This window comes from Caballeronia novacaledonica, assembly GCF_900258035.1.
GTDB classification, from domain to species: domain Bacteria; phylum Pseudomonadota; class Gammaproteobacteria; order Burkholderiales; family Burkholderiaceae; genus Caballeronia; species Caballeronia novacaledonica.
Genome location: NZ_OGTP01000031.1, coordinates 1 through 55,370, shown reverse-complemented (window position 1 = coordinate 55,370; position 55,370 = coordinate 1). Strand labels below are relative to the sequence as shown.

53 protein-coding genes (1 of these 53 running past the window's edge) are annotated in these 55,370 nt (G+C 64.1%); 24 read left to right on the top strand and 29 right to left on the bottom strand.

The features are described from left to right. A protein-coding gene (locus NOV72_RS28755) for a VOC family protein (RefSeq protein ID WP_106857916.1) crosses the window boundary here: on the top strand, window positions 1-298 show its 3' portion. The gene continues 95 nt to the left of window position 1, outside the view; 298 of the gene's 393 nt are visible here — the last part of the coding sequence; the start codon falls outside the window, past its left edge; its stop codon occupies window positions 296-298. Between the two features lie 343 nt (window positions 299-641). Then, window positions 642-890: a hypothetical protein gene (locus tag NOV72_RS28750; RefSeq protein ID WP_106857936.1), complete on the top strand. Its 249-nt coding sequence runs from the start codon at window positions 642-644 to the stop codon at window positions 888-890. Window positions 891-895: 5 nt separating this feature from the next. Here NOV72_RS28750 and NOV72_RS28745 read toward each other — a convergent pair whose 3' ends face one another. Next, window positions 896-1,471, bottom strand: coding sequence for a J domain-containing protein (locus tag NOV72_RS28745; protein WP_106857915.1), 576 nt, complete (start codon window positions 1,469-1,471; stop codon window positions 896-898). A 76-nt stretch (window positions 1,472-1,547) separates the two neighbouring features. Continuing rightward, the gene (locus NOV72_RS28740) at window positions 1,548-1,868 is read right to left on the bottom strand and encodes a hypothetical protein (RefSeq protein ID WP_106857914.1); all 321 of its coding nucleotides are present in this window, start codon (window positions 1,866-1,868) and stop codon (window positions 1,548-1,550) included. 103 nt (window positions 1,869-1,971) lie between these two features. Between NOV72_RS28740 and NOV72_RS28735 the strand changes: the two genes are divergently transcribed. The 3 genes from NOV72_RS28735 (at window position 1,972) to NOV72_RS28725 (ending at window position 4,740) form a co-directional block, all read left to right on the top strand. Further along, complete coding sequence (locus NOV72_RS28735) at window positions 1,972-2,526, top strand: phosphonate degradation HD-domain oxygenase (protein ID WP_106857913.1); 555 nt, start codon at window positions 1,972-1,974, stop codon at window positions 2,524-2,526. Between the two features lie 123 nt (window positions 2,527-2,649). Beyond that, the gene (locus NOV72_RS28730; protein ID WP_106857912.1) at window positions 2,650-4,059 is read left to right on the top strand and encodes a DHA2 family efflux MFS transporter permease subunit; all 1,410 of its coding nucleotides are present in this window, start codon (window positions 2,650-2,652) and stop codon (window positions 4,057-4,059) included. A gap of 105 nt (window positions 4,060-4,164) precedes the next feature. After that, entirely contained in the window at window positions 4,165-4,740 is a 576-nt protein-coding gene (locus tag NOV72_RS28725) for a lytic transglycosylase domain-containing protein (protein ID WP_106857911.1), read from the top strand. Between the two features lie 101 nt (window positions 4,741-4,841). Here NOV72_RS28725 and NOV72_RS28720 read toward each other — a convergent pair whose 3' ends face one another. Next, entirely contained in the window at window positions 4,842-5,201 is a 360-nt protein-coding gene (locus NOV72_RS28720; protein ID WP_106857910.1) for a hypothetical protein, read from the bottom strand. 98 nt (window positions 5,202-5,299) lie between these two features. Next, window positions 5,300-5,608, bottom strand: a complete 309-nt coding sequence (locus NOV72_RS28715) for a hypothetical protein (RefSeq protein ID WP_106857935.1) — start codon at window positions 5,606-5,608, stop codon at window positions 5,300-5,302. A 208-nt stretch (window positions 5,609-5,816) separates the two neighbouring features. Between NOV72_RS28715 and NOV72_RS28710 the strand changes: the two genes are divergently transcribed. Continuing rightward, window positions 5,817-6,491 carry a hypothetical protein gene (locus NOV72_RS28710; protein WP_245933194.1) on the top strand — a complete coding sequence of 225 codons (675 nt, stop codon included), beginning with the start codon at window positions 5,817-5,819 and terminating at the stop codon, window positions 6,489-6,491. A 206-nt stretch (window positions 6,492-6,697) separates the two neighbouring features. Further along, on the top strand, window positions 6,698-7,201 hold the full coding sequence (locus tag NOV72_RS28705) for an Mpo1 family 2-hydroxy fatty acid dioxygenase (RefSeq protein ID WP_106857908.1): 504 nt from the start codon (window positions 6,698-6,700) through the stop codon (window positions 7,199-7,201). Here NOV72_RS28705 and rarD read toward each other — a convergent pair whose 3' ends face one another. Continuing rightward, window positions 7,202-8,179, bottom strand: a complete 978-nt coding sequence (gene rarD, locus NOV72_RS28700; RefSeq protein WP_106857934.1) for an EamA family transporter RarD — start codon at window positions 8,177-8,179, stop codon at window positions 7,202-7,204. A 360-nt stretch (window positions 8,180-8,539) separates the two neighbouring features. Here rarD and egtD point away from each other — a divergent pair, with 360 nt between their 5' ends. Then, window positions 8,540-9,508, top strand: coding sequence for an L-histidine N(alpha)-methyltransferase (egtD, locus tag NOV72_RS28695; protein ID WP_106857933.1), 969 nt, complete (start codon window positions 8,540-8,542; stop codon window positions 9,506-9,508). A gap of 1 nt (window position 9,509) precedes the next feature. Here the strand turns inward: egtD and NOV72_RS28690 are convergent, their stop codons facing one another. From NOV72_RS28690 to NOV72_RS28670, 5 genes are read right to left on the bottom strand one after another with little or no spacing between them, the layout of a single operon-like run. Continuing rightward, entirely contained in the window at window positions 9,510-9,806 is a 297-nt protein-coding gene (locus NOV72_RS28690) for an acylphosphatase (RefSeq protein WP_106857907.1), read from the bottom strand. A gap of 49 nt (window positions 9,807-9,855) precedes the next feature. Continuing rightward, complete coding sequence (locus tag NOV72_RS28685; RefSeq protein ID WP_106857906.1) at window positions 9,856-10,995, bottom strand: hybrid sensor histidine kinase/response regulator; 1,140 nt, start codon at window positions 10,993-10,995, stop codon at window positions 9,856-9,858. A 20-nt stretch (window positions 10,996-11,015) separates the two neighbouring features. Continuing rightward, window positions 11,016-11,612 carry a chemotaxis protein CheB gene (locus tag NOV72_RS28680; RefSeq protein WP_106857905.1) on the bottom strand — a complete coding sequence of 199 codons (597 nt, stop codon included), beginning with the start codon at window positions 11,610-11,612 and terminating at the stop codon, window positions 11,016-11,018. A gap of 2 nt (window positions 11,613-11,614) precedes the next feature. After that, window positions 11,615-12,451 (bottom strand): CheR family methyltransferase, encoded by an 837-nt coding sequence (locus tag NOV72_RS28675; RefSeq protein WP_106857904.1) that lies wholly within the window; start codon window positions 12,449-12,451, stop codon window positions 11,615-11,617. 17 nt (window positions 12,452-12,468) lie between these two features. Continuing rightward, on the bottom strand, window positions 12,469-15,594 hold the full coding sequence (locus NOV72_RS28670; protein ID WP_106857903.1) for a response regulator: 3,126 nt from the start codon (window positions 15,592-15,594) through the stop codon (window positions 12,469-12,471). A 173-nt stretch (window positions 15,595-15,767) separates the two neighbouring features. Here NOV72_RS28670 and hpnA point away from each other — a divergent pair, with 173 nt between their 5' ends. The 3 genes from hpnA (at window position 15,768) to NOV72_RS28655 (ending at window position 19,970) form a co-directional block, all read left to right on the top strand. Continuing rightward, the gene (gene hpnA, locus NOV72_RS28665; protein WP_106857902.1) at window positions 15,768-16,778 is read left to right on the top strand and encodes a hopanoid-associated sugar epimerase; all 1,011 of its coding nucleotides are present in this window, start codon (window positions 15,768-15,770) and stop codon (window positions 16,776-16,778) included. Window positions 16,779-17,020: 242 nt separating this feature from the next. Then, complete coding sequence (locus NOV72_RS28660) at window positions 17,021-19,267, top strand: NADP-dependent isocitrate dehydrogenase (RefSeq protein ID WP_106857901.1); 2,247 nt, start codon at window positions 17,021-17,023, stop codon at window positions 19,265-19,267. A 184-nt stretch (window positions 19,268-19,451) separates the two neighbouring features. Next, a complete protein-coding gene (locus NOV72_RS28655; RefSeq protein WP_106857900.1) occupies window positions 19,452-19,970 on the top strand; it encodes a hypothetical protein in 519 nt (172 codons plus the stop codon). Between the two features lie 14 nt (window positions 19,971-19,984). Here the strand turns inward: NOV72_RS28655 and NOV72_RS28650 are convergent, their stop codons facing one another. After that, window positions 19,985-21,187, bottom strand: a complete 1,203-nt coding sequence (locus NOV72_RS28650; protein ID WP_106857932.1) for a glycosyltransferase — start codon at window positions 21,185-21,187, stop codon at window positions 19,985-19,987. Between the two features lie 25 nt (window positions 21,188-21,212). On the opposite strand from NOV72_RS28650, the gene NOV72_RS32100 reads away from it, so the two are divergent. The 3 genes from NOV72_RS32100 (at window position 21,213) to hpnH (ending at window position 23,742) form a co-directional block, all read left to right on the top strand. Next, window positions 21,213-21,536: a hypothetical protein gene (locus tag NOV72_RS32100; RefSeq protein ID WP_146150055.1), complete on the top strand. Its 324-nt coding sequence runs from the start codon at window positions 21,213-21,215 to the stop codon at window positions 21,534-21,536. A 75-nt stretch (window positions 21,537-21,611) separates the two neighbouring features. Continuing rightward, window positions 21,612-22,574: a 4-hydroxy-3-methylbut-2-enyl diphosphate reductase gene (gene ispH / locus NOV72_RS28645; RefSeq protein ID WP_106857899.1), complete on the top strand. Its 963-nt coding sequence runs from the start codon at window positions 21,612-21,614 to the stop codon at window positions 22,572-22,574. 13 nt (window positions 22,575-22,587) lie between these two features. Further along, window positions 22,588-23,742 carry an adenosyl-hopene transferase HpnH gene (hpnH, locus tag NOV72_RS28640; protein WP_106857898.1) on the top strand — a complete coding sequence of 385 codons (1,155 nt, stop codon included), beginning with the start codon at window positions 22,588-22,590 and terminating at the stop codon, window positions 23,740-23,742. 67 nt (window positions 23,743-23,809) lie between these two features. Here the strand turns inward: hpnH and NOV72_RS28635 are convergent, their stop codons facing one another. From NOV72_RS28635 to NOV72_RS28620, 4 genes are all read right to left on the bottom strand, one after another. Then, on the bottom strand, window positions 23,810-24,205 hold the full coding sequence (locus NOV72_RS28635) for a type II toxin-antitoxin system VapC family toxin (protein ID WP_106857897.1): 396 nt from the start codon (window positions 24,203-24,205) through the stop codon (window positions 23,810-23,812). Further along, window positions 24,202-24,441 (bottom strand): type II toxin-antitoxin system Phd/YefM family antitoxin, encoded by a 240-nt coding sequence (locus NOV72_RS28630; RefSeq protein WP_425428799.1) that lies wholly within the window; start codon window positions 24,439-24,441, stop codon window positions 24,202-24,204. Before NOV72_RS28630 ends, NOV72_RS28635 begins: the two co-directional genes overlap by 4 nt. 137 nt (window positions 24,442-24,578) lie before the next feature. After that, complete coding sequence (locus NOV72_RS28625; RefSeq protein ID WP_008354281.1) at window positions 24,579-24,773, bottom strand: YbdD/YjiX family protein; 195 nt, start codon at window positions 24,771-24,773, stop codon at window positions 24,579-24,581. A 9-nt stretch (window positions 24,774-24,782) separates the two neighbouring features. Then, on the bottom strand, window positions 24,783-26,867 hold the full coding sequence (locus tag NOV72_RS28620) for a carbon starvation CstA family protein (RefSeq protein WP_106857896.1): 2,085 nt from the start codon (window positions 26,865-26,867) through the stop codon (window positions 24,783-24,785). Window positions 26,868-27,021: 154 nt separating this feature from the next. On the opposite strand from NOV72_RS28620, the gene NOV72_RS28615 reads away from it, so the two are divergent. Both NOV72_RS28615 and NOV72_RS28610 read left to right on the top strand, forming a co-directional pair. Further along, entirely contained in the window at window positions 27,022-28,449 is a 1,428-nt protein-coding gene (locus tag NOV72_RS28615) for a cache domain-containing protein (RefSeq protein ID WP_106857895.1), read from the top strand. Beyond that, entirely contained in the window at window positions 28,439-29,077 is a 639-nt protein-coding gene (locus NOV72_RS28610) for a response regulator (RefSeq protein WP_106857894.1), read from the top strand. Before NOV72_RS28615 ends, NOV72_RS28610 begins: the two co-directional genes overlap by 11 nt. A gap of 30 nt (window positions 29,078-29,107) precedes the next feature. On the opposite strand, the gene NOV72_RS28605 is transcribed toward NOV72_RS28610, so the two are convergent. Continuing rightward, window positions 29,108-29,725: an MlaC/ttg2D family ABC transporter substrate-binding protein gene (locus NOV72_RS28605; protein ID WP_106857893.1), complete on the bottom strand. Its 618-nt coding sequence runs from the start codon at window positions 29,723-29,725 to the stop codon at window positions 29,108-29,110. 268 nt (window positions 29,726-29,993) lie between these two features. Between NOV72_RS28605 and hpnN the strand changes: the two genes are divergently transcribed. Together hpnN and NOV72_RS28595 are read left to right on the top strand one after the other, a co-directional pair. Continuing rightward, a complete protein-coding gene (hpnN, locus tag NOV72_RS28600; protein WP_106857892.1) occupies window positions 29,994-32,654 on the top strand; it encodes a hopanoid transporter HpnN in 2,661 nt (886 codons plus the stop codon). Window positions 32,655-32,686: 32 nt separating this feature from the next. Beyond that, on the top strand, window positions 32,687-33,628 hold the full coding sequence (locus NOV72_RS28595; RefSeq protein WP_245933193.1) for an MlaA family lipoprotein: 942 nt from the start codon (window positions 32,687-32,689) through the stop codon (window positions 33,626-33,628). A 37-nt stretch (window positions 33,629-33,665) separates the two neighbouring features. Here the strand turns inward: NOV72_RS28595 and NOV72_RS28590 are convergent, their stop codons facing one another. The 8 genes from NOV72_RS28590 to NOV72_RS28555 form a co-directional block, all read right to left on the bottom strand. After that, window positions 33,666-34,139: an acyl-CoA thioesterase gene (locus tag NOV72_RS28590; protein ID WP_106857890.1), complete on the bottom strand. Its 474-nt coding sequence runs from the start codon at window positions 34,137-34,139 to the stop codon at window positions 33,666-33,668. Between the two features lie 117 nt (window positions 34,140-34,256). Next, the gene (locus NOV72_RS28585; RefSeq protein WP_245933196.1) at window positions 34,257-34,913 is read right to left on the bottom strand and encodes a phosphorylase; all 657 of its coding nucleotides are present in this window, start codon (window positions 34,911-34,913) and stop codon (window positions 34,257-34,259) included. Window positions 34,914-34,939: 26 nt separating this feature from the next. Next, window positions 34,940-36,919, bottom strand: a complete 1,980-nt coding sequence (gene shc / locus NOV72_RS28580; protein ID WP_106857888.1) for a squalene--hopene cyclase — start codon at window positions 36,917-36,919, stop codon at window positions 34,940-34,942. After that, complete coding sequence (hpnE, locus tag NOV72_RS28575) at window positions 36,919-38,193, bottom strand: hydroxysqualene dehydroxylase HpnE (protein ID WP_106857887.1); 1,275 nt, start codon at window positions 38,191-38,193, stop codon at window positions 36,919-36,921. The genes shc and hpnE overlap by 1 nt, the downstream gene beginning before the upstream one ends. Next, window positions 38,193-39,041 carry a presqualene diphosphate synthase HpnD gene (hpnD, locus tag NOV72_RS28570; RefSeq protein ID WP_106857886.1) on the bottom strand — a complete coding sequence of 283 codons (849 nt, stop codon included), beginning with the start codon at window positions 39,039-39,041 and terminating at the stop codon, window positions 38,193-38,195. The genes hpnE and hpnD overlap by 1 nt, the downstream gene beginning before the upstream one ends. Window positions 39,042-39,269: 228 nt before the next feature. Next, window positions 39,270-40,211: a GGDEF domain-containing protein gene (locus NOV72_RS28565; protein WP_106857885.1), complete on the bottom strand. Its 942-nt coding sequence runs from the start codon at window positions 40,209-40,211 to the stop codon at window positions 39,270-39,272. Between the two features lie 19 nt (window positions 40,212-40,230). Further along, the gene (locus NOV72_RS28560) at window positions 40,231-40,854 is read right to left on the bottom strand and encodes a chemotaxis protein CheC (protein ID WP_062255251.1); all 624 of its coding nucleotides are present in this window, start codon (window positions 40,852-40,854) and stop codon (window positions 40,231-40,233) included. Then, on the bottom strand, window positions 40,847-41,215 hold the full coding sequence (locus tag NOV72_RS28555) for a response regulator (RefSeq protein WP_035502605.1): 369 nt from the start codon (window positions 41,213-41,215) through the stop codon (window positions 40,847-40,849). The genes NOV72_RS28560 and NOV72_RS28555 overlap by 8 nt, the downstream gene beginning before the upstream one ends. An 814-nt stretch (window positions 41,216-42,029) precedes the next feature. Here NOV72_RS28555 and NOV72_RS28545 point away from each other — a divergent pair. Both NOV72_RS28545 and NOV72_RS28540 read left to right on the top strand, forming a co-directional pair. Further along, window positions 42,030-44,306: a hybrid sensor histidine kinase/response regulator gene (locus NOV72_RS28545; RefSeq protein ID WP_106857883.1), complete on the top strand. Its 2,277-nt coding sequence runs from the start codon at window positions 42,030-42,032 to the stop codon at window positions 44,304-44,306. A 165-nt stretch (window positions 44,307-44,471) separates the two neighbouring features. Continuing rightward, window positions 44,472-45,854, top strand: a complete 1,383-nt coding sequence (locus tag NOV72_RS28540; RefSeq protein ID WP_106857882.1) for a hypothetical protein — start codon at window positions 44,472-44,474, stop codon at window positions 45,852-45,854. Window positions 45,855-45,913: 59 nt separating this feature from the next. On the opposite strand, the gene NOV72_RS28535 is transcribed toward NOV72_RS28540, so the two are convergent. Continuing rightward, complete coding sequence (locus NOV72_RS28535; protein WP_106857930.1) at window positions 45,914-46,465, bottom strand: NADPH-dependent FMN reductase; 552 nt, start codon at window positions 46,463-46,465, stop codon at window positions 45,914-45,916. Window positions 46,466-46,912: 447 nt separating this feature from the next. Here NOV72_RS28535 and NOV72_RS28530 point away from each other — a divergent pair, with 447 nt between their 5' ends. Beyond that, complete coding sequence (locus NOV72_RS28530; RefSeq protein ID WP_106857881.1) at window positions 46,913-47,152, top strand: DUF4148 domain-containing protein; 240 nt, start codon at window positions 46,913-46,915, stop codon at window positions 47,150-47,152. Window positions 47,153-47,263: 111 nt separating this feature from the next. Here the strand turns inward: NOV72_RS28530 and NOV72_RS28525 are convergent, their stop codons facing one another. Continuing rightward, window positions 47,264-48,244 carry an AEC family transporter gene (locus NOV72_RS28525; protein WP_106857880.1) on the bottom strand — a complete coding sequence of 327 codons (981 nt, stop codon included), beginning with the start codon at window positions 48,242-48,244 and terminating at the stop codon, window positions 47,264-47,266. Between the two features lie 502 nt (window positions 48,245-48,746). On the opposite strand from NOV72_RS28525, the gene NOV72_RS28520 reads away from it, so the two are divergent. Further along, window positions 48,747-49,316 carry a lipocalin family protein gene (locus NOV72_RS28520; RefSeq protein ID WP_106857879.1) on the top strand — a complete coding sequence of 190 codons (570 nt, stop codon included), beginning with the start codon at window positions 48,747-48,749 and terminating at the stop codon, window positions 49,314-49,316. A 4-nt stretch (window positions 49,317-49,320) separates the two neighbouring features. Here the strand turns inward: NOV72_RS28520 and NOV72_RS28515 are convergent, their stop codons facing one another. Both NOV72_RS28515 and NOV72_RS28510 read right to left on the bottom strand, forming a co-directional pair. Then, window positions 49,321-49,575 (bottom strand): hypothetical protein, encoded by a 255-nt coding sequence (locus NOV72_RS28515; RefSeq protein ID WP_425428797.1) that lies wholly within the window; start codon window positions 49,573-49,575, stop codon window positions 49,321-49,323. Window positions 49,576-49,678: 103 nt separating this feature from the next. Further along, on the bottom strand, window positions 49,679-51,133 hold the full coding sequence (locus NOV72_RS28510) for a sigma-54 interaction domain-containing protein (RefSeq protein WP_106857877.1): 1,455 nt from the start codon (window positions 51,131-51,133) through the stop codon (window positions 49,679-49,681). Between the two features lie 306 nt (window positions 51,134-51,439). Between NOV72_RS28510 and NOV72_RS28505 the strand changes: the two genes are divergently transcribed. Next, window positions 51,440-52,840 carry a GntP family permease gene (locus tag NOV72_RS28505; RefSeq protein WP_106857876.1) on the top strand — a complete coding sequence of 467 codons (1,401 nt, stop codon included), beginning with the start codon at window positions 51,440-51,442 and terminating at the stop codon, window positions 52,838-52,840. Window positions 52,841-53,075: 235 nt separating this feature from the next. After that, window positions 53,076-53,744 carry a helix-turn-helix domain-containing protein gene (locus NOV72_RS28500; protein WP_106857875.1) on the top strand — a complete coding sequence of 223 codons (669 nt, stop codon included), beginning with the start codon at window positions 53,076-53,078 and terminating at the stop codon, window positions 53,742-53,744. Here the strand turns inward: NOV72_RS28500 and NOV72_RS28495 are convergent. Further along, on the bottom strand, window positions 53,655-54,614 hold the full coding sequence (locus NOV72_RS28495; RefSeq protein WP_106857874.1) for an HNH endonuclease: 960 nt from the start codon (window positions 54,612-54,614) through the stop codon (window positions 53,655-53,657). The two genes, NOV72_RS28500 and NOV72_RS28495, sit on opposite strands and share 90 nt — an antisense overlap. Window positions 54,615-55,370 lie beyond the last annotated feature (756 nt).

Here is a 55,370-nt window from a genome sequence, read left to right as displayed (position 1 = left end):
CGCGGTGCGCTTCTATGAAACGCTCGGGTTTCGCATCGTGCATGGCGGCGCGGACGAGGCCTTCACTTCGTTCGCGCTCGGCAGTTCATTTCTCAATCTCACCCGCGAAACGCACGGCCCGATTCGGTTCTGGGGCCGCGCGATCATCTACGTGTCCGATGTGGACGCGTTCTATCGGAAGGCGCTGGCGCATGGCATCACGCCGCAATTCGCGCCGCGCGATGCGCCCTGGAACGAGCGCTATTTCCATCTCACCGATCCGGACGGCCACGAACTCAGCTTCGCGCGTCCGCTCTGATTCATTCATTCGATACAGGCACGGGATTCGCTTCTCCCGCAAGTGACGGGTAGCGTACGCATCGGCCATTTCATATGACCGATCGCGCACATACCCGGGCATCGCGTTCTACGACGATGGGTTCACCGGCGATACGCGTTTTTCATGAACGGGGCATGGCGAAAGACGCATGGAAGCTCGCTGTTGCTATTTCGCAAAAACGGGCACTGCTACGGATTCCAGGCGTAGAGTTCAAGTGCTTTGTGAAGAACGTGATGCGTTGCGGCAGGGTTTTCATGTATCGGGCTTCAAACATCGGCAGGTCAGGCCGTTAACCCGATCATGAATGCCGCAGGAGACTGAAATGAAAAGCGCGAATGAGCGGTCCCTTCGTTACCAGGTCGAAAAATGGCTCGCGCCGGGCAGCATGCCGGTGCATGTAAGACAGTTCAGCCGTACACGTTCCGACGGGCGCCGTTATGTGTGTGTCGAGGCATTGCACGGCGCGGCGGCGAGAGCGCTGTTCTTCTTCCGTCACGATGACGGCCACTGGTGCGTTTATCCGCCTGCGCCAAAGCAGAACAACATGCGCGGTGAAAGACTCGTGGCCTGAGCCGCTTAGAAACGAAGGTTGTTGAGCAACTGAAACCACATCGCGCCGAACGGATTCGCCGCATCGGCGCTGGCAGGCTCCTTCTCTTCCTGCTTTTCTGATACGCGCTCTTCTTTCTCTTCCTTGGCCTGTCGCGATTCATGCAGCGCAATGGCGCTGTCCGCGATCTGGCGCGCCACAGGCTCCTCGCATTGCGCACCGAGCAGCACGCCGAACACGACGTCGCGGTTATGACCTCGTGAAGCAAAGCGCATCGCGAGCGATACGCGCTCCGCATAAAGCGCCTCGCGCGCTTCACGTTCCTTCGCCTCGCGCGCTTCGCGTTCGGCTTCTTCCTGGCGCACGCGTTCTTCCCAGCGGCGCATCTCTTCGGCATAGATGCGGTCGTACACCTCGCGCTGCGCGGGGTCGGAGAGAATTGCGTAGGCTTCCTTGATCTCCAGGAACTTCGCGCGGGCGGCGTCTTCGTTGCCGACGTTGCGATCGGGGTGGCAGCGCATCGCGGCCTTGCGATACGCGCGTTTGATTTCGTCTACGGTGACGTGCTCGTCTACGCCAAGCGTCTGATATAGCGTTGCCATCGTGCGTTCGGTGGATACGGGTCGCCGATCATGGTAGCACGCAAGAACGATCGATGCCGCATCGCAACATGAGCGGCTAACGGCCCGTTATTACGCGTGCGGCCGCGCTTCCGAGCACGTCGAACATGGCGCGTGCGGGCTTCAGATAGCGCGACATGTGTAGCCGAATATTGATTACCGCGAGCACGAAAATCGCCAGCGTGACGAGCAGATAATCGCGCCGCTCCGGTACGACGTGATAGCGCGTATGCAACATCACGAAGACGATCCATGCGAACGCCGGCGCATGCAGCGTCCAGTGGCGTTGCGCGAAATGCCACGCGATACGACGCACATCGCGGCGTGCGGCGCGGTCGAGTCCGGCGAATTCGGAGCGTCGGCTGAAGTAGAAAGGCATGGCATTGTATCGATTTGTGCGTAGCCATCATTCCGTCACACAACCCGGCGACGATTTGCGCGTTTTCCCGCTTTCAGCATAACCGTTCGACCCTTTTCTTACGATGGCACTTACTCTCGACGACATCCGTCATCTCTTCGACAAACACGGCTCGATCGCCTACAGCGGCGAACCGGTCACTCAGTTGCAGCACGCGTTGCAGAGCGCGGCGCTGGCCGAGGCGGCGGGTGCGAGCGCCGAACTGACCGTCGCGGCATTGCTGCACGACCTCGGGCACCTGTTGAATCAGCAGGGCGAAACACCGACCGAGCGCGGCATCGACGACCTGCATCAGTACTACGCGCTGCCCTTCCTGCGCCCGCTCTTCTCCGACGCCGTGCTCGAACCGATCCGGCTGCACGTCGACGCGAAGCGCTGCCTGTGCGCAATCGATGCGTCGTATCACGCGCGCCTGTCCGCCGATTCCGTGCGCAGCCTGGAACTTCAAGGCGGCGTATTCGACGATGAAGCCGCGCAGACGTTTCTCGCGAAGCCCTACGCGCAAGACGCCATCGCGTTGCGCCGCTGGGACGACGAAGCGAAGGACGCGCATCGCGTCACGCCGCCGCTGCCCCATTTCATGGACATGGCCGCGCGCATCGCACTCGCGCCGCGCTGATCGCAGACGCCGATTCAGCGGAAAACGTCGCATGGCGTAACGCGCTAGACTGTGCGCCATGCAAAAATTCCCAGCTCGATACGTCTTTCGGCAAGCCTCCGGCGCGCGAGCGAGCGACGCACCGTGAACGGCGGCAACTTTCGCATCACCGCCGCCGTCGTCGCGAGCGCGCTTTTCATGCAGAACATGGACGGCACGATCGTCGCGACCGCCATCCCGACGATGGCCCGCGATCTCCAGGTCGATCCCGTGCATTTGTCCAGCGCGATCACCGCGTATCTCGTCGCGCTGACCGTGTTCATCCCCGCGAGCGGCTGGATCGCCGACCGCTTCGGCGCGCGCCGCGTGTTCATGTGGGCGATCGCAACGTTCACGCTGGCGTCCGTCGCGTGCGCCGCCGCGATGAATCTGCCGCAATTGCTGGCCGCGCGCGTCGTCCAGGGTCTCGGCGGCGCGATGATGGTGCCCGTCGGCCGCCTGATCCTGTTTCGCGGCGTCAAGCGCGAAGAACTCCTGCTGGCGACGACGTGGCTCACGATGCCCGCGCTCGTCGGCCCCTTGCTCGGACCGCCGCTCGGCGGCTTTCTCACCGACGCGCTCTCGTGGCGCAGCATCTTTTGGGTGAACGTGCCGGTGGGCATCGCGGGCCTGCTGCTCACGTGGAAGCTGCTGCCGCCGTCGCCGCCCGACGTGCGGACGCCGCCCGATCTGCGCGGCATGCTGCTGTCGGGCGCATCGCTCAGTCTGTTCATGATCGGCATCGAGAGCGCGGGGCGCGGCGTGCTGCCCGCCGGCGTGCCGTGGATCTGCGCCGCGGTCGGGCTGCTGCTGTTTCGCGTGACGGTGCTGCATTGCCGCCGCGTGGCGAATCCCGCCATCGACTTTTCGCTGCTGTCGATCCCGACTTTTCACGCGGCGACGGTCGCGGGCAGCCTGTTTCGCGCCGGCGCGGGCGCGCTGCCCTTTCTCGTGCCGCTCACGCTTCAGACGGGCTTCGGCTATAGCGCGACCGCGAGCGGTCTCGTCACGTTCGCGAGCGCGCTCGGCTCCTTCTGCATGCGTCCGATGACGGCGCTCGCGCTGCGGCGCTTTTCGGTCCGCACGGTGCTGTGCACGGGCAGCGTCGTGTTCGCGACGGTGCTGCTCGTCTGCTCGACGATGTCGCAGGCGTGGCCCGCCATCGCGATCTTCCTGCTGCTTTTGCTGGGCGGGCTCGGCCGCTCGCTCAGTTTCGCGACGATGGGCGCGCTCGCGTTCGCCGATGTGCCCAAGCCGCGCCTCGCCGCCGCGACCTCGTTTCAGGGCACCGCGCAGCAGTTGATGAAGGCGGTCGGCGTGACGGTCGCGGCCGGCACGATCCAGGCGACGATGCTTATTTCCGGCAACGCGCACACCGAGCGCTGGCAACTCGCATGCGGATTCATCGTGACGGCGCTCGTCGTCCTGGCCTCATTGCCGATGTTCGCGCGCCTCTCGGAAGACGCCGGCGAGGGCATTTCGGCGCCATCGGCGAAGCGGGCGGAACGCACGTAATTCATTCCGATTCGTAAAATGAAACATCAGATTTAAGACAAGTCCATGATCCACAAGGGTTTTTCATCTGGATATAATGCGATTCCGCTTTGATCCGACAGTCCGATGCGCCGCTTTCTTCCTATCTTCGCCGCCCTTGCCGTTTCGCTGAGCGCCGCGCACACCGCGCTGGCCCAGGAAAACCCGTTCGCCGCAAGCGAAGCGGCCGCGCAATCCGCCGCCCAGCCGGACCCGAAGTCCGAGCAGGCCAATCACAAGATTTCGGAAATGCTCACGCGGAAATTCGGCGTGGCGCGGGAGAAGGCACAGACCATCGCGGCGGCGGTGATGTCGTCGGCATCGAAATATTCGCTTCCGCCGGCGCTGCTGCTCGCCATCATCTCGATCGAATCGCGCTTCAAGGAAACGGCGCGAGGACCGAATAACGCAACGGGTTTGATGCAAGTGGTGCCGTCGGCGCACAAGAAGCTCGTGCGCAACGTGGATTTGACCGACCCCGAAGACAACATCGAGACCGGCTCGGCGATCTTGCACGGCTACGTGAAATCCGCCCAGGGCGATGTCGACGCCGCGCTGAAGAGCTACGGCGGCTCGCGCGCCTACGCCGAAAAGGTCAACTTGCGTGTGAAAACGTTCGAACCGGCTGCATCCGTCGATACGGCATTGGCGAACGCTCAATAAGCAACCGTCGATTCATGCGCGCCGCCGTCAGGCGGATGCCGCTTTCACGTCCCGATGACGCCGCGGCGATCGCACCCGCAGGCACGCTGCATTTTTCCACTTCAATAGCTCTTCTGGCCGCCGGTGCCGCCCGAATTCATGTTGCCGTTGTTCGGCGCGCTGCGCTTGACGGTGCCCTGATCCTGGCTCATGCCGTTGGTCGCGTCGTTGCCCATTCCGCTCTTGACGCCGGTGCCCGTCGAACCGTCTTGCGATCCGCCCACCCCGGCGCCGCCCATGCCGACGCCACCGCCCTTTCCGCCCGCCGCCGAGCCGGACCCGGACGAACCGTTGCCGCCTGCGCCCATCGAACCGCCCGCAGCGGCTCCGCCGCCACCGCCGCCGCCCGCCTGCGCATAGACACCGCCGGACAAGCCCAGCATCAGCGCGGAAATCACCAGCTTCTTCGTCGTCGCGTTCATTGCAAGTCTCCCAAGGTTGCGTGGCGGCCGTTGCGCATCATTGAATGCGACGACCGTGTCCGCATCAGCGCAAGGGACGTGCCGCGCGTGGCGCCGGATCAATAACCGCAGGGCACATAGGCGCCGCGATAGTTGTCGTAGCAGTAGCCAGGCGGCTGTGCCGGTTGTGCATAAACCGGCTGCGCGTACGCGGGTTGCTGATACACGGGTTGCGCATACGCAGGCTGTGCATTCGCGACGGACGTCACCAGCGCACCCAGCACGGCGCCGCCAATCAACGCGCCGACGATCGCACCGCCGTTACCGCCACCGCCGCCGCGATGTCCGCCGCCGTATCCATGCGCCGACGCCTCGCCCGCCACCGTCAAACTGCCGATCATCAACAAGACAAGTGCTGCGCGCTTCATGAGCTTCTCCAATTCCCGTTTGGTCGGGTTCATGGAAATCATCTTAAGCGGACAGCTAAGAAATAACTGCAGCGATTGGTAACCTTGCATTTCAACGATTACAAATAGCGCGCCTCAAAGGCACGAGCAAAGCAATTCGATTTGGATACCGAATTACCCTAAGCGTCGTTACAAATAGAATTGAATTCGGCTAAACGTAACAGGCTTTATGCCTTGGCCGGTAACCCGATCCATCACATTCCAGAAACGCACTCCGCTTTTACCGCATGCGGTTTCATTTGCTAGCCACTGGTTACCGTTTGTCACCAGAACGATGTCAACTCATTCGACGGACGCGGCGTTTTCATCGTCAACGCGGCGCACTGCGTGCCACGTGTCCTCAAAGAAGAGATCAAGGGAGTTTCAAACCATGAAGAAGATCGTCGCTGCTCTCGCATCCGCCATGCTCGTCACCACCGTATTCGCGCAAACCGCCGCAACCGATGCCGGCAAAGCGCAACTGAAGGCAAACAACGAAAAAGCCGAGGCTCAGGCGACCGCCAACAAGAAGAAGGCCGACGCACAGCACGATGCCGCGAAGGCGCAGGCATCGGCGAACGAGGACAAGGCATCGGCGCAAGCCGACGCCAACAAGGAAGCCGCGAAGGTAGCGCAGGCGACCACGCCGGAACAGGCTTCCGACGCCCGCGGTGATGCCACCAAGGCACAGGCGAAAGCCGACAAGAAGAAGCATGCTGCGCAGTCCAAGGCCGATAAAAAGAAGCAGGATGCAGCGAAGGATGCCAACGTGGCGCAAGCGAAGGCCGACAAGGAAAAAGTCGAGGCGCAAAGCGACGCTAACAAGACGGCCGCCGATGCGAAGGTGGACGCGGCGAAGAAGTAAGGGAGGCCGGCGTTATCGCATCGCGCACTGGGCATTGCATATCAACAAGCCAGTGCGTTCGAATCAGGCGAGCCTTCGGGCTCGCCTTTTTTGCGTCCGCTTTAGTCGAAGGATTTCCGCGCGACTAAAGGAAATGCTCTACTTGCCGATATCGCCGCGCGGCTTATCATTCGTGAAATAAAAGAACACGAAAGGAGACGCCCGACATGCGCACGCTGACCGATCAGTTATCGCGGTACGCCGAATATCATCGCGACAAGCGCAATATCGCCACGCACTTCATCGGCATTCCGCTTATCGTGCTCGCGATTGCCGCGTTGCTGAGCCGTCCCGCGTGGCCCGTCTTGTCGGGCGCGTTCTTGCTCACGCCCGCCTGGGTGCTGTTCGCCCTTGCCACGCTCTACTATCTCTGGCTCGATGTGCCGCTCGGCATCGGCATGGGTATCGTGTCCGCGCTGAGCGCGGCGTTCGGGCAATGGGCCGCGTCGCAAAGCACGGGAAGCTGGCTTGCGATCGGCATCGGCATGTTCGTGATCGGCTGGATGTTTCAGTTCGTCGGGCACGTGCGCTATGAGCATCGCAAGCCCGCCTTCGTCGACGATCTCATCGGCTTGTTGATCGGGCCGCTCTTCATTCTCGTCGAGTTTATGTTCGGCCTCGGCCTCATGCGCGATCTGCACGACGCCATCGAAACGCGCGCCGCGCGTTGATCAGTCCACGCGCTCGATTTCCTCCGCGACGGTCTCATGCTCGACACTCGCGTGATGCTCGCTCATCGGCAAAGCGCGCTTGCGCGAGCGCTCCCGTATCAAAAGACGCGCGCTGTGCACGCCGGTCAGCACGACGGCGATCCAGATCGGCACATAAGTGCCGAGTTGCCGCGCCGAAAACGGCTCGCCGAGCAGCAAGACCGCGACGCCCACGAGCAGCACCGGCTCCACGTATCCGAGAATGCCGAAGAGCGCGAGCGGCAGATGACGGCTCGCGCGCAGATACGACGCGAGCGCGATCGTGCTCAACGCGCCGAGTCCGGGCAAGAGCAGCAAGCCGAGACGAGGGTCGCCCGCGACCTCGGCGAACGAGCCGCGCACGATCAGCATGACGGCGGCAACAGGCGCGATCAGCATGATTTCGACGGCGAACGACACGAGCGGATCGGCGTTGAGCCGCCGGCGCAACACGAAGTACGGCGGATAGCCGAGCATCACGACGAGCGTCGGCCACGCGAACGCATGCGTGACGATCAACTCATGCGCGACGCCCACGGCCGCCGCCGCGACGCCCGCCCACTGGAAACGGTCGAGCCGCTCGCCGTAGTGGAAGCGGCCGAGCAGCACCATCGCGAGAGGCAGGAGGAAATAGCCGAGCGATACTTCGAGCGCGCGTCCGTGCAATGGCGCCCAGAGAAAGATCCACAACTGCACGCCGAGCAGCGCGGCGGCGGCGGCGAACATCAGCAGTTGATGCGGCGTTTTGGCGAGCCTCGCGACGAGCGCGCATAATTGCGGCCAGCGCTTGCGCAGCGCGACGAGCGCGAGCGCACCCGGCAATGTCCACACGATACGCCACGCGAAGATGTCGAGCCCGTCGAGCGGCGCGAGCCACGTCGTATAGCCGGACATGAGCGCGAAGAGCGCGGAAGCGGCAACGGACAGCGCGATGCCGCGCGCGAGGTCATGCTGATTCATCGAAAAAGGCGCTGCGCGCTGAAGGTGAATGCAAGCCGAACGAAACGTGAACGCGCATTCTAAACGCAGCGCGCGCGTCTTTTTCAAAACCCGCTTCAATCGAAATTTTCCGGACGTGCCCGCTTTTTGCTTCCTTCATGCATCGCATTTGCGCATGAACCCCGCCGCTCGATCGCTGTCACTTGCAGTTGTCTTTAGCCGGTCACGATGATCGGCGACCCTTGTCGGTCCAATCCGGAAGTCCGGGCGGCAGCAACGTAGGAACACCGCCGCCCACGTCATTGCATCCGCAGCAACACGCGCCGTGCCGTCATGTTCGACGACGGCACGCGAAGAAAACGCCGCATCGATGGAGACGTCATGACTCAACCTGCCTTGTCGCCCCGCTTTTCCAACGCCTTCGCAGAGGCCGTGTACGTAGGACTCAGCAAGCGTCCGCAAAAAGAATTGCCTTCGATGTATCTGTATGACGAAGTGGGCTCGGCCCTCTTCGAAGTGATCACCGCGCTGCCGGAATACGGCGTGACGCGCGCCGAAGAACGCGTGCTGAAGGCGCATGCGACGGACATCGTCGCGGCCATGCCGGGCGATATCCAGGTGGCCGAACTCGGCAGCGGCAGCGGCCGCAAGACGCGCCTCATTCTCGAAGCGCTGTGTAAAAAGCAGCCCACCGCTTACCATCCGATTGAAATTTCTCGCACCGCCTTGCAGTTGTGCCGGCGCGAACTGAGCGACATCGAGCGCGTGTCGATCGTCGGACACGAGCGCGATTACCTCGCGGGATTGTCGGAAGTCAGTTCGAAGCGCAAGGACGGCGAAAGACTGCTCGTGCTGTTTCTCGGCAGCACCATCGGCAATTTCGCGCGGCTCGCGGCGACGAAGTTCCTGCGCTCGATCCGCGGCATGCTCCAGCCCGGCGACGCGCTATTGCTCGGCACCGATCTCATCAAGCCGCTGCCGGTGCTCGTCGCCGCGTACGACGATCCGATCGGCGTCACGGCCGCGTTCAACCTGAACATGCTCGCGCGGATCAATCGCGAACTCGGCGGCGACTTTCCGCTCGATGCCTTCGAGCACGTCGCGCGCTTCAATCCGGATGCGCGCGCCATCGAAATGCATTTACGCGCGAAGCGTGCGCTGGCCGTGCGCGTGCGCGGCGCGGACCTGCGCGTCGAGTTCCGCGAGGGCGAGACGATCTGGACGGAAAGCAGCCACAAGTACGCAGCCGATGAAGTCGCGCCGATCGCCGCCGACGCGGGCTTCGAATGCACGCATCAGTGGCGCGACGAGGAATGGCGATTCGCGGAGAGTTTGCTGGTCGCGCGATGACTCAGTGCTGCTCGAAGCGCTCGTAACGCTTCTCGACGTGGCGCTCTTCGTTGTGGAAGTCGGTGACGCGGGCATGCGGCGGCCCGCGCCGCAGCCATTCCAGCATCAGATCGACCTGATTGGCCGCGCCCTGCACGATGGCTTCGACGGAGCCGTCGTCGAGATTGGCGACCCAGCCGCGCACGCCGAGCGCATGCGCCTTTCTGACCGTGTAATGCCTGAAGCCGACGCCCTGCACGACGCCGCGCACCCGCACGTAATAGGTTTCGATTCTCGTATCCAGATCCGGGCCTGGCATCGTGCTTTCTCCTTTCAGATGTCGATACGCCGCATTGTAGACACGCTCCTCAACTCAGGCGGAAAGGCTGCGCCACGTCCGCGCGCTCGCCCGAACGCGGATGCGGCACGCGCGGCAGCGTCACTTCGAAGACCGTGCCGGAATCGGCCGCGGAGCGCACGCCGACGTCGCCGCCGTGCATCTGCGTGATCTCGCGCGTGATATAGAGCCCGAGCCCGAGCCCGCTCGATTCATGCTGACGCCGGCCCGAGCGATACGGCGCGAAGATCGTCGGCAGGACGTCGGCGGGAATCTCGCCCGCGTTCTGCACGGTGATGGTCACGTCGTCGGCGTTGCCGTCGAGCCGCACCTGAATCGCCGAGCCTTCAAGACCGTGCTGCAGCGCGTTGCCGATGAGATTCGAAAACACCTGTGAAAGCAGATCGCCGTCGCCTTGCAGAAGCGTATCGCCCTGACGCAGCACGAAGATGCGCCCTTTGCCGACGCGCGCCTCGTATTCGTCGACGATGTTCTTTGCAAGCGTCATCAATTCCACCGCGCGCGGCTGCAATGTGACGCGCCCGCCGCGCAGACGCGCGAGGTTCAGCAACTGATCGACCATGCGGACCATGCGCATGCCGCTCGACTTGATGCGCGTGCCGATGTTCGCGACGTTCTCGTCCGGCACGAAGCGCGCGAGATATTCCGCCGACGCGATCACCGCCGACAGCGGCGTGCGCAGGTCGTGACCGAGCACGGCCATCAGCATCTCGTTCGCGTCGAGCAGTTGCTGCACGGTTGCGAGTTGCGTCGCGAGCTGCTGCTTCTGGCGCTCGATCTGGATGAACACATCGACCTTCGAGTTGAGGATGCGCGAATCGAAGGGCTTGTAGAGAAAGTCCACCGCGCCCGCTTCATAGCCGCGAAAGGTGCGGCTCGCGTCCTGCGCCGTCGCCGTGAGAAAGATGATCGGCACGTGCGCGGTGCGCGGACTGCCGCGCATCAGCTCGGCGAGTTCGAACCCGTCCATGCCGGGCATGTTGACGTCGAGAATCGCGAGCGCGACCTCGTGCTTGAGCAGAAGCTCCAGCGCCGCCGGTCCCGATTCGGCTTTCAGCACCGACAGATCCGGCCGCGCGAGCGACGCTTCGAGCGCGGTGATGTTGTTGCGGATGTCGTCGACGATCAGCACGTGGATGGGTTGCGTCATCTGGTGACTCCTTGCTTCCTTCATTGCCTGTAGCCGATGCATTGCGTGAGCCGCATCGCCATGTGATCCAGCGTGAGCACTTCGTTCACCGCGCCTTGCGCGATGGCCGCGAGCGGCATCGCGGGCGCGGTCGCCGTCGCCGGATCCTGCGCCCAGCATGTGCCGCCCGCATCGCGGATCGCGCGTGCGCCGCGCGCGCCGTCGTCGTTCGCGCCCGACAGCACGATGCCGAGCAGCCGCTCGCCGTACGCATGCGCCGCCGATTCGAACAGCACATCCACCGACGGCCGCGAAAAGCGCACGGGCGGATCGACCGACAGCGCGATCGCCGGCGCCGCGCCGCCTTCCGACTCGACGAGCATGTGATAGCCCGGCGGCGCGAAATAGATGGTGCCCGGCGCGATCTCGTCCTTGTCGAACGGCTCTTCGATCGCCAGCTCGCAGCGCGACGCGAACAATCCGGGCAGAAGGCTCGGCTGCCCCTGACGCACGTGCACCACGACGAGCAGCGGCGGCGCGAACGCCTTCGGCAAGCCGGGCAGCAACTGATTGAGCGCCTCGACGCCGCCCGCCGATGCGCCGATCACGACTGCCCCGATGCGGTCCGCGTCGAACATCGTCACACCTTCTGGTAAAGCCGCTCGCGCGGATTGAAGTCCGCGAAACGGTCTGCGTACGTGGAAAAGCGCAGGCTCTCCTTGCTGCCGAGACCGAGGAAGCCGCGCCGCACGAGCGAATCGCTGAAAAGGCCGAGCGCGCGATCCTGCAGCGCGCGATCGAAATAGATCAGCACGTTGCGGCACGACACCAGATGCGCTTCGAGAAACACGCTGTCCGTCGCGAGACTGTGATCCGCGAACACGACGCGCGACTTCAGCGTCTGCGAGAACTTCGCCGCGCCATAAGCCGCGTGATAGTAGTCCGACAGCGAGCGCTTGCCGCCCGCCGCCAGATAGTTCTGGCTGAAGCCCGCCATGCGCTCCAGCGGATAGATGCCGTTCTCCGCCTGACGCAAGGCTTCGGCGTTGATGTCGGTCGCGTAGAAAACGGTGCGGTCCGCGATCTTCTCTTCGGCGAACAGCACGGCGAGCGACCACAACTCCTCGCCGCTGCTGCATCCCGCGACCCACACCTTGATCGACGGATAGGTCTGCAGAATCGGCACCACCTGCTCGCGGATCGCGCGGAAATACTGCGGGTCGCGGAACATCTCGCTCACCTGCACCGTGAGGTACTGAAAGAGCCGCGCGAACAGCGCCGGGTCGCGCAGGATGCGCTCCTGAAGATGCGACAGCGTCGGCAGGCCGAAATCATGCACGGCCTGCGCGAGCCTGCGTCTCAGCGAACTCACGGAGTAATGCCGGAAGTCGTGCTGATAGCGCAGGTAGATCGCTTCCAGAATCAGCTTCAGTTCGATGTCGAACGTCGCTTCTTCGTCGTGGCGGCCGTCATTCATCTGAGAGAGGACTCCGTTCATCGCTGGCGCAGCCAGACGCGGCACAGCGACACGAGCTTATCCACGTCGATGGGCTTGGATATGTAATCGTCCGCACCCGCTTCGAGACATTTCTGGCGATCGCTCGGCATCGCCTTCGCCGTCAGCGCGATGATCGGCAGGCGTGCGAATTCCGTGCGCCTGCGGATCTCGGTCATCGCGGTGAGGCCATCCATCTCGGGCATCATGATGTCCATCAGCACGAGGTCGATGTCGCCGCGGCGCGCGAGCGCTTCGAGCGCCTCGCGCCCGTTGCGCGCGATTTCGAGCGTGGCGCCGAGCGGCTCGATCACGCGCGAGAGCGCGAAGATGTTGCGCACGTCGTCTTCGGCGAGCAGGATCGTGCGGCCCTCGAACACGTCGTCGCGCTGACGCGCCGCGCGCAGCATGCGCTGCTGCTCGGGCGGCAACGCGCTTTCCACGCTATGCAGGAACAGCGTGACTTCGTCGAGCAGACGCTCCGGCGACTTCGCTCCCTTGATGATGATCGATTTCGAATATCGGCGCAGGCGCTGCTCCTCTTCCTGCGACAGCAAACGTCCCGTATAGACGATCACCGGCGGCGACGCCTGCCCGCCGCCCGCCGACACGCGTTCGAGCAATTCGTAGCCGGAGCCGTCGGGCAGCGCGAGATCCATCACGACGCAGTCGAACGTCGCGCTTTGCATCTCCTCGATGGCCTCCGCGATCGATCCCGCTTCCACGATGCCGACCGTCTCGCTCGCGAGCAGCGCGTGAATGCTCTGCCGCAGCGCCGGATCGTCCTCGACGACCAGCACGCGGCGCATGCCTTGCGCCGAACGCGCTTCGAGCTTGCGGATCGCGCGGGCGAGGTCGTCGCGCGCGCTCGGCTTGAGCGTATAGCCGATCGCGCCCAGATGCAGCGCGACATCGGCGTGATCGGTCGCGGAGACGACGTGAATCGGGATGTGGCGCGTGAGCGGATCGTGCTTCAGCCATTCGAGCACCGTGAGTCCCGACTGGTCCGGCAAGCCGATGTCGAGCAGAATGCCGTTCGGCTGAAGCGAGCGCGCGAGCTCGACGCCTTGCGTCGCCGTGGCGGCGTGCACGCAGTCGAAGTCGAGTTCGTGGGCGAGATCGTAGAGAATGCCGGCGAACGGCTGATCGTCCTCGATGACGAGAATCACGCGATCCGGTCGCTTGCGGTCGGCGCGATCGTCGGCGATGGCCATCGGCTCGGGCATCGCAACCGGCGTCTGAACGGGCGGCGGCGGCACGGGCGCCGGCGCGGGCATCGGCGCCGGCTCGCTCGTCGTGCCGATCGTTTCGAGCTTCGCGGTGACGGTGCCTTCGCGCGCGGCGATCGGCAGCGTCACCGAAAACACGCTGCCCTGCCCGATTTCGCTCGACACGGACACCGAGCCGCCGAGCAGCCGCGAAAACTCGCGCGAAATCGACAGCCCGAGGCCGCTGCCGCCGTATTTGCGGCTCGTCGTGCCGTCGGCTTGCTGGAACGCCTGGAAAATCATGTCCTGCTTCTCGCGCGCGATGCCGATGCCCGTGTCGCGCACGTCGAAACGCAGCGCGTTGTCGCCCGCGCGCTCGGCCGCGACCGTCACGCTGCCGCGCTCGGTGAACTTGAACGCGTTGGACAGCAGATTGCGCAGGATCTGAAGAAGGCGCTGGCTGTCGGTGACGAAGTACTGCGGCACGTTCTCGCCGTGCTGCGTGACGAATTCGAGCCCCTTGTTTCCGGCGACCGGCGCAAAGGTCTGCCGCAGCGTCTGCAGGATCGAATCGACGGAAGTCGGCGCGAACTGCACGTCCATTTGTCCCGCCTCGACCTTCGACAAATCGAGAATGTCGTTGATGAGCGAAAGCAGATCGCTGTTCGACGAATGGATCGTCGCCGCGTAGCGCACCTGCTCGTCGGTCAGGTTGCCGTGCTTGTTGTCCTGCAGGAGCTTGGCGAGAATCAGCGAACTGTTGAGCGGCGTGCGCAGTTCGTGCGACATGTTCGCGAGGAACTCCGACTTGTACTGGCTCGCGCGCTCCATTTCCAGCGCGTTCGCGGTCAGTTCCTGCTGCGCCTGCAACAGCTCGGCCTTCTGCCGTTCCAGATGCTGCGTGTGCTCTTCGAGCTGCACGTTGGTCTGTTCGAGTTCCGCCTGCTGCTGTTCGAGACGTGCCTGCGAATCCTGCAGCGCGCGGCCGCGCTCTTCGAGTTCCTCGTTCGACACGCGCAGTTCTTCCTGCTGCACCTGCAATTCCTCGCTCTGCCGCTGAGTCTCTTCGAGCAGTTCGACGAGCCGCGCGCGATAACGCGCCGAACGCAGCGCCATGCCGATGGGTTCCGATGCCATGTCGAGGAGCGCGCGCGCATCGCCGAAACGCCCTTCGCTGCCGACGAAGCCGAGTTCGATCGCGCCCGCGACGTCGCCGTCGGCGAAAAGCGGCGCGATCAGCACGTGCGATGCCGTCGCCGATCCGAGCGCGGAACCGGCTTTCAGATAATGCGACGACGCGTCGCGCAGTTCGAGCACGCGCGCTTCTTCGATCGCCTGGCCGACGAGCCCTTCGCCGCGCGCGATCTTCTCCGGCGCGCCGCCCTCGTCCGGCAGCGCCCACGCCCCCACGCGCATGAGCGCATCGCCTTCGAGCGCATAGACGACGCCGACTTTCGCTTCCACGTACGGAATGATCGAACGCAGAATGCTCACGCCGATCGAAGCCGGAGACTGCTCGCCGCGCAGCTTCACGCCGAGTTGCACGATGCCTTGCTGAAGCCACGTCGTGCGTTGTACGGCCAGCCGCGATTTGATATATAGATGCGCCACCGCCGCGAGCGCGAGCAGCACGACGATGCCCATCGCGCGGTTGATCTGGAGCACTTCGCGGCTCGTGTTCGGATCGATGCTGGCGGAGAGTGCGTATCCTGCGATCATCAGCGCCGCGGATGCGCCCGCGGTGACGATCGGCACCGATGGCTTGTCGGCCCAGACGCACAGCACGACGGGCAGCACGTAGAAGATCCAGATTGCGACGCGCATCGGCGTGAGCACGTCGATGCTGAACACGACAACGAGCGCGAGCGCGATGGCGAAGTAAATCCAGGAGCTTAAGTTTCGAGTGTCTTGAGGCATCGTCCACCGGTTGTGTTTACGTTTTGCGCGGGCCTCGCGCCGGCAGCAGGCACGGACCTTAGCATGAGCCGCAAGCCCTTGTCACATCGGGCTTTGCAGCCGATCGGCGCATGCTTTCCCGCGCGGCAGTTGTTACGAAAACCGCCGCGCCAGTAATTTTCAACGAGGTAAGAATGACTGATTTTTCCGGCTCTCGCGTGCTCGTCACCGGCGCCTCGGGGTTTGTCGGGTCGGCGGTCGCGCGGCTCGCGATCGAACGCGGTTTCAACGTGCGCGTGCTCGTGCGCAAGACGAGCCCGCGCAAGAACGTCGAATCGCTGAACGCGGAGATCGTCGTCGGCGACATGCGCGACGAGGCGTCGATGCGCGCCGCGCTCAAGGGCGTGCGCTTCCTGTTTCACGTCGCGGCCGATTACCGCATCTGGGCGCCGGACCCGAGCGAGATCGAGCGCGCGAATCTCGAAGGCACCGAGGCGACGATGCGCGCGGCGCTGGCCGAAGGCGTCGAGCGCATCGTCTATACCAGCAGCGTCGCGACGCTGAAGGTGACGAGTTCCGGCGCGATCGCCGACGAGACGAAGCCGTCGGATCCGGCGAGCACCATCGGCGCCTACAAGCGCAGCAAGGTGCTCGCGGAGCGCGCCGTCGAGCGCATGGTCGCGGAGAACGCGCTGCCCGCGGTGATCGTGAATCCGTCGACCCCGATCGGCCCGCGCGACGTGCGCCCGACACCAACCGGGCGCATCATCGTCGAAGCGGCGACGGGCAAGATTCCCGCCTTCGTCGATACGGGCCTGAATCTCGTGCATGTGGACGATGTCGCGAACGGGCACTTTCTGGCGCTGGAGCGCGGCAAGACGGGCGAGCGGTACGTCCTCGGCGGCGAGAATCTGCCCTTGCAGCAAATGCTCGCGGATATCGCCGGATTCGTCGGCCGCAAGCCGCCGACCATCAGGCTGCCGCGCGGGCCGCTTTATCCGGTGGCCCTGGGCGCGGAACTGATCGCCAAGCTGACCGGCAAGGAACCGATGGTCACGCGCGATGCGTTGCGCATGTCGAAGAACAAGATGTACTTCACGTCGGCGAAGGCCGAACGCGAACTGGGCTACCGCGCGCGGCCGTACCGGGAAGGTTTGAAGGACGCGCTCGACTGGTTCCGCGCGAACGGGTATCTCGCCAGATGAAGCACGGAATCATTTCGTGAAACGTTCCGGCTGGCGCAACGCGGCACAAGATCGCAACTCTTGTATAAGACTTGAAAAACGTTAAGTTATTGATATAGCAAGAAAAACGCCCGTTTTGGCCGTTCTCGCGCGGCGAGATTCACACGCGCACCCCGCAAAATCAGGCAGAATAGCGGTTTGTTGCCGGAGGGGTGCCGAGGCCGGCGGTTTTTTCAACCTGTTTTCGGATGTCGAGACAAGCGATGAGTAATCAGCAACCCACCATCATCTACACCCTGACCGACGAAGCTCCGCTGCTCGCGACCAGCGCCTTTCTGCCGATCATCCGTGCCTTCACCGCGCCGGCGGGCGTCAACGTCGCGACGAGCGACATCTCGGTGGCCGCGCGCATCCTGGGCGAATTCCCCGAATTCCTGACCGACGAGCAGAAGGTTCCCGACAACCTCGCGAAGCTCGGCGAACTCACGCAAGGCGCCGACACGAACATCATCAAGCTGCCGAACATCAGCGCGTCCCTGCACCAGTTGACGAGCGCGATCAAGGAACTGCAGTCGAAGGGCTACAAGCTGCCCGACTACCCCGAAGAGCCGAAGAACGACGAAGAGAAAGCCATCCGCGCGCGCTATGGCAAGTGTCTCGGCTCGGCCGTGAATCCGGTTCTGCGCGAAGGCAACTCGGACCGCCGCGCGCCGCTCGCCGTGAAGAACTACGCGAAGAAGCATCCGCACAGCATGGGCGAGTGGAGCATGGCTTCGCGCACGCACGTCGCGCACATGAAGCATGGCGACTTCTATCACGGCGAAAAGTCCATCACGAACGACAAAGCCCGCGAAGTGCGCATGGAGCTCGTCACGAAGCGCGGCGAGACCATCGTGCTGAAGCCGAAGGTCAAGCTGCAGGACGGCGAGATCGTCGACAGCATGTTCATGAGCAAGAAGGCGCTGGTCGAGTTCTACGAAGAACAGATGGAAGACGCGCGCAAGACGGGCGTCATGCTGTCGCTGCACGTGAAGGCGACCATGATGAAGGTCTCGCACCCGATCGTCTTCGGCCACGCCGTGAAGGTGTTCTATAAAGACGCGTTCGCGAAGCACGCGAAGCTCTTCGAAGAGCTCGGCATCAACGTGAACAACGGTCTGGTCGATCTGTACACGAAGATCGAGACGCTGCCGGAATCGCAGCGCGACGAAGTCATCCGCGACATGCACGCGTGCCACGAGCACCGCCCGGCGCTCGCCATGGTCGATTCGGCCAAGGGCATCTCGAACCTGCACGCGCCGAACGACGTCATCGTCGACGCTTCCATGCCCGCGATGATCCGCGCCGGCGGCAAGATGTGGGGCGCGGACGGTCGTCCGCAAGACACGAAGTGCCTGATTCCGGAAAGCACGTTCGCGCGCATTTATCAGGAAATCATCAACTTCTGCAAGACCAACGGCGCGTTCGATCCGAAGACCATGGGCACGGTGCCGAACGTCGGCCTGATGGCCCAGAAGGCCGAAGAGTACGGCTCGCACGACAAGACCTTCGAAATCGCGGAAGACGGCACCGCGCGCATCGTCGATAACGCGACGAACGAAGTCGTCGAAGGGCTCACGCAGGAAGTCGAGAAGGGCGACATCTGGCGCATGTGCCTCGTGAAGGACGCACCGATCCGCGACTGGGTGAAGCTCGCCGTCACGCGCGTGAAGAACTCGGGCACGCCCGCCGTGTTCTGGCTCGACCCGTATCGTCCGCACGAAGCCGAACTCATCAAGAAGGTCGAGACGTACCTGAAGGACTACGACACCGAGGGCCTCGACATTCACGTCATGTCGCAAGTGCGCGCAATGCGTTACACGCTCGAACGCGTGATTCGCGGCATGGACACGATTTCGGTCACCGGCAACATCCTGCGCGACTACCTCACCGACCTGTTCCCGATCATGGAACTCGGCACGAGCGCGAAGATGCTGTCGATCGTTCCGCTGATGGCGGGCGGCGGCCTGTACGAAACGGGCGCGGGCGGCTCGGCGCCGAAGCACGTGCAGCAGCTCGTGCAGGAAAACCACCTGCGCTGGGACTCGCTCGGCGAATTCCTCGCGCTGGCGGTGTCGCTGGAAGAACTCGGCATCAAGAACGACAACGCGCGTGCGAAGCTCGTCGCGAAGGCGCTCGACGCCGCCACCGGCAAGCTGCTCGACAACAACAAGAGCCCGTCGCCGAAGACCGGCCAGCTCGACAATCGCGGCAGCCAGTTCTATCTCGCGATGTACTGGGCGCAAGAGCTCGCCGCGCAGACCGAGGACAAGGAACTCGCGGCACTGTTCGGGCCGCTCGCGAAGACGCTTGCCGAGAACGAGCAGAAGATCGTCGACGAACTCGCCGCCGTGCAGGGCAATGCGGCGGATATCGGCGGCTACTACATGCCGGACGAGAAGAAGCTCGAAGCGGTGATGCGTCCGAGCAAGACGCTCAACGCCGCGCTCGAGCACGTGCGCGCGAAGTAAGGCGTCACGCGTCCGATGAACCGGCATCTCCTCGGGGATGCCGGTTTTGTTTTTGGACCGACGAAAATCGGCCGTGTAATCCGCACGTTCGGTGCAATTGGTTACAACCTGTGCCGACCTCGCCAAATTCGAGCGGGTAGAATCGTTGCCTCGCTTCCCGCTTGCCAGACACAGACACACTCGCATGAACCTACAAGACCAGCTCGGCGCGCTGGAGTCGAGCCTCGACACGCTCCTTCAGAACGCCGCCGCATCTGCCGAATCATCCGCCGGCTCGTCTGCCGCTCCATTCGTCGAATCGGACGAACCGCCCGCTTTGCACGACGCACGCGAACCGGCCGATTCCGCCGCGCCCGCCGAACCGCCCGGCTTGAACGAGCCGCCCACGCTCGTCGTCTCGCGCCCGCAGCGCGATGCGATTGAAATGACGATCGCGGGCAAGACGGTGAAACTGAGTCCGGAAGGGGTTTCGGAGCTTATCGAGGAATTGTCGAACGTGCGCGCGTCGATGTCGCCGGAGCAGCCCGCCGGCATCGCGCCCGGATGGCGGTTCGCGGCCACCAAAAATCCGGTCATGGCGACGCAGAAATACGCGAACGGCGACCGCCTGCTGGTCATGCGTCACGCCGGGCACGGCTGGGTGCCGTTCACGTTTTCGCCGAACATGGTCGTCGAGCTGTATGCCATGTTGACGAAGAAGTAAGCGCCCGCCGCGGCTTACGAACCTTCCTGAGTCGGCGCCTGCACGCGCGCCTTCCACTGCCCGCCTTTTCCGCTCCAGAAACGCACGGCCGAGCCGATCGTCGCGCTCACGTAGAACAACGCGACGAGCGGCAGAAGCGGCGCCCACAAGAGAGACCGGCGGTAGTGGCGCAGCGTCGGACCATAGGCGATGCACATGAACGCCCACGCCGCGCAGGCGGGCCAGGCCCGCGCGCCGTAGGCGAGCGCGAGCACCGGCGGCGCGAGATAGATCACCGCCATGCCGAGCACGGTGCCGGCGAGCAGCAACGGCGAATAGCGCAATTGCGTGAACGCCGTGCGGGCGATCATGTTCCAGATATCGCGCCAGCTATCGTAAGGACGCAGCGATTCGCTGCGATCGGCGAGATCGAGGCGGATCGGGCGCGCGTCGTTGCGGCCCGCGCGATGTTTGATGCGCGCGGCGAGACTGCAATCGTCGATCAGTTCCTGACGGATCGACTCGATGCCGCCCGCCTCCACCAGCGCCGAACGGCGCACGAGCATGCAGCCGCCCGCCGCGCCGGCCGTTGGTTTCTTCACGTCGTTGACCCAGGCGAACGGATAGAGCTTCGCGAAGAAGAACACGAACGCGGGAATCAGCATCTTTTCCCAGAGCGAATCGCAACGCAGACGCACCATGAGCGAGACCAGATCGCGGTCTTCGAGAATCGTGCGCGCGACGAGCTGCGTCGCGGCATCGGCGGGATGGTGGATGTCCGCGTCGGTCAGGAGCAGGAACTCGGCGGGCAGCCCGAGCGAATCGATCGCGCCGATGCCCTGCGACTGCGCCCACACCTTGCCCGACCAGCCCGGCGGCAACGGCTGCGCGGTCAGCACCGTGAGACGGTCTTCGAGCCCGAGCTCGCGGGCGGCGGCGAGCGCGACGCTGGCGGTGCCGTCGGTGCTGTGGTCATCGACGACGATCACATGGAACGCGCCCGCATAGTCCTGCTTCACGAGCGAGCCGACCGCGCGCCCGATGACGTCGGCCTCGTTGCGCGCCGGCACGACGGCCACGAGCGCGGGCCACGCGCCGCGACGCGCGATCTCCGCGTTGCCGACGGCGTGGACCGTCGTAACGGACAGCGCCGGCGCGGGCTCGGCGCGCCAGAAACCGCCGCGGGCGAACAGCAGCACAATCCAGATCAAAAAAGACAGCCAGGCGATCAGTAGCATGGAATAAACGATTATTTCGAAAACGGTGACGCGGCCGGATGGCGCGATCGACGAGGCGTTGCGCGAAAAAGACACACATTTGCCCGCGCCGCAAGCGCGGCCCGGAACCTTCGAACGGCGCAAGTCGTGCCGCCGTGCGGTTCGGGGGCGCTCGACAGTTTACTGGGTTCTCGAAATTGTCGTATTGGCGCGCGGCGGCCGGCGGCGCGCAGTGAAGCGGGCATTGAGCACCCAAAAAGGGAACGGGTTAGAATACGCGGTCATCTTCGGCGCGCAGACGGACATCACCGTGTCTTTTTTTCCGGTCTGCTTTTCCCGGCGCGTTCCTGACGTTTCCGAGGCGTCGTGAAGGCCGAATCAAAGGAAAGCGCGAGCTTCGCGCCAGCTAACCCCGAAACCCGCGTCAGTCGGAGTTCGTTCGAATATGCGTATCATCCTTGCTCAACCCCGCGGCTTTTGTGCGGGTGTGGTCCGTGCGATCGAAATCGTCGATCGGGCCCTCGAACGACATGGCGCGCCCGTCTATGTGCGTCACGAAATCGTTCACAACCGTCATGTCGTCGACAACCTGCGCAGCAAGGGTGCGCGTTTCGTCGAAGAGCTGGATGAAGTGCCGCACGGCGCGGTTGCGATCTTCAGCGCGCACGGCGTCGCGCAGAGCGTCGAAAAGGATGCGCAGACGCGCGGGCTCGACGTGCTGGACGCTACCTGCCCGCTCGTCACGAAGGTTCACGTGCAGGGTCGTCAGTACGTGTCTCAGGGACGCACGCTGATTCTCATCGGCCATGCGGGTCATCCGGAAGTGGAAGGCACGATCGGGCAGATTCCGGGCGAAGTCGTGCTGGTGCAGAGCGAAGGCGAAGTGGACAAGATGACGCTCGCGCCGGACACGCCCGTCGCGTACGTCACGCAGACCACGCTTTCGGTCGACGACACGCGCGGCATCATCGATGCCTTGCAGCGCCGTTTCACGGATATCGTCGGCCCGGACACGCGCGACATCTGCTACGCGACGCAGAACCGCCAGGCCGCCGTGCGCGAGTTGTCGAGCCAGGTGGATGTGCTGCTCGTCGTCGGCGCGACCAATAGTTCCAATTCGAACCGCCTGCGGGAGATCGGCGCCGAGACCGGCGTTCCGAGCTACCTCGTCGCGGACGGTTCAGAGATCAAGCCGGAGTGGTTTGCCGATGTGCAGACGGTCGGCATCACCGCGGGCGCTTCGGCACCCGAGGAAATGGTCAAACATGTGATCGATGCCCTGCGCGCGTTCGGAAACGTCGAAGTCACGACGATGAACGGCCGTGAGGAAAAGGTCGAATTCAAACTCCCCGCGAAGCTCACCCAGCCGGTCGCCGCCGTTGCGGCAACCGCGATTCGCGAAGAATAAGGAGAGGACGCAATTGTCTATCCCGATGCTCCAGAAGGCCCGCGTAGGCGCCTACATCTTCAAGCAGCACCTGACGGGCAACAAGCGCTACCCGCTCGCGCTGATGCTGGAACCGCTGTTCCGCTGCAATCTCGCCTGTAACGGCTGCGGCAAGATCGATTATCCGGATCCGATCCTGAACCAGCGTCTGTCGCTGCAGGAATGCCTCGAAGCCGTCGACGAATGCGGCGCGCCGGTCGTGTCGATCGCGGGTGGCGAACCCTTGCTGCACAAGGAAATGCCGCAGATCGTGAAGGGCATCATGGCGCGCAAGAAGTTCGTGTATCTCTGCACGAACGCGCTCCTGATGGAAAAGAAAATGGACGACTACGAGCCGAGCCCGTACTTCGTCTGGTCGGTGCATCTCGACGGCGACCGCGAGGCGCACGATCACTCGGTTTCGCAGCCGGGCACGTACGACAAGGCCGTCGCCGCCATCAAGGAAGCGAAGCGCCGCGGTTTCCGCGTGAACATCAACTGCACGCTGTTCAACGATGCCGAACCCGAGCGCGTGGCGAATTTCTTCGACACGCTCGGCCCCATCGGCGTCGATGGCATCACGGTTTCGCCGGGCTATGCGTACGAGCGCGCGCCGGATCAGCAGCACTTCCTGAATCGCGAAAAGACCAAGAATCTCTTCCGCGAAATCTTCAAGCGCGGCAATAACGGCAAGAACTGGTCGTTCAGCCAGTCGACGCTGTTCCTCGACTTTCTCGCGGGCAACCAGACGTATCAGTGCACGCCGTGGGGCAACCCGGCGCGCACGGTGTTCGGCTGGCAAAAGCCCTGCTATCTGGTCGGCGAAGGTTACGTGAAGACCTTCAAGGAACTGATGGAAACCACCGACTGGGACAAGTACGGCACGGGCAAGTATGAAAAGTGCGCGGACTGCATGGTTCATTGCGGCTTCGAGGCGACCGCCGTGATGGATACGGTTGCGCATCCGCTGAAGGCCGCGAAGATCGCGCTTTCGGGTCCGCGTACGACGGGCGCATTCGCCAAGGATCTGCCGATCGACAAGCAGCGTCCGGCCGAATACGTGTTCTCGCGGCATGTGGAGATCAAGCTGGAAGAGATCGGCCGCACGCAGAAGAACAAGGGCGCGAAGACGGCGGCGGCGGTGAATTGAGTTGCGGTTGAACGTGTAGAAACGCGAAGGGCGGGTGACTTGGGTCATCCGCCCTTTTTGTTTTTGTCTACCAGATCGTTCTGACGTGCTCGTATTTGCGAATCAGCCGATCCCTTGTCACCAGGGGCGCCGAAAGCGCGCGCGCCGTCGCGACGATGACGCGATCTGCAGGATCATTGTGAAAGTCGCCGGGCAGTTCGATCGATCTGATGGCAATGCTGCTATCCACCGGCATGAACCGCACAGCGTCGATTCGACCGACCCGCTCGACCCAGTCGCCGACGTCCATCGATAATCCGATCTTGCCTCGTCTCACCAGTAGTGCAATCTCCCACGCACTGATGGCGGAGACGACGATTTCTCCGTCTTCACCCGATTCCTCCTTGATCGCCGCGCGCGCCGCTTTGCCGAGCGCCCCTCCGCCGATCCACCAAAGAAGCGTGTGCGTGTCCAGCACGATCATCGATACGCCTCCCAGTCGTCCTCGCCGATCGGTTCGAATGCATCTTCGCAAAACAGCACGCTTCCGCGCAGTTCTTCCAGCGGCGTCAGCGATGAACTCTCGTAACGCCGGACTTCGAGCACGGGCTTTCCATGGTCGGTCACAATGATATGTTCTCCTGTCGATTCCACGAGCCGGAAGTACTCGAGCGCCTTGGCCTTGAACTCCGATTTCGAAACTCGCTTCACACTCATGATAGCGCCCATGGTCATTTTTAAGTGGTCATTTTAGCCTCGTCCGAATGGAATAGGCACAACGGACATTTCCGCACGCACAAAAAAAAACGCGACGGCTCATCACCGTCGCGTTCTCGTCAATCCGAAGCGCCATCAACTCAGCAGCACTTCCCCGCTCCCGATCCATACCTCGCTTCCTGACGCTCGCGGAAAAACTCCGCGTAGCTCATCACCGGCTTGTCGGGATGTGTGGTCTGCATGTGCGTGACGTACGCGTCGTAATCGGGCATCCCGACCATCAGACGCATCGTCTGGCCGAGATACCGTCCCGCTTGTCGAAGATCGCTGAACATCGCGCGCTCCTAGTGGCTCGAACGAACCGCCGCGCCCGCACCCGCGGGCATCGCCTCGAAAGGCGTCTCGCGCACCGTCGGCTTCGCTTCGCGACGCGCGCGCAGCACCGCCAGCACGCCGTACACCGCGATGCTCACCACCACGAAGATGAACAGCCCGGCAAGCGCCGCATCGACGTAATCGTTGAAGATGATGCGCTGCATCTCCGCGAGCGACTTCGCCGGCGCCATGACCTTGCCCGCGTCGTACGCGTCCTTCAGCTTGCCCGCGTGCGCGAGAAAGCCGACCTTCGGATTCGCGTCGAAAATTTTCTGCCAGCCGGCCGTCAGCGTGCAGATGAGCAGCCAGATCGTCGGGACCAGCGTGACCCACGCATAGCGCTCGCGCTTCATCTTGAACAGCACGACGGTGCCGAGCATCAGCGCGATGCCCGCGAGCATCTGGTTCGAAATGCCGAAGAGCGGCCACAGCGTGTTGATGCCGCCGAACGGATCGACCACGCCCTGATACAGGAAGTAGCCCCACGCGGCGACGCACAGCCCCGTCGCGACGAGATTGGCCGGCAGCGACTCCGTGCGGCGCAGCGCCGGATGGAACGTGCCGAGCAGATCCTGCAGCATGAAGCGGCCGGCGCGCGTGCCGGCGTCGACGGCGGTCAGAATGAAAAGCGCCTCGAACAAGATGGCGAAGTGATACCAGAACGCCATCATCGCCGGGCCGCCGATCACCTGATGAAGAATGTGCGCCATGCCGACCGCGAGCGTCGGCGCGCCGCCGGCACGCGCCACGATGGTCGTCTCGCCGACCGCCTTCGCCGTCGACGTCAGCATGTCCGGCGTCAGCAGGAAGCCCCAGCTCGACACGGTCTGCGCAACCGCTTCGGGCGTCGAGCCGAGCAGCGCGGCGGGGCTGTTCATCGCGAAATACACGCCCGGCTCGATCACGCAGGCGGCGACGAGCGCCATCATCGCGACGAACGATTCCATCAGCATCGCGCCATAGCCGATGAAGCGCATGTTGACTTCGTTATCGATCATCTTCGGCGTCGTGCCCGACGAGATCAGCGCGTGGAAGCCCGACACCGCGCCGCACGCGATCGTGATGAACAGGAACGGGAACAGATTGCCCGACCACACCGGCCCGCTGCCATCGACGAACTTCGTGAAGGCCGGCATCTTCAGCTCCGGCGCGACGATCAGAATGCCGATCGCGAGGCCGAGAATCGTGCCGATCTTGAGGAACGTCGACAGATAATCGCGCGGCGCGAGCAGCAGCCACACCGGCAGCACCGACGCGACGAAACCGTAGCCGATCAGAATCCACACGAGCTGCACGCCCGTGAACGTGAAGTACGGCGCGAGCGTCGCCGATTCGGCTACTTGCCCGCCATATACGATCGCGAGCATCAGGCCGACGAAACCGATGATCGACACCTCGCCGATGCGCCCCGGACGAATGTAGCGCGTGTAGATGCCCATGAAGAGCGCGATCGGAATGGTCGCCGCGACCGTGAACGTGCCCCACGGCGAATTGGTCAGCGCCTTCACGACGATCAGCGCGAGCACCGCGAGAATGATCACCATGATGAGGAACGCGCCGAAGAGCGCGATCACGCCGGGCACGGTGCCGAGTTCCATCTTGATGAGATCGCCGAGCGAGCGGCCGTCGCGGCGCGTCGAGATGAACAGGACGACGAAATCCTGCACCGCGCCCGCGAACACCACGCCGCCGAGAATCCACAGCATGCCGGGCGTGTAGCCCATCTGCGCGGCGAGCACCGGACCGACCAGCGGACCCGCGCCCGCGATCGCCGCGAAGTGATGGCCGAAGAGCACGAATTTGTTCGTCGGCACGTAGTCGAGGCCGTCGTTATGACGAACGGCCGGCGTCATGCGCAGGCCGTCGAGTTGCAGGACCTTCGCCGCGATGAAGCGCGAGTAGAACCGGTAAGCAATGAGATAGACGCAGACCGCCGCGATGACGATCCATAGTGCGCTGATACGCTCGCCGTGCGCGAGTGCGATGGTGCCGAATGCGAACGCGCCGAGCAGCGCGAGCGCGATCCAGACCAGGAATCCGGAAGCCCGATTCATGGCGTCTCCTTAGTTATTGACCCGTGAGGTCGATGGATGCGCCGTGATAGCGCATTGGGCGGTAGTATTCGCTTTCGCCACGGCGCTTACAAGCGCATAACTACGTATGCGCGCTACGTGGCTTCACGTAGCGGAAAACCCTGTATCTGTATCGATGAATCTCAAGGCAAAGATCTTCCTGCTCGCGATCGTGCCGTTCGCGCTGGCGATCGGCGGCATCACCTACGGAGTGCGCCAGCAGGCGCAATCGCTCGCACAGGCGCAGCACGACACCACGCAGGCCGCGTACATGTCGAGCAAGGAGATCGAACTGCGGCATTACGTCGAGATCGCGAAGAGCGCCATCGCGCCCTACTACGACGCGCCCGCGAACGATCCGCGCAGCGACGACGAACGCCGCCGCCTCGCGCTCGACGCGCTCCAGCGGCTCGACTTCGGACAGGACGGCTACTTTTTCGTCTACACGATGCACGGCATGTCGCTGATGCATCCGCGCCAGCCCGATCTCGTCGGGCGCGATCTCTGGCTGATGCGCGACCCGAACGGCGCGCTGACCATTCAGGAACTCGTCACGCAGGCATCGAAAGGCGGCGGCTACGTGCGCTACGTCTGGCGCCGGCCGTCCACCGGGCTGCTCGCGCCGAAGCTCGGCTACGTGGTGCCGCTCGAGCGCTGGGGCTGGATGATGGGCACCGGCATCTATCTGGAAGATGTCGAAACGACGCTCGCGCGCATCGATTCGCAGGCGGCCGCGAACATCGAACGCACGCTGATGTGGATCGGCGGGATCGCGCTCGCCGCGCTCGCGATCATCGCGGTGTGCGGCGCGGTGCTCAACATCAGCGAGCATCGCAGCGCCGACGCGAAGCTGAAGCGCCTCGCGCGGCAGGTCGTGGACTCGCAGGAACAGGAACGCGCGCGGCTGTCGCGCGAGTTGCACGACGGCATCAGCCAGATGCTCGTCTCGGTGAAGCTGCTGCTCGAATCGGCGCTCGCGCGTTTCGAGCGCGGCGCGGCGCGCGAGCCGACCGCCGAAGCCGCGCTCGCGACGAGCCTCGGACGCCTCTCCGGCACGCTGCGCGAAGTGCGCCGCATCTCGCATGCGCTGCGCCCCGCGATGCTCGACGATCTCGGTCTCGCCGCCGCGCTGGAACAGCTCGCGCGCGAATTCGACGGACACGGCGGCATCGCGGCGCGCTTCGAATCGACGGACGACGGCACGCCTTGTGCGACGCAGCGCACGACCCTGCCCGATCCCGTCAATACCGTGCTCTTTCGCATCGCGCAGGAAGCGCTGACCAACATCGCGCGACACGCGCAGGCGTCGCGCGCGGCGATCACGCTCGATATCGCCGCACACGCCGTCACACTCGACATCACTGATAACGGCCGCGGCTTCGACGCGCACAGCGCGTTGTCCGATCCGGCGAGCGGCGTCGGTCTGCGCAACATGCGCGAGCGGCTCGACACGCTCGGCGGCACACTGGCGATCAGCTCGCAACTCGGCCGCACGTCGATCGCCGCGAGCGTGCCGCTGCCGCTCGCGGCTCCCAATCTCCAAGGACATACCGATGAGCGCTGAGCCCGCCCGCATCATTCTCGTGGACGATCACCCGCTGGTGCGCGACGGCCTGCGCGCGCGCCTCGACTCCGTACCGCGTCTCACGGTCATCGGCGAGGCCGGCAACGCGAACGAAGCGCTCGCGCTCGCCGCCAGCGAGTCGAATCCGCCGGATCTCGCGTTGATGGACGTCGGCATGGCCGGCATGAGCGGCATCGAACTGGCGGCGCTTTTTCACGAGCGGCACCCGGGCATCCGCGTGCTGATGTTGTCGATGCACGACAACGTGGAGTACGTGAAGCAGGCGGTGCGCGCGGGCGCGAGCGGCTACGTGCTGAAGGATTCGCCCGCCACCGAGATCATTCAGGCAATCGACGCGGTGCTCGCCGGAAAGACGTTTTTCAGCGCCGGGCTCGCCGCGCGCATGATTCAGGCACAGTCGATGCAGACGCCGCTCGAACGTCTGACACCGCGCGAACTCGACATCCTCGATGCGCTGGCCGAGGGCTTGTCGAGCAAGCAGATCGCGCAGCAGCACGGGCTGTCGGTGCGCACGGTGGAAACGCATCGGCTGAATTTGAAGCGCAAACTGGACATCGACGGACAGGCCGAGTTGATCAAGTTCGCGGTGGAGCACCGCCGGACCTGAAGCCGGCCTGCCGGCGAAAGAGACGCGAACTCAGCCCGCGGAACGGGCGTTGTGCTCGGAAAGGAACTTGATGAGACCGTCGACGCCGCCCTTTTGCAACTGGCCGACGAACTGTTGCTGATAGACCTGGATGAGCCAAGCGCCCATCATGTCGATGTCGTAGATTTTCCAGCCCTGCGGCGTCTTCTCCAGACGATAGCGCACCGGGTTGTCGCCGCCCGTGGAAATGACGTGCGATTCGACGACCGTGTCTTTCGCGTTGGCGTCGAGTTTGGGCGCGTCGAACTTGAACGTCACGTCCTGATCGCGCAACTGCGCGAGCGAGGCCGCATAGGTGCGGACCAGAAGCGTCTGGAACTGGTCGTAAAGCTGCTTTTGCTGCTCGGGCGTGGCGCTCGCCCAGGCTTTGCCGACCGCGATGCGCGTGGTGCGCTGGAAGTCGGTGGCGGGCAGGAAGCGCGTTTCGACGAGCTGCGTAATCTTCGCCATGTCGCCGCCGCGCGCCTGCGGGTCGGCCTTCATCGCGTTGACCGTGCCTTCGACGGCGTTCTTCACGACGGCATCGGGACTCGTTTGTGCGAGCGCCTCGCCCGTAAAGGACAGCGAGGCAAGGAGGAAAGCAAAGCAAAAAGACAGATAGCGTTTCATGGCACCCGTTCTCTAATCAGGTTTGGTGGCGCGGGTTGTGCGGCCTTCGGACATTGCACGAGCGGCCAGCCGGCTGCGAGGTCAGTATATCGACACCGCCGCGCCGCGACAGTTCAAGCACGGCGCGTTGCGATGCGCCCGGTATACTTGCGCGGCTTCCCGCATCGTTTCATTTTCACGGAAGTGATCCGGTTTCCGGCGGTCGGCATCATGCAATTCGCGCGTTCGCACGCATAAAAGATAACAGGGCACTCCAGGTAGCGTCTTCATGCTGACGTCCAACATTACTCGCTTCGTCACTCTCGCCATCCGCCGGCCGGCGTGGATTATCGCCGTTTCGCTTCTGCTCGGCGTGCTCTCCACGATTTATGTCGTCCATCACTTCAAAATCAGCACCGACGTCAGCCAGTTGATCGAGACGGAGCCCGAATGGGCTGCGCGCAGCAAGGCCATCGACGCGGCGTTTCCGCAGCGCGGCGCGACGCTGCTGATCGTGGTTCAGGCGCCCGCCCAGGAATTCGCCGATGCCGCCGCCAACGAACTCGCCGCCGCGCTCGCGAAGGAGCCGGAGCGCTTCAAGTCGGTTTCGCAGCCCGAAGGCGGCGCGTTCTTCGAGCACGACGGCCTGCTGTATCTGCCGGCGGACAAGGTCGAGCAGGTCACGAAGCAGCTCGTGCAGGCGCGCCCGCTCATCAACACGCTCGCGCACGACCCGACGCTCACCGGCCTCGCGCAGACGCTCAACACCACGCTCAATCTGCCGCTGACGCTGGGACAGGTCAATCTCGGCCAGATGGCCGGTCTGCTCGGCAGGAGCGCGACCGTGCTCGACCGGGTCCTCGCGAATCAGCCCGCCGCGTTCTCGTGGCGCGGCCTCGCGGATGCGTCGAATGCAAACGCGCCCGGACGCGCGTTCGTCACCGTCCTGCCGGAACTGAACTTCAACGCGCTGAAGGCGGCGGCGGGCACGTCGGACGAGATTCGCGCGAAGGCCGCCGAACTCGGCCTCGACAAAAAGTATGGCGCGACGCTGCATCTGACGGGCGCGCAACCGCTCGCCGACGAGGAATTCGCGTCCGTGCAGGACGGCGCCGTGCTCAACGGCGTGCTGACTTTCCTCGTCGTGCTGATCATTCTCTGGGTCGCGCTGCGCTCGAAGCGCATGATCTTCGCGGTGTTCGTCACGGTCTTCGTCGGGCTCGCGATCACCGCCGCGCTCGGCCTCATGATGGTCCACGCGCTCAACATGATCTCGGTCGCGTTCATGGTGCTCTTCGTCGGCCTGGGCGTGGACTTCGGCATCCAGTTCGGCGTGAAGTATCGCGAGGAGCGCTACAAGCACAAACGGCTCGACGTATCGCTCGCGGAAACCGCGCGCCATGTCGCGGTGCCGCTCACGCTCGCCGCCACCGCGACGGCCGCGAGCTTCTTCTCGTTTCTGCCGACCGCGTATCGCGGCGTGTCGGAACTGGGGCTGATCGCGGGCGTCGGCATGTTCGTCGCGTACGCGACCAACATGACGCTCTTGCCCGCGCTCATCAAGGTCTTCGCGCCGCCGGGCGAAGCGCACTCGCCAGGCTTTCCGGTGCTCGCGCCGCTCGACGAATTCCTCGACAAACACCGCAAGCCGGTGCTGATCGGCACGCTCGTGGTCGTGATCGGCGCGCTGCCGCTGCTCTTCGATCTGCGTTTCGACTTCAATCCGCTGCATCTGAAGGATCCGCACACCGAGTCGATGGCGACGCTCATCGCGCTCAAGGATTCGCCCGAAGGCGCGGTGAACGATGTCGCGGTGCTCGCGCCCTCGCTCGCGGCGGCGGACGACATCGCCGCGAAGCTGCGCAAACTGCCGCAAGTCGGCAGCGCGACGACGCTCTCCTCGCTCATTCCGTCCGATCAGCCGAAGAAGCTCGAACTCATCAAATCCGCCGCCGATCAACTGCTGCCCGCGCTCGATCAGCAGACGGCGTCGCCCGCGACGGACGCGGTGCGCGTCGCGGCGCTGAAACGCGTGTCGAGCCAGCTCTCGCTCGCCGCCGACGAACATCCCGGACCCGGCGACAAGGAAGCGAAGCATTTGTCGCAGACGCTCGCGAAGCTGGCGCAAGCCGACGCCGCGACGCGCGATCGCGCCGAGCACGCGATGGCCGAGCCGCTGCGCCTCGCGCTCGCGCAATTGCGCGCGCTGCTCACGCCGACGGAAATCACGCGCGAAACGCTGCCGCCGCAGATGGTCGCGTCGTTCGTGACGCCGCAGGGCCAGGCGCTCGTCGATATCGCGCCGAAAATCCCGCCGGGCGTCGATCCGAACGACGACGCGCTGCTCGCCCGCTTCGCCGACGCCGTGCAGAAGGCCGAACCCGACGCGATCGGCGGGCCGATTTCCGTGCGCCATTCGGCGGAGACGATCATCCGGGCGTTCGAGCAGGCGGCGCTCTACTCGCTCATCGCGATCACCGTGCTGCTGTGGATCGCGCTGCGCCGTTTTGGCGATGTTTTAAGAACTTTGGTACCGTTGCTCGTCTCCGCGATCGTCACGCTGGAACTGTGCGTCGTCTTCGGGATGCCGCTCAACTTCGCGAACATCATCGCGCTGCCGCTGATGCTGGGCGTCGGCGTCGCGTTCAAGATCTATTTCGTGATGGCGTGGCGTTCCGGGCAGACGCGCTTGCTACAGTCCAGCCTCACCCATGCCGTTATGTTCAGTGCGGCCACGACGGCGACGGCATTCGGCAGCCTGTGGTTCTCTCATCATCCGGGCACGTCCAGCATGGGACGGCTGCTGGCGCTGTCGCTCTTTTGCACGCTGATCGGCGCGGTGGTTTTCCAGCCCGTTCTGATGGGCAAGCCGCGCAAGGTGCGCGCGGCGGCGCGAGCGAAGCTCAGGGCGGCGCAACGACATGACAACCTAAGAGGAATTGAAGAATGAAGTGGGGATCGACGGTTTTGACCGCTCGTGCAATGCGCAAATTGGGGATGAGTCTGGCGATGGCGGGCGCGCTCGCGACGACGGGCTGCGCGACCGGCCCGGACCGCAATCCGAAAGACCCGCTGGAGCCGATGAACCGCAAGATCTTCACGTTCAACGACACGCTCGATACTTACGTCGCCAAGCCCGTCGCGCAGTTCTACGTCGATTACACGCCGAGCCCGTTCCGCACCGCGGTCAGCAATTTCTTCTCGAATCTCGGCGATTTCTCGAACTTCGCGAACAACCTGCTGCAGTTGAAGATCACCGATGCGACGCAGGATCTGATGCGCATCGCGATGAACTCGCTGTTCGGCATCGGCGGCCTGATCGATATCGCATCGCCGGCGGGCTTGCCGAAGCATCATCAGGACTTCGGCCTGACGCTCGGGCATTACGGCATGCCGTCGGGGCCGTATCTCGTGCTGCCGCTGCTCGGACCGAGCTCGTTCCGCGATTCGACGACCTGGCTCGTCGACTGGCGCGTGAATCCCGTGAGTTATACCGAGGCGGAGATTCGCTGGCCGTTGTATGGCGTCAACTTCGTGAGCGCGCGTGCGGATTTGATCGGCGCGACCGATCTGCTCTCGGCGGCCGCGCTCGACAAATACGCGTTCGTGCGTGACGCGTACACACAGCGGCGTCAGTATCTGCTGACGGGAGGCGGCGCAAGCACGCTGCCCGATTACGGCGACGAGGGCGCATCGGAGCCGGAGGGCGCGAGCGCGCCGGGCGAGACCGGCGGTGGCAGCAAGGAACAGGGCTTGCCGACGTATGTCGATCCGGGCGCGGCGGTCTCGCCGGCGGGTGGCGTCGGCGGGAAATCGCCTGCGCCGGAAGAAAACGCGCCGAAGGGCGAGCCGTCGCCGAGTTCGAGCAAGGGACAAGGGCTGCCGCAGTACGAGGATCCGGCGGCGGAGCCCGCGGGCAAGTAGGCGAGTATGAAAAACGGCGCGTGAGCGCCGTTTGCTTTTAGTGAGCCGACTCTTCGACGGCTTCCTCGATCAAATCGTCGCCCGACAATTTCGGCGCTTCCACCGTACCCTGATCGCGCCGATACGCCTCGAACAGTTCATCTGCATAGCGGATCTTCGTGCGGCCGTGCGGCGCGGGCTCGCCCTGCTCGTTCAGATTCACGAACACCATCTTCTCGACGGTCAGAATGCTTTTGCGCGTGATCTTGTTGCGGACTTCCGCGCGCAGCGTGATCGACGTGCGGCCGAAATGCGTCGCGGTGATGCCCAGTTCGATGATGTCGCCCTGACGTGCCGAACTGACGAAGTTGATCTCGGACATGAACTTGGTCACGACGCGCTGGTTGCCCAGTTGCGAAATTGCGTAAATCGCGGCTTCTTCGTCGATCCAGCGCAGAAGGCTGCCGCCGAACAGGCTTCCGTTCGGATTCAGATCTTCGGGCTTGACCCATTTGCGGGTGTGAAAATTCATTTGCGGTTCCTCGTTTTCTTTGCCGCGCGCGTCGCCGGACAGAGCAATCGACGCGCGCTTAATTAGGGTTTTCCCTGATTATAACGAGGTAAGGGTTAACCCGCAGAAAACAAGGGCTCAGGCAAACGCGAGCGCCCGCGCCGTTCCCAGCGCGTGCCGCGCCTGCACGAGCGTCGCGCGGGCCGCGCGGGCGTCGGAGGCGAGCCGCAGAAGCGCGCCCAGTTGCGACGGATCGCGCAGCAGTTCACGCAAAATCGGACGGATGGCCGTTGTGCCGTCATCGCGCAGGCCGGCGGTCGCGGCGGGCGGCAGCGTGCGCCACGCCGGATCGACAATCGCCCGGCAGACGGCGAACGGCAAGCCGCGCGCAGTCGCGATCGCCCCGGCGATGTGCGATTCCATATCGACGGCCAGCGCGCCGGTCGACGAATGCAGCGAGCGCTTTTCCGCCCCGCTCTTCACGGGCGCGGCGACGCCCGCCATCCGGCCGCGCCGCATGATCCGCTCGACGGGCGTGCCCGCGAACGCATCGACGATACGCGCGGACCACGCCGCGTCGGTATGCAGTTCGCCGAACGGACCGCACACGCTCTCGGCGACAATCAGTTCGCCCGGCTCGAGATCCGGCGCGAGCCCGCCCGCCGTGCCGAAGCTGATGATGCCCGAGCAGCCGCGCGCGATCGCATCGGACAACGCGCGTTCGAGCCAGTCGGCGCGCGCCGCGAACACCACATCGACGCCGCGTCCGCGCACGATCTTCGCCTCGAACGCCATGCCCGTCACGGCGACGACAGGCGCGTTCACATTGCCGCCATCACGCGCGTGAGGCCGTCGCGCGTCAGGTTGCGATAGCGCGCGAGCGCCCACAGCGGGAAAAACTTGCGATAGCCGTGGTAGCGCAGATAAAACACGCGCGGAAAACCGGTCGCCGTGAAGCGCGTTTCGTCCCACAGACCGTGCGACTGCTGCGTCCTCAGCAGATAGCCGACGCCGCGCGCAACGGCCGGATGCTCGACCAGACCCGCCGCCATCAGCCCGAGCAGCGCCCAGGCCGTCTGCGACGCCGTGCTCTGCGCCTGCTCGTAACCGCGATAGTCCAGCTTGTAGCTCTCGCCGTCCTCGCCCCAGCCGCCGTCGCTGTTTTGAATGCCGATGAGCCAGTCCGCCGCGCGCTTCATGCGCGGGTCCGTCGGCGCGACGCCGGCGGCGTTCAGCGCGCTCATCGCCGACCAGGTGCCGTAGATGTAGTTCAGGCCCCAGCGTCCGTACCAGCTTCCGTCGCGTTCCTGTCCCCGGACGATGTAGTCGAACGCGCGGCGCGCAGGCTCGCTGTTGAGCGACGTCTCGCCGAGCTGCGCGAGCATCGACAGGCAGCGCGCGGACACGTCGACCGTCGGCGGATCGAGCAGCGCGCCGTGATCCGAGAACGGAATGTTGTTCAGGTAGTACTGCGTGTTTTCCGGCTCGAACGCGCCCCAGCCGCCGTCGCTGCTCTGCATGCCGACGACCCACTCGCGCGCCCGCGCGATCGACTCGCCGTACATTGCCGTGCCGTTCTCGCGATCGGCGCGCTCCATCGCCATCGCGACGACGGCGGTGTCGTCGACGTCGGGATAATGCGGGTTCGCGAACTGGAACGCCCAGCCGCCCGGCCGCACGTTCGGACGGCGCGAGATCCAGTCGCCGTAGACGTCGAGAATCTGCAGCGGCACGAGCCATGCGAGCCCGCGCGCCACCGCCGAGCGGGCTTTCGGCATGCCGGTTTCGAGCAGCGCATGCGCCGCGAGCGACGTATCCCACACCGGCGACAGGCACGGCTGGCAATACGCTTCGCCATCGTCGGCTTCATCGACGATGAGCAGTTTGTCGAGCGACTTGCGCGCGATCGCGCGGTTCGGATGCTCGGGCGGATAACCGAGCACGTCGTACATCATCACCGAGTTGGCCATCGCCGGAAAAATCGCGCCGAGACCGTCCTCGCCGTTCAGACGCTCGTCCACGAAGCGCACCGCTTCATCGATCGCGCGTTCGCGGCCGGCTTTCGGCAACAGCGGATCGGCGACGCGCAGAATCGAATCGACGACGCGGAAAAACGCGAACCAGCCGCGGCCCTGATGCCCCGAGCGCGCCGGCATGCCGGTGTTGACCGGCGGATTCGTGAACACTTCGTCGATGCGCACGCCGCGCGGATTGCGCGCGCGCGGGCGTTTCGCGTTGAGCACGAGCATCGGCACGATCACCGTGCGCGCCCAGTACGACACCTTCGAGAGATGAAACGGAAACCACATCGGCAGGCGCATGATCTCGACGGGCATCATCGGCACCGCGCGCCACGACACGACGCCGAAGAGCGCGAGCAGGATGCGCGTGAACACGTTCACCTTTTCCGCGCCGCCCGCGGCGAGAATCGCGCGGCGGGCGCGCTGCATGTGCTCGGCATCGGGCGAATCGCCGATCATCTTCAGCGCGAAATACGCCTTCACGGTCGCGGAAACGTCCATCGCGCCGTCGGTGAAGAGCGGCCAGCCGCCGTCCTCGCGTTGAATGCGGCGCAGATAGCGGCCGATCTTCGCTTCGAGCTTCTCGTCGGCGGTTTCGCCGAGATAGTGGACGAGCAGCACGTATTCAGCCGGGATAGTTGCGTCCGCTTCGAGTTCGTAGAGCCAGTAACCGTCCGGATGTTGCGCCGCGAGCAGCGCGTCGGTGGCGCGGTTGACGGCGGAATCGAGCGAGGCGCCCGACACCTGCGCGCCAGCGGCCGACAGGGATAAATCGTTCATCAGCGTTCCATCGATGGGTTCAACAGCGCCTCCGCGGCCTTCTGGCCGGAGCGGATCGCGCCTTCGATCGTCGCGGGCAGGCCGGTCGCCGTCCAGTCGCCCGCGAGCGTGAAATTGGGCCAGCGCGTGCGCGTGGCGGCCCGCAGGCCTTCCTGCGCGGGCACGGCGGCAAACGTCGCGTGTTCCTCGACGACCACCTGCCAGGGCGGCGTCGAAGCCGCGGGCATGCGCATCGCCTTGGCCGTTTCCTGCCAGAGCGCCTGCGCGAGCGCTTCGTGCGGCGTCGCGAGCCATCGGCCGGCGCTGGCGAGCGTGACCGACAGCCGGCCGTCCGCCGCGAAAACCCAGTCCGACATGCCGTTGACGACGCAGGTCATCGGCTGAAAGCCCGCCGGCACGTCGACGGCGAAATGCACGGTGACGATCGCGCGCGACGCATCCGGCGTGGTCAGCTCCGGCACCAGCCGGCGCGCCGCGTCGGGTGGCACGGCGAGCACGACGCCGTCGCCCGCTCCGAGCGCGACAGGCTCCGCGCCTTCGAAAGCCAGCGAGCTTACACGCTCCGTCGAATCCGTGCCCGATACCCCGATACCCGCGACGCGCGAGCCGAGCCGAATCTCCGCGCCGCCATACTGCAGATGCCGCAGCGCGGGCTCGACGAACGCATGCGACAGCCCGCTTCTCGCAATCAGCGGACGGCACGCCTGGCCGCCCTGCGCCACCGTCTCGCGCAGCAATCCGGCGGCGAGCTCAGCGCTCGCCTCGGACGGATCGGCATTGAGCATGGCGCGCAGCAGCGGGCGCACGAGAAGATCCCACACGCGATCCTTCCGTCGCACGGATTCCTCGATCGTGCGGCCCGGCTTCGCCCAGAAGAGCGGCAGGAACGGCAGGTAGTCGGCGGGCAGCGTGCCGGGCACGCGCGCTTCGGCGTCGAAGATCCAGCGCGGCAAGCGGCCGGGCGACATGCGGATCGTCCAGGTGTTGCCGGTTGCGGCATCGAAAAAGGGATACTCGGCGTGCGTCGGGCCGATCAGCGTGTCGGTCGCGCCGATTGCGCGCAGATACGCCATCGTCGATTGATTGCCTGACAGCAGCAGATGATTGCCGTTGTCGAGCGTCACGCCGAGCTTTGCATCGAAGAAAGAGCGGCAACGGCCGCCCGCGTGAGGCGCCGCCTCGTGCAGCACGACGCGCGCGCCGCGCCGTTGCGCCTCGACCGCGGCGGCAAGTCCGGCGATGCCCGCCCCGACGACGAAGACCCGCCGGGACATCAGATCAGGTTGCGCGCCACGATCCACAGCAGGCGCGCACGCGGCGTGCGCACGCGCGTGCGCGGCAGGTCGAAGCCGCGTTTCAGATTGGCGTCGAGCACGGTGCGATACGCCGCCGACATGATGCGCGGCGCGCGCACCTGGGCGCGCGGCGACGCCGCCATGATCGCGTCGGACTGGGCATAGTGGCCCTTCGCGCGCTCGGCGAGCACGGCGCACACGCGCGGCAGGCGCGCATCGCCGACGATGCCGGCCGGATCGCTCGTCGAAATGCCTTCGCGCGCGAGCAGTTCGCGCGGCAGATACACGCGGCCGATTTCCGCGTCCTCGTCGATGTCGCGCAGGATGTTGGTCAGTTGCAGCGCGCGGCCGAGATGGTGCGCGAGCCGCCGCCCGGCGTCCTCGTGCATCCCGAAAATTCTCACCGACAGCCGACCGACCGCGCTCGCCACGCGATCGCAATAGAGGTCGAGCGTGGCTTCGTCGGGCGCGACGATGTCGCCGGCGGCGTCCATCGCCATGCCGTCGATCACAGCGTGGAAGTCGTCGCGGGAAAGCTGAAAAGCCTGGATGTGGCGCGTGAGCCCTTCGAGCGATGGCTTCGGCTTGCCGGCGTAGCACGCGTCGATGTCTTCGCGCCACTGGTCGAGCGCGAACGCGCGCTCGCGGCGCGGCAAGGTGCCTTCGTCGGCGATGTCGTCGACCGCGCGGCAGAACGCGTAGATCTGGTACATCGCGTCCCGCTGCTCGGCGGGAAGGATGCGCATCGCGAGATAAAACGAGCTTCCCGACGACGTTTTCGCGGCGTCTGGAGCAGGATCTTCAGCGATGGTGTTGGAAACGGCCAAGACGAACTCCGCTGTGGCGCCCCCAAGGGCAAATTTTGTAAGAGATCGGGCGCTGGTCCCGATACGGCCCGGCGCGCGCGGAACCCACTGGCGCTGTGCGGGACGACCGGGGAGAAAGGCCGGCGCGAGCCGGCTGTGACTGCGCCGGAAGCGGCAAAGAGTATATCAATACTTTGCCCGATTGCGCCGGAGCCGCGCGGGGCAAGGCGCCGCGGATCGAGCGGCGTTTCAGGCGAAGCCGACCGTCCGGTTGCGCCCTTCGCGCTTGGCCGTATAAAGCGCCGCATCGGTCTCGTTGATGAGCGCTTCGTACGACGACGTCACGCCGGTCCGCGCGCGCGCCACCCCGACGCTCGCCGTCACCGGCACGCGCGCGCCCTGGACGTCGATGGGCGTCTCGCCGATCGCGCGGCGCACTTTCTCCGCGACGATCATCGCGTCCTCGAAGTTCGTGCACGGCAGAAGCAGCGCGAATTCCTCGCCGCCGAAGCGACCGAACACGTCCTGCACGCGCACGGTCTTCGCGACGCGCTCGGCCATCACGCGCAACACCGTATCGCCGACGAGGTGGCCGAGGTCGTCGTTGATGCGCTTGAAGTGGTCGAGGTCGAACAGCAGCATCGACAGCTCGCCGCCGTAGCGCTGCCAGCGCGAGAATTCGTCGCGCAGGCGCAGTTCGAAGTAGCGCCGGTTCGCGATGCCCGTCAGGCCGTCGCGGTCCGCGAATTCCTGCAGCTTCGCCACCGCTTCGTCGCGGGCGCGCTGCATCATGCTCGCGTGCGTCGCGTCGGAAATCGTCACGCAGACGGCGCGCACCTCGCGCTCAAGCGTAAGCGGCATGAACGTGCAGTCCTGCTGCATGAAATCGACGCCGCCGGTGATCGGCCGGTCGTGATCGAACTTGAAGAGATACGGCCGCTGCTCCCACGAACTGAACGTGAAGCTGCCGAGCTGGAACACGCTCTCGACCTTGCGCGTGAACCACACGCGCGGCAGTTCCGGAAAGCTCGCGAAGATCGATTTGCCGATCACCTGCTCGGCCGTCCTGCCGCTGTGGTCCTGCATGAACCGGTTCCACATCAGCACGTTCAAGTCGCGATCGAGCACGAAAATGCCGAAGCCGACGCGCTCGATCACGAGTTCGGAGAGTGCGTGGCGCAGTTCGTCCATGCTCACGATGGCGTCCCGTTCAGAGGCTCGACAGAAGCGCGTCGAGCGCCTCGTTCAGATGCGCGATGGCGTCTTCCGCCATCAGCATGACGAGATGCGCGCGGAAACTGTGGTCTTCGAGCGCGAAATTCACTTCGAGCAGAAGCGCCGTCTTCCACGCGAGCATCGCGGGCTGGAAAACTTCGTCGAGGCCGATTTCCGAGCCGAGCATGCCCGGCGGCGAGAAGATCGGCGAGCGGCCGAGGCGGTCGAGTATGCACGACACGCACGCGCCCATCAGCACGGTGGCGACGTCGAAGACGAGCTCGGTGCGGGTCGTCGCCTCGTAGGTGGATTTGGTGTACGGATCGTCGACGAGCGCGCACAACTGATCGACGCTGCCGCTCTTGCACAGCACGATCGCCTCGCCCTTGATGTCGGAGCGAAAGCCCTGGCGCACGGCCGTGACGGTATCGGTGATGCCGGTCATCTCGGCGAGCGCCGCCGACGCCTCGGCCACGCTCACCACGCGCACGCGCGGCACCGAAAGCTCGATGAACGTGCCGAGCAGCTTCGAAAGCCGCGTCGCGGCCTGGCCCATCGCCATGTTGGCGACTTCCTGCAGCGCGTCGCGCTGATCTTCGTTCAGGGCGGGTTCAACCATGGAGTCCGTACTCCTTCAAAACGGGACGCAGCGCTTCGGGCGTCACCGGCTTCGGCAGGAAAGCGATCGCGCCGAGCGCGCGCACGCGCTCCTGGGCCATCGGCTGCACGTCGGCGGACACGACGATCACGAACGTGTTCAGGTCCTCGTGCTGCAACGCGTCGAGCACCTGATAGCCCGTCATGTCGGGCATCGTGAGATCGAGGAACATCACCGAGGCGCGGCCCGCGCGATAGTGTTCGAGCGCCTCGCGTCCGTTGGTCGCGTAGGAGATCTCGACGTCCCAGTCCGGGGGCAGCGCGCGCGTCATCACCTTGCGCGCGAGCAGGGAATCATCGGCAATGACAATCGGCAACGGCATGGTCGGCAGGATCTTTTTGGCTGTTTTCGGGCTGAGGACAGTCGTGTCGGCGGACACGGCCGGCTCTCGTATGGGATTACGGCATCCGCGCGGCGATCTTTAGGCGATCTTCACAGCGGAACCGGCGTGAGCCCTCTTGCCCGGCGGGAATGCGGGCGCTGTCGGAGATGCAGTTCGGCGGCGATGAGCCAGGCGCGGCGCCTGTGGACGTAGGCGCGCCATCCCGCGGGCGAGCGCTGGACCACCAGCGTGCGCGCAGCGTTCGATGCTTCCTGGCTCTCGATCGGCGTCATGTCGACTGCCCCGTGCGTGATCCGCCAAGAGGTTGGCGGACCGTGGCCTTCTTTCCCTCGCTCGGTCGCGCGGCCTGCCGGCGATCTGGCCGGACAAGCGGTCCTTCTCCCCGGCGCGCGCCGCGAGGCTGCTTGTGTCCTCCGCCGACGCTCTCGATGGCGTATCAGGTCGGAGGCTTGCATTGTCGGACGATCAGAATGTCAAAGCAACTCGCGAAAGCGCAGAGCGAGAATTAATCTGATGAAAACTGCCCGTAATGAGGCACGTTTCGCTCCATGTAATCAGATGTGATACGTTGTCATGCTTTTGTGTACGTTTGCGCTTCCAATAATCTCGCTAACTTCGCCGCCCGACCGAGGCTTTCCTCCATATGTCGTGCGCAGCGCAACCTTTTCCCCGGCATGCTTCGTGCGTACTTTTTGCGGTTGCATCGTTCAAGCCCGGCAAGTCCCGTGCGCACGCCCGCTTCGGCGAGCCCGAGGCGCGGGCTTCGGGTAAGTTTTCCAATTCGCTGCCAAAAATGACGCTGCAACGTGAGGAGTCCAACGCCGATCCTGCCGCGGAATCATGGCAGCAAGAACCGCCTTTTCCGGTGGTTCCCGAGCGCAACTTCGCGGCGCAGCGCCTCACGCTCTACGCACTGCTCGTCGCCGCGATCGTGCTGCCGTGCGTGTATGTCGCGGTCACCGCTTTCACCGATTACCACGCGCGCGTCGCCGACGCCTCCGATATCGTCGCGCGCAATGCCCGCGTCGCCGAGGAACACGCGCTCAAGGTCTTCGACCTGAACGTGACATTGAACGAACGCATCGTCGATCTGCTCGACGACCTCGACGCCGCCGCCATCCGGCGAGACAGCCGGACGATCCACCAGCGCCTGCAGACGATCAGCAACACTTATAAGCAGGTCGCGGCCGCTTCCGTGTTCGGTTCCGACGGCACGCTGCTCGCCACGAGCCGCGCGTGGCCCACGCCCGACATCACGGTCGCCGATCGCGCCGACTTCGGCGGCTTGCGCGCGGGGCAGCAGATCGAGCAGATTTCCCGCGTGATGGTCGGCCGGGTCGCCGGCGAGCAGGTGTTCAACACGGCGGTCGCGCGCCGCACGGCGTCGGGCAAGTTCGACGGAATCGTGTCCATCGCGCTGCGGCCTTCGTATTTCGGCGCGTTTTATCGCGAGCTCATCGGCGATAACCCGAGCGTGTCGCTCGGCCTGTCGCGCTCGGACGGCGAAGTGCTCGCGTGGTATCCGCCCCGTCCGCCCGAGCGCATGGCGCTCGCCGCCAGCTCGCCGCTGCGCGAAGCGTACGCCGCGGGGCGCAGGAGCGGCGTCGTGAAGATGGTGTCCGGCCTCGACAATCAACTGAAGATCGTCGCGTTCCGGCGCGTGGGCGCGTATCCGGTCTTCGTGTCGAGCGGCTATCCGATCGCGACGATCTGGTCCGACTGGTGGAAGCATCTGAGCGTGCTCGCGCTTTCGATCTTCGCGCCGTGCGTCGTGCTGTGGGGCGTCATCACGCAGTCGTTGCGGCGGCTCGCGACCGAGGAAGAAGCGTGGGAGCGCTGGCAGGCGGAAGCGTCGATGCGCCGCTCGATCGAATCCGCGTATCGCCAGGCGCGCAAGATGGAAGCGCTCGGCAATCTCGTCGGCAGCGTGGCGCACGATTTCAACAATCTGCTGATGATCGTTTCGACCAACGTGCAGATCGCGCGGCGGCGTGGCGCGCCCGGCCTCGACCGCGAACTGGCGGCGATGGAACGCGCGTTGAAGAGCGGTCAGTCGCTGACCCGGCAATTGCTCGGCGTCGCGCGCAAGCAGCCGCTGAGAAGCGAGACCATCGCCATCGGCAAATGGGTGCCGGCGGGGCGCGAATTGCTGCGCGCCTCGCTCGGCGCGAAAGTGGCGCTCAACGTCGAGGTCGCGCCGGACGTGTGGGCGATCCGCGTCGATCCGGCGGAACTGGAGCTCGCGCTCATCAACGTCGCGGTGAATGCGCGCGACGCGATGCCCAGCGGCGGCACGTTCACCGTTCGAGCCAATAACGTGCGCTTTCGCCACGAGGACGGCTTTCCGATCACCGGCGAATTCGTGCAGATCATGCTGGAGGACAACGGTTTCGGCATGAGCTCCGAAGTGCTCGGGCGCGCGTTCGAGCCGCTCTTCACGACGAAGCCCAAAGGCATGGGCACGGGCCTCGGCCTGCCGCAGGTCTTTGCGTTCTGCGAGCGCGCGGGCGGGCTTGCGACCATCGACAGCGCCATCGGCGCGGGCACGGCCGTGCGTCTGTATCTGCCGCGCGCGGCGGCGGGCGCGCCGGGCGCGGCCGTGGCGCAAGAACAGGCCGCCGCGAAGGACGCGGACGGCTTGCGCGTGCTGCTCGTCGAAGACAACGAGGAAGTCGCCGCCGGCACCGAGGCGCTGCTCACGATGATGGGTCATCACGTCACCTACGTCTTCAACGCCGACACGGCCGCCACCGTGCTCGAAGCCGCGCTCGCGGACGCCGCAACGGATTTCCCGTTCGACGTCGTGCTGTCCGACATCCACATGCCGGGACAGATGAACGGCATCGATCTCGCCGAGATGCTGCAGCGCTGCGAGCCGCGCCTGCCGGTGATTCTCGTCACGGGTTACGCGGAAGAGCTCGACCGCGCGCGGCAGGTCGGCGCGCGCGTGCTCTCGAAACCGTTCGATATCGCGCTGCTCGATTCGCTCCTGCGCGGCATTCTCGAGCGCCCGGACGGCCCGCGCGCACCGATGCGCGGTGCGCGTGCGGCGCGTTCCGTCGATCGCTGAACCGATCGACTTTTGCACGCGCGGTTGTAAAAGCGCCGTCATCCTTTCACACGTTCTCCTGCGCGTGCCGGTTCGCACGCATCCGGCACGCGAGTTGCGTGAACGCCTTCATGCACGGCGACGACGTCGCCGATTTCCGGAATCCGCCCACCGCAGGAGGCGTACATGCGACACACCGTCATCGGAGTTTTCGACACTTATGCGCAAGCCGAGGACGCACGCTCGGCCTTGATCAGCGCCGGCTTCGCGCGGGCGGACATCGAACTTCAGGCCAATCCGAAGCGCGACGACGCAGCCGCGCCGTCCGACATGCCCGACGCCGTCACGCATCAGGAGCCGGGCATGCTCGCGAACATCGAGCGCTTCTTCAGCATGCTCTTCGGCGGGCGCGACCAGCCGCCGGAAGTCGCGCATTATTCGGAGGCCGTGCGGCGCGGCGCGATTCTCGTCGCCGTCGATACACCGAGCGTCGAACAGGCGGACATCGCGCGCACGACATTGAGCGGTCAGGGCGCGATCGACATCGACGAACGCGCCGCGAGCTGGACGACGCTCGAACACGGCGCGTCGGACATGCCTGCCGCTGACGATCGCGATCATTCCGTGCTCGACGAACTCGGCCTCGGACGCGGCAGCGCCGTGCCCGGACGCGAACCGGTGAACAGTCCGGACATGACGCCGATGCGCGCGCGGGCTTATCCGCACGCGGACGCCGGCGATCCGGCAGCGTTGACGCCGCGCGATTACGCCAGCGATCCCGCCGACGATCTGCTGATGCCGCGCGCCGGCATGCAGTCGCAATCGCAGTCGCAGTCTCAAACGCAGTCGATGATGAGCGACGCCGAACGCACGGCACGCGACCCGCTCGCCGGACGCGATCCGGTGACGGGCCGCGATCCGTATGCGACGACCGGCATCGATCCGCTCGCCGATCCGCTCGGCGGCGTGCCCGCCGATCCGCTCGCTGCGCGCGACGGACTGACGGGCGGATCGCTGTCGGAACGCGATGCGCTTGCCGGCCGCGATCCGCTTCGCACGACCGGCGCGGTTCCGTCCGAACGCGACCCGCTGCCCGGCGTGCGCACCGACATGGCTTCGGAATGGCGTTCGGTCGAGCCGCTCGGACCGCTCGACGAACCGGCCGCGCCGTATCAGGCCGGTGCGGCGCGCGCGGCGGGTTCGTCGCCCGATCCGGTGCTCGCTTCCGCCGGCACGCAGGCGGCGGGGCCGGTCGGTCCGGCTTCCACGACCACGGGTCCGGCAACGGTGCCCAACGAGTACATGGAGTACGAAGAAGATTTCCGCGCCGACTACGAGTCCAAATACTCGGCGACGGGCGAGCCGTACGAGGACTACCAGGGCGCGTATCGCTACGGCGCGACGCTCGGCAACGACGATCGCTTCCGCAGCCGCACGTGGGACGATCAGATGGAGTACGAGACCCGCCGCGACTGGGAAAGCAAGCACGGCGAAGGCGATACGTGGGAGCGCTTCAAGGCGGCGATCCGCCACGGATGGGATCGCGTGACGGGACATCATCACGTTTGAGTTTCGTCGAAGAAACGGCCCGCTGAGTGGGCCGTTTTTGCGTGGTCAAAGGTGAGTGCTTATGCCGCCCGATCGCGCACCCAGGCGGCGTACTTGTCCATGAACGTCTGCAGATATTTGCGCGTGTCCTCGCTCACGATATTGCCGCTCGCGTCGATGCGCTTTTCGTCGTGCTTGATATACATCTCCGGCTGATTCATCAGCACGATATCGAGATACGCGCAGACGCCGCGCAGATGCGACTGCGCGATGGCCGTGCCGATCGCCCCGACCGACGTCCCGATGATCGCGCCCGGCTTGCCGCCCCAGACGCTATGTCCCCACGGACGCGAGGCCCAGTCGAGCGCGTTTTTCAGCACGCCCGGAATCGAGCGGTTGTACTCCGGCGTGACGATCAGCAAGCCGTCCGCATCGGCGATCTGCTGCTTGAACGCGCGCGCGACTTCGGGAAAGTCGCTGTCGTAATCCTGGCTGTAGAGCGGCAGGGCGCCGATATCGAGAAACTCGAACGAAAAGTCCCTCGGCGCCAGCGACACGAGCGCATGCGCGAGCTGCTTGTTGAACGAATCCCGCCGCAGGCTGCCGACAACCACCGCAATCTTTAAGGTCATGACATCTTCCCCGTGAAGGATGAAAAGGTTGATGACCCGGACGATGACCTGTCCGGAAACGCCGTCTTCGAACGACGCGCGTGCACATGATAGGCGCATCGCGGGTCGATCGTCTCCGAGGGTCCGCGCATGCGTCCCGGACTATTTTTGCGACGAATTGAGCAATGTACCTTACACCGCCACGCCGCGCGGTTCCCGATGAGCTATCCCCACGGTTATCCACAGAATCTGTGGATAAGTCGGGCGTAACCTCCATTCTGTTTAGTTTTTGATTCGTAAACGAAACATGACGGCCTCCGGGCGCGCTCATTTTGCGTTACGCGGGCCAGCATTCATCCACTCTGGACAACAATGTGTTGGCTCAATCGGTATTTTTGTCCAATAGGAATGCTCCTAGACTGCACTTCAAGCGTCGGTGCCGACGCACCCGCATCCAGGAGACTTCGCATGAAAAACGCACTGATCGGCGGTCTGGTTTTGTCCGCGCTGCTCGCCACCGCTCCGGCTTTCGCGCAATCGACATCGGCGGGAAAGTCTCGCGCGGAAGTGAAGGCGGAACTCGCGAGCGCACGCCGCGCGGGCGATCTGGAAGCCGTCAATTCGCTGAGCTATCCGCAGTTGCGTCCGTATCAGGAGCGGCACGCGCAACTTCGCGCCGACAACCGCGACGCCAGCGCCACGCGATAAGCAGCATCGATTTGAACGAATCAGAGGAAGCAGTCTGAACTGGCCCTCCTCCACCGTCGAACAGAAGGTGGTTTCGCCCGGTGCGCTTGCATCGGGCGTTTTTTTGCGTGCTCAGCGCAACGAGGTAAGACAGAGCGTGACCGTGACGAGCGAAATCACGGTCGAGAAGAGAATGGCGCTCGATGTCACGCCGCCCTCGCGTCGATAAAACTCGGCGAGCATGAACGGGCCGGTCCCGGTCGGCAGCGCGCTCAGAATCACGGCGGTCTTCGCCCACAACGGCGGCAGGCTGAACACATGGAAGGCCAGCCACCAGGTCAAAAGCGGCTGCGCGACGAGCTTGAGCGTCACGAGCGCGCTCGTCGTCCCGACGGCACGCGCTTCGCCCTTCGCGCCGAGAAAAAGACCGAGCGCGACGAGCGCACAAGGGCTCGCCGCGCCGCCCAGCAACTTGAGCAGCGCCTCGGCGCCTTCGGGCACGTGCGCGCCCGAGCCGCTCAGCAACGCGCCCGCCACGGGCGCGATCAGCAACGGATTTTTCACCAGCGACTTCGCCACATGCCCGAGCGTCGCGACGATGTGCTTCTCCGTTTGCAATCCAAGTTCGATCAGCACGATCGCCACGGCGAACATCACGCAGACGGTGATGATCGTCGCGATCACGGCCGGCGCCAGGCTTTCCTTGCCGAACGCGAGCATGCAGAGCGGCAAGCCGACGAAGCCGGTGTTCGGATACGCGGCGTTCAATCCGTCGATGCTGGCATCGGCGAGATGACGCGACTGCATGAGCCGCACGATGAGCGTCAGCAAAAAGATCGCCGCCGACCCGATGCCGAACGCGGCGATGAACGCGGGCTGATCGAGCATGCTCCACGGCGTCTTGGCCATGATGTCGAAGAGCAGCGCGGGTAACGCCAGATAGACGACGAAGCGGTTCAGCTCGGATGCGGCGCTCGGCCCGAGCCGGTTCAGCTTGCGGCAGGCGTAGCCCGCGAAGATGAGACCGAAGACCGGCAGGATGATCGTGGCGAGTGGAGTAAGAAGCGAAGGCAGCGGCGCGAAGGCGTGAGGCAAGGAGACCGGCGAAGGCATGAGGCGGCTGCTTTGGGCGCGAGAAGTGAAGAGCGAGAGGATACCCCGGACAGAAAGGTGAGAGCGTTCGGGAGCATCAGGTGAGAAGTTTCGGGAATGCCGCGACGGTGAGCCCCTTTATGAACGTGCAACTCACTCTTCCACGAGTTATCGAATGGCTTCGATTTCACTCACTCTGTTAAGTGGACGATGCAAGCCATTGTTCTTTAACGTATTCGACATTTTTGCCGTGTAGGCGCTTCGGGCCGCCGTCGCGGCGCGGCGGAGCGCGTTCATTCGACGTGCGCCGGTTAAGGTGAGGCGATTCGGGAGCCGGGCAAATGTCTTGTCGCCGAACATCGACCGCGCGATAAAACCCAATCAGGACAGCCACTTGCGCCTCACGCGGGTTTTTGCGGGCGGCATCGGACGGGGCGAAAGGTGAGGGGTTTCGGGAGCCGCGCGCGGACGGAACGAAGCTTGCTGCTCCGTCTGCCTTCGCATTTCTCACACACCGGGCAACATGAACCTCAGAAGACCTTGGGCATACGGCGCCGCGGCGCTGGCTGTGATCGGCGGCGTCGTCGCGCTGGCTGCGTGCGCATCGAACGGGACGCGCAAAAGCGGTAACGACGACGTGCCCGAACCGTCGAAAGCCGTCGATCTCGATCGCTATCTCGGTCAATGGCACGAGTTCGCGCGCTACGAGAACCGCTTCGAACGCAATTGCGAAGCCGTCACGGCGAATTACGCGCGGCGCGAGGACGGGCTCATCTCCGTCGTCAATGCTTGCCGGCAAGGCGGCGTGAACGGCGCGTACCGGTCGGCGGAGGGACGCGCGAAGATCGTCGCCGGATCGAACGGAACGAAATTGAAGGTGTCGTTTTTCGGCCCGTTCTATGTCGGCGACTACTGGATTCTCGATCACGCCGACGACTACACGTGGTCCATCGTCGGCGAGCCGACCGGGCGATATCTGTGGATTCTGACGCGCGAGGCGAAGCCTTCGGCCGAACTGCGTCGCACATTGATCGAGCGCACGCGCGCGCTCGGTTACGACGTCACGATGCTGCGCGAGACGCAGCAAGGCTGACCGCCTAGCCTCCCTTGCAGGCGATGAGCAGCGAGTTCTGATTGTTCTCGGTCGACTGTCCGAGCACGTCATAGCCGCTCGGGCAGAGCGCCTTCGCGTTGTCGGTGCAATTGCTCCAGCCGCTGTAAGTGGGACACTGGATCTGCTGCGTCGGGCGACCATCGGCGGAAAAAAGGGGCGGCGCGCTGCTGCATCCGGAAAGCGCCCACGCGCCGCCCGCAAGCATGACTGAAAGGCCGATTGCCCTGCCGGTTCTCATCCCGCGTTTCATCCCGTACCCCTTTGATTCTTGGTCGTTATTTTCGATTTCGGGAGTATGCCACGCGCAGCTTTCGCGCCGGTTTGGCGGCCGTAAAAATCCGTCACACGGCGATGCCGAGCGCCGCGATCTTCTTGTACAACGTCGCCCTTCCGATGCCGATTTTCTCCGCCGCATCCGCGACGCGCCCGCCGCTCGCGCGCAGTGCGTCGGACAGGAAGCGTCGCTCGAAATCGGTCATCGCGTCCGCGTAGGACAGGCCCGGCGGATCGCCGGCTTCCTGCGCCGCCGGTTCCGCCTGCGCCGCGATCGCCACGCGCCCCGCGTCGATGAACGCGCTCAACGCGCGGGCGTCGATGTGCTCGGTCTCCGAGAGCATCAGCGCGCGTTCGAGCGTGTTGCGCAACTCGCGGACATTGCCGGGCCACGAATACGCCTCGAGAAGCCGCAGACCGTCCTTGTGCAGCACAAAATGGCCGCCGTGCCCGGGTCGCGTGTCGGCGGACAGATCTTCGAGAATCGCGTAAGCGAGCGCCTCGATATCGCCGAGCCGGTCGCGCAACGGCGGCGCGTGAATCGTGAGCACGTTCAGCCGATAGAACAGGTCCGCGCGAAAACGGCCCGCCGCGACGAGCGCGGAGAGATCGGCGGAAGTCGCCGCGATGATGCGCACATCCGCGCGCACGATGCGATTCGAGCCGAGCGGCTCGAACTCCTTGTCCTGCAAGACGCGCAGGAGCTTGCCTTGCAACGGCAGCGGCATGTCGCCGATTTCGTCGAGAAAGAGCGTGCCGCCGTCGGCCAGCTCGAACTTGCCGACGCGCCCTTTCCGCTCCGCGCCGGTGTACGCGCCCGCCGCCGCGCCGAAGAATTCGACTTCGAGCAGCGTGTCCGGAATCGCCGCGACATTGACCGTCACGAGCGGCTTGCCGGCGCGCGTCGATGCCCCGTGGATCGAATGCGCGAGCAGTTCCTTGCCGGTGCCGGTCTCGCCGAGCAGCAGCACCGGCGAATCGACGAGCGCCGCACGCCGCGCTTGCCGCTTCACTTCGAGACTGACCGGGCTCGTGCCGACGAAACTCGAAAACGTGTACTTGGCGCGCCGCGCCTGCGCGAGCGACTGGCGTGTCGCGATCAGTTCCTGCTGCACGCGCGAGTAGTGCGCGAAAAGCGGCGTGAGCGCTTTCATCTCGTCGAACAGCGCGAAGCCGATCGCGCCGATAATCTCGCCCGCGTCGTCCTTGAGCGGCAGGCGCGTGACGACGAGCGGCTCGCGGTCCGTTTCGAGCACGTCGAGCAGGATCGGCTTGCCCGTCGCGACGACTTCGCGCATCAGGCTGTTCGGAATCACCGCTTCGCAATCGAGGCCGATCGCGTCGAGCGGATCGTCGAAACCGAAACGCGCCGCGTAGCGCTTGTTGATCCACACGACGCGTGCGTCCGCATCGACGATGAAAGTGCCTTCGCTCAGATTCTCGAAGGTCTTGAACAGGGACTCCATCGCGCGGCGCATCACGTCGCTGTAGTCCAGGGGCACGTTGATCCAGTCGTTGAGCATGGCGCCCAATGTCTCCGTTTTCTCCATATAGAGACAAATATCTCAATCACGAGACTCGCCGGCAATCCGCATCTGTACTAGTCTTGACAAGCTGCGCACCCGCATGGGGCGGTCGAAATGTCTCGATCCCGAGACATCCGGTTGAAACGTTGCGATGGCATGCTCGCCCGATGCCCGTCGCGCCAGCGTTTTCACGCTTTGGCACGGAACCTGCATTGTGCCCGCGCGGCGCATTATCCGCGCGCCGTCAGCGCTTCCAGAAGAAGCGCGCTACGTTGCAAAGAACAAACCACTCACGGAGACTCAATGTCGTTCATCATCGTGCTCGCCGCTCTGGCGTTCCTGATGCTCGCCGCCTATCGCGGCTACAGCGTCATTCTTTTCGCGCCGATCGCGGCGCTCGGGGCCGTTCTCCTCACCGATCCCGCCGCCGTCGCGCCCGTGTTTTCCGGCATCTTCATGGAGAAGATGGTCGGCTTCGTGAAGCTCTACTTTCCTGTGTTTCTGCTCGGTGCGGTGTTCGGCAAGGTCATCGAACTGTCGGGCTTCTCCGAGTCGATCGTCGCCGCCGCGATTCGCTATATCGGCAAGTCGCGCGTGAATGCGGTGATCGTCGCGGTGTGCGCGCTGCTCACCTATGGCGGGGTGTCGCTGTTCGTCGTCGTGTTCGCGGTGTATCCGTTCGCGGCGGAGATGTATCGCCAGAGCAATATTCCGAAGCGGCTGATGCCGGGCGCGATTGCGCTGGGCGCGTTCTCGTTCACGATGGATTCGCTGCCGGGCACGCCGCAGATTCAGAACATCATCCCGACGACGTTCTTCAAGACGACCGGCTGGGCCGCGCCGTGGCTCGGCGTGATCGGCTCGCTGTTCATCATCGTGGTCGGCCTGACGTTCCTCGAATGGCGCCGCCGCTCCGCGATGGCCAAAGGCGAAGGCTACGGCACGTCGCTCCTGAACGAGCCGGAGCGCGTGGAATCGACGTCGCTGCCGAATCCGGTGCTCGCGATTGCGCCGCTGATTCTCGTCGGCGTCGCGAATTTCGCGCTGACCAAGTGGATCCCGACGTGGTACGGCGCGAGTTACACCGTGCCGCCCGAGGTGCTGCCGGGCGTGCATGCGCCGGTGACCACGGCGGTCAAGACGGTCGTTGCGATCTGGGCGGTCGAAGGCGCGTTGTTGCTGGGTATCGTGCTTGTCTTGCTGACGGCGTTTTCGCGCGTGAAGGAGCGGTTCGCGGTGGGCACGCGGGCGGCGGTGGCGGGCGCGTTGCTCGCGGCGATGAACACGGCATCCGAATATGGCTTCGGCGGTGTGATTGCGGCATTGCCGGGCTTTATCGTGGTCAGCGATGCGCTGAAGAGCATCCCGAATCCGCTCGTCAATGCGGCTATTTCGGTTTCGGCGCTTGCCGGGATTACGGGATCGGCGTCGGGCGGGATGAGTATCGCGCTTGCGGCGATGTCGGATACGTTCATTGCCGGTGCTCAGGCGGCGCACATTCCTTTGGAGGTGCTGCATCGGGTCGTGGCGATGGCCTCCGGTGGCATGGATACGCTGCCGCATAACGGCGCGGTTATCACGCTGCTCGCGGTTACCGGGCTGACGCACCGGGAGTCGTATCGCGATATTTTTGCCGTTACCGTTATTAAGACGCTGGCTGTGTTTTTTGTTATCGGCGTTTATTACCTTACGGGGATTGTTTGACCGGTTCTTTGGCTTTGGCTGTCGTTGCTGGCAACACCGAAGTTTAAGTTTGAAATCAAACTTCGCGTTCCCACGCCCATCCTTTGCACAGTAAGATTGACCGAATTTCAGTAGTTTCGATGCCTGCGATTCAGTGAGTCGTGGGCATTCCACGTTTACTCAACGGTTCTTGCTGCGCGACGTGAGCTGCCGGGCTCCCAAACCGGATGTCCGCAGTGCGCTGCCGGACGACTAGATGACGAAAAAAAGCGAAGAAGCCAACGACCGGACCGCGAGCGCACGCTTGTCGCGCGCCGTCAAACATGTCCGGGAAACGAAACAGCTAACGCTGGTCGCAGTGGCGGCCGCCACTGGTATAAGTCGAAATACCCTGTTTCTAATCGAAACCAAGGCGGCCAATGTTCGACTGAGCACAATTGATACGCTCGCCAGCCTCATGGGCGTGAATCCGAGTCAGTTACTCGAGAAATCTCCCCACCTGTCCGGCCGCCTTCTGGCCCGTGCCTCGTTATCGCAAACCGTTGCTCACAATATCGCGGCCTTTCGGACATCGATCAATATGTCACAGGAGACGCTTGGTGAGGCTGCAGGTCTAGCCAAGGGCTACTTGTCATTAATAGAAATTTCAGCACCAGATTTGAAAGTTGACACTGTAGATGCCATCGTGGATCGAGAGCACTGTCGTAGCAACTTTGCAAGCCGACACCCGCGTGAAATGATTGGCCGGAATCTACCGTCGGGATGGGCACGACCAGAAACCGTGCCCTTAGCGTCCGTTCTCTTCTTTATGTCGGGCGCTTGCAGTTCTGCTTGGCTAAGCTTCGAACTCATCCGCTGGGCGCGGTCCGGCCCCATGCTGTTTATCGAATTCAAACCCATTCATGCCTTCGAAGCTGCCCTCTAGATAATGCTTGCGATCTTTGCCCTCGCCTCTAACAACATGACTGCACCCCAAACGCTCCACAAGTGGGCTGATTCGGTTGTGCTCCACCAGCCATTCTTCATAGCCCTTTGTCGACGGCCCCCCAACGTTGATAACGAATTCAACGCCATACAGCACAAACGCGAAAAAAGTCTCTGACCGCCGGGTCATGAAGAGCGTGCATCCGAAACCAGCCGTGACCCATTCGTTTGTCGTAGGGTCTTGCATCAATGTGTCGGCAGGAAAGATTGTTCGTTGGCAGAAGGGCCAAATATCTGGTCCTGTTCCATAGCGCGCGAAATTGCGGATGGAATCATAGAACGGCTGCTCCATCATCTCTTCGAGAAGACGGACATCTCGAACAAAGATCTCAGCGCAAGCCTCCAAAGCCATTTTGGCAAGAAACCTCGACATTTCTCGCTGTGGAACGACATCCTCGATAGTAAAGACCAGTGGCATCTGAAAGTTATCCTGCATTGCCTCGCCAAGCACAACTGCTTCACCACGCTTTTCAGTGCCGAGTTGGATGCTCCCGCTTTCGCTGAGTCGCATATTGACCTGTACATCGCTCCCAGCGATACGACCAAGAAGGGAAGGAAGCTTGCCCTTCTTTGATGGCACCTGATGCCACGCGCGTAAATTCCTCATCCAATGATGATTGAGAATCGGTTGCTCGACCTTCCGCGCGAAGTAATTGTTGCACTTGTCGCAGACCACGCCTCGTGGCAGAACACGTCGACGGCTACCGATTGACTCCGGCATGATGTGTTCGACGCTGCGCGATTCACTTGAGTCTTGTTTGCAGAAAATGCAGCGCACGAATGTTGTCCTTATCTTATTGGTGGAGATCATTTGGCCGAGAACATTTTATTATCTCGCGCTGGATAACGCACCAACGAGCATGACTTAGCTGATTGACGTTTTGATGGAAATCGAATCGGGTCGATGGCACAACCGCGACGCTCGATTTTGGGAAGATGAAGGTTGGGTGAACTCCCGTGACACGGCGCTACAATCCGGCATTTCCCGCAGACGTCGACGTCCGCGTGCCCGGTCGGTAGCGAAGGAACTCTTGGCGCCGCGCTCCCTTTTATTCAATGGTAGATCAATGCAAAGTTTTCAAGACGTCGAAGCGTTGCGGTCGAGGTATTTGTGCCACGGCTGCGTGGATGAGTCGTTCCTCAGTCAACGCGTCCGACAGGAGGGTGGACGGCATCGCTGTTTCTACTGCAAGATGCGCCGCCATTGCTTCACTCGACGAGATGTCTGGGATCATTGAGAAGGCATTCGAGCAGCACTACATTCGCAACTCCCAATACCCGGATGCCTTCGAATCTTCGCTTCTCGGAGTCTTGCTGCATAAGGCTCCGACATGCCGACAATCCGTACAAACGTCAAACTTCTTCGAAAATTGAGCAACCAGCCAAACTTTGGCCAGTGAAGTGTGGCTTCAGGCGTCGATTCGGAAAGTTTTTCGCGTGCAACCCGCCAAACTTCACGGCATGTCAAACTTGAACTTCGGTGTTGCCAGGGTAATCCCCCCGCTAATAACGCGGGTCAGAAGTAGACTATGCTGCGGCAGTGAGCCGCTGTTTTGGCGTCACGCCT

What these genes read in the sequence shown, in the direction of transcription:
- NOV72_RS28690 (WP_106857907.1), bottom strand. Translation starts at nt 9,806, where the DNA reads ATGCCAGGCCCGGATCTGGATACGAGAATCGAAACCTATTACGTGCGG.
- NOV72_RS28515 (WP_425428797.1), bottom strand. Translation starts at nt 49,575, where the DNA reads ATGAGAACCGGCAGGGCAATCGGCCTTTCAGTCATGCTTGCGGGCGGC.
- NOV72_RS28545 (WP_106857883.1), top strand. Translation starts at nt 42,030, where the DNA reads ATGACGCTGCAACGTGAGGAGTCCAACGCCGATCCTGCCGCGGAATCA.
- NOV72_RS28635 (WP_106857897.1), bottom strand. Translation starts at nt 24,205, where the DNA reads ATGATCGTGCTGGACACGCACACGCTTCTTTGGTGGATCGGCGGAGGG.
- NOV72_RS28705 (WP_106857908.1), top strand. Translation starts at nt 6,698, where the DNA reads ATGCGCACGCTGACCGATCAGTTATCGCGGTACGCCGAATATCATCGC.
- NOV72_RS28595 (WP_245933193.1), top strand. Translation starts at nt 32,687, where the DNA reads ATGCGCAAATTGGGGATGAGTCTGGCGATGGCGGGCGCGCTCGCGACG.
- NOV72_RS28715 (WP_106857935.1), bottom strand. Translation starts at nt 5,608, where the DNA reads ATGAAGCGCGCAGCACTTGTCTTGTTGATGATCGGCAGTTTGACGGTG.
- NOV72_RS28660 (WP_106857901.1), top strand. Translation starts at nt 17,021, where the DNA reads ATGAGTAATCAGCAACCCACCATCATCTACACCCTGACCGACGAAGCT.
- ispH (WP_106857899.1), top strand. Translation starts at nt 21,612, where the DNA reads ATGCGTATCATCCTTGCTCAACCCCGCGGCTTTTGTGCGGGTGTGGTC.
- NOV72_RS28725 (WP_106857911.1), top strand. Translation starts at nt 4,165, where the DNA reads ATGCGCCGCTTTCTTCCTATCTTCGCCGCCCTTGCCGTTTCGCTGAGC.
- egtD (WP_106857933.1), top strand. Translation starts at nt 8,540, where the DNA reads ATGACTCAACCTGCCTTGTCGCCCCGCTTTTCCAACGCCTTCGCAGAG.
- rarD (WP_106857934.1), bottom strand. Translation starts at nt 8,179, where the DNA reads ATGAATCAGCATGACCTCGCGCGCGGCATCGCGCTGTCCGTTGCCGCT.
- NOV72_RS28560 (WP_062255251.1), bottom strand. Translation starts at nt 40,854, where the DNA reads ATGGTTGAACCCGCCCTGAACGAAGATCAGCGCGACGCGCTGCAGGAA.
- NOV72_RS28535 (WP_106857930.1), bottom strand. Translation starts at nt 46,465, where the DNA reads ATGACCTTAAAGATTGCGGTGGTTGTCGGCAGCCTGCGGCGGGATTCG.
- NOV72_RS28720 (WP_106857910.1), bottom strand. Translation starts at nt 5,201, where the DNA reads ATGAACGCGACGACGAAGAAGCTGGTGATTTCCGCGCTGATGCTGGGC.
- NOV72_RS28525 (WP_106857880.1), bottom strand. Translation starts at nt 48,244, where the DNA reads ATGCCTTCGCCGGTCTCCTTGCCTCACGCCTTCGCGCCGCTGCCTTCG.
- NOV72_RS28555 (WP_035502605.1), bottom strand. Translation starts at nt 41,215, where the DNA reads ATGCCGTTGCCGATTGTCATTGCCGATGATTCCCTGCTCGCGCGCAAG.
- NOV72_RS28735 (WP_106857913.1), top strand. Translation starts at nt 1,972, where the DNA reads ATGGCACTTACTCTCGACGACATCCGTCATCTCTTCGACAAACACGGC.
- NOV72_RS28675 (WP_106857904.1), bottom strand. Translation starts at nt 12,451, where the DNA reads ATGAATGACGGCCGCCACGACGAAGAAGCGACGTTCGACATCGAACTG.
- NOV72_RS28685 (WP_106857906.1), bottom strand. Translation starts at nt 10,995, where the DNA reads ATGACGCAACCCATCCACGTGCTGATCGTCGACGACATCCGCAACAAC.
- hpnN (WP_106857892.1), top strand. Translation starts at nt 29,994, where the DNA reads ATGCTGACGTCCAACATTACTCGCTTCGTCACTCTCGCCATCCGCCGG.
- hpnA (WP_106857902.1), top strand. Translation starts at nt 15,768, where the DNA reads ATGACTGATTTTTCCGGCTCTCGCGTGCTCGTCACCGGCGCCTCGGGG.
- NOV72_RS28495 (WP_106857874.1), bottom strand. Translation starts at nt 54,614, where the DNA reads ATGATCTCCACCAATAAGATAAGGACAACATTCGTGCGCTGCATTTTC.
- NOV72_RS28750 (WP_106857936.1), top strand. Translation starts at nt 642, where the DNA reads ATGAAAAGCGCGAATGAGCGGTCCCTTCGTTACCAGGTCGAAAAATGG.
- NOV72_RS28505 (WP_106857876.1), top strand. Translation starts at nt 51,440, where the DNA reads ATGTCGTTCATCATCGTGCTCGCCGCTCTGGCGTTCCTGATGCTCGCC.
- NOV72_RS28565 (WP_106857885.1), bottom strand. Translation starts at nt 40,211, where the DNA reads ATGGACGAACTGCGCCACGCACTCTCCGAACTCGTGATCGAGCGCGTC.
- NOV72_RS28745 (WP_106857915.1), bottom strand. Translation starts at nt 1,471, where the DNA reads ATGGCAACGCTATATCAGACGCTTGGCGTAGACGAGCACGTCACCGTA.
- NOV72_RS28530 (WP_106857881.1), top strand. Translation starts at nt 46,913, where the DNA reads ATGAAAAACGCACTGATCGGCGGTCTGGTTTTGTCCGCGCTGCTCGCC.
- shc (WP_106857888.1), bottom strand. Translation starts at nt 36,919, where the DNA reads ATGAACGATTTATCCCTGTCGGCCGCTGGCGCGCAGGTGTCGGGCGCC.
- NOV72_RS28510 (WP_106857877.1), bottom strand. Translation starts at nt 51,133, where the DNA reads ATGCTCAACGACTGGATCAACGTGCCCCTGGACTACAGCGACGTGATG.
- NOV72_RS28655 (WP_106857900.1), top strand. Translation starts at nt 19,452, where the DNA reads ATGAACCTACAAGACCAGCTCGGCGCGCTGGAGTCGAGCCTCGACACG.
- NOV72_RS28615 (WP_106857895.1), top strand. Translation starts at nt 27,022, where the DNA reads ATGAATCTCAAGGCAAAGATCTTCCTGCTCGCGATCGTGCCGTTCGCG.
- NOV72_RS28620 (WP_106857896.1), bottom strand. Translation starts at nt 26,867, where the DNA reads ATGAATCGGGCTTCCGGATTCCTGGTCTGGATCGCGCTCGCGCTGCTC.
- NOV72_RS28610 (WP_106857894.1), top strand. Translation starts at nt 28,439, where the DNA reads ATGAGCGCTGAGCCCGCCCGCATCATTCTCGTGGACGATCACCCGCTG.
- NOV72_RS28585 (WP_245933196.1), bottom strand. Translation starts at nt 34,913, where the DNA reads ATGGCGTTCGAGGCGAAGATCGTGCGCGGACGCGGCGTCGATGTGGTG.
- NOV72_RS28605 (WP_106857893.1), bottom strand. Translation starts at nt 29,725, where the DNA reads ATGAAACGCTATCTGTCTTTTTGCTTTGCTTTCCTCCTTGCCTCGCTG.
- NOV72_RS28710 (WP_245933194.1), top strand. Translation starts at nt 5,817, where the DNA reads ATGCCTTGGCCGGTAACCCGATCCATCACATTCCAGAAACGCACTCCG.
- NOV72_RS28625 (WP_008354281.1), bottom strand. Translation starts at nt 24,773, where the DNA reads ATGTTCAGCGATCTTCGACAAGCGGGACGGTATCTCGGCCAGACGATG.
- NOV72_RS28670 (WP_106857903.1), bottom strand. Translation starts at nt 15,594, where the DNA reads ATGCCTCAAGACACTCGAAACTTAAGCTCCTGGATTTACTTCGCCATC.
- NOV72_RS28590 (WP_106857890.1), bottom strand. Translation starts at nt 34,139, where the DNA reads ATGAATTTTCACACCCGCAAATGGGTCAAGCCCGAAGATCTGAATCCG.
- NOV72_RS28520 (WP_106857879.1), top strand. Translation starts at nt 48,747, where the DNA reads ATGAACCTCAGAAGACCTTGGGCATACGGCGCCGCGGCGCTGGCTGTG.
- NOV72_RS28650 (WP_106857932.1), bottom strand. Translation starts at nt 21,187, where the DNA reads ATGCTACTGATCGCCTGGCTGTCTTTTTTGATCTGGATTGTGCTGCTG.
- NOV72_RS28680 (WP_106857905.1), bottom strand. Translation starts at nt 11,612, where the DNA reads ATGTTCGACGCGGACCGCATCGGGGCAGTCGTGATCGGCGCATCGGCG.
- NOV72_RS28500 (WP_106857875.1), top strand. Translation starts at nt 53,076, where the DNA reads ATGACGAAAAAAAGCGAAGAAGCCAACGACCGGACCGCGAGCGCACGC.
- NOV72_RS28540 (WP_106857882.1), top strand. Translation starts at nt 44,472, where the DNA reads ATGCGACACACCGTCATCGGAGTTTTCGACACTTATGCGCAAGCCGAG.
- NOV72_RS28740 (WP_106857914.1), bottom strand. Translation starts at nt 1,868, where the DNA reads ATGCCTTTCTACTTCAGCCGACGCTCCGAATTCGCCGGACTCGACCGC.
- hpnE (WP_106857887.1), bottom strand. Translation starts at nt 38,193, where the DNA reads ATGTCCCGGCGGGTCTTCGTCGTCGGGGCGGGCATCGCCGGACTTGCC.